Raw genomic sequence first — 55,191 nt, 5'->3', positions numbered from 1 at the left:
CGATCAAGCCGGTCTGGGACCTGTGGCGGTCGGTCACGCAGGATTTCTTCGCCACCGCGTCTTTCGGGATCGTCGCCAGTGAAACCTATGCGCGGGGCGTGAGGCATTTCCTGGAAAACGACCTCGGCCTGCCCTGCGCCTTCGCCGTGGCGCGGACGCGGGGGCGGAAGACCGACAACGACGCGGTCCGCGCGCTGGTGCACGAGAAGCGGCCGCTGATCCTGATGGGGTCGATCAACGAGAAGATGTACCTTGCCGAGATGAAGTCGGGCTTCGGGCCCGCGCCGGCCTTCATACCGGCCTCCTTTCCAGGTGCCGCGATCCGGCGCGCGACGGGAACCCCCTTCATGGGATACGCGGGGGCGACCTACATCGTGCAGGAGGTCTGCAACGGCCTGTTCGATGCGCTGTTCCACATCCTGCCGCTCGCGTCCGAGATGGATGCGACCCCGGCGACCCCGACCCCGCTCAGACGGGATTTCCCCTGGGATTCGGATGCCCAGGCCAAGCTGGACGAGATCGTCGCCAGCCATCCGGTCCTGACACGGATTTCCGCCGCCAAGACCCTGCGTGACGCCGCCGAGAAGCGGGCGCTCGACGCCGGGGACGAACGGGTGGTTCTGGAGACCGTCCAGGCCCTTCAAACAGCTTCCGGGAGGAGCGCAACATGACTGACATCAGCAACGATCACGGTCTGTCGCAGACCACGACCCACCGCAGGAGCGGGCCGCCCATGCGCGAGTACTACGTGTATTTCGCGGTCATCTTCGTGGCGACCCTGCCGCTGACCTGCCTGACATGGGCGCTGACCGTGGCGCGCCGGATGGAGCTGCCCGAGCGTGGCCCGGTCAAGGCCGCGTGGTCGCAGGCCCGTATCATCACGCCGCGGATCTTCAGCGCGTGACCGTCGAAATTCCGGGGTCCGACCCGGAGAAGAAGTTCGCCATTCCTGCCCGGAGTGGTGGATCGGGACAGGGGATGAGCCCCTGTCGTAACCCGGCCGCGGGGGGTGCGCGGCGTCGGCACTTTTTCTAGGAGAAAAACATGGCTGATAAAAATGACCTGTCCTTCACGGGTCTGACAGACGAGCAAGCGCAGGAATTGCACTCGGTCTACATGAGCGGCTTCGCGATCTTCACGATCGTGGCCCTGGTCGCCCATATCCTGACCTACTTCAAACTGCCTTGGTTCAGCTGGGGATAAGAGGAAATCATGGCACAGTTTTACAAGATCTGGCTCATTTTCGACCCGCGCCGCGTCTTCGTGGCCCAGGGTGTCTTCCTCTTTCTGCTGGCGGTGATGATTCACCTCGTCCTGCTCAGCAATCCGGAGACCAACTGGCTCAACCGTGCTTTCGGCACGGAAGCGGCCGCTGCGGAATAAATCCTGCAAAGAGACCGCAGCGGGCGGCCCCCGGCCGCCCGCCGCAACCTGGAAAATCACGCGCCCCGCCGGCACCGGGCCGGTTCGCAGGGCGCATTTGGGAGATGGAAGATGGCACAGCTCAGCTTCGAAAGAAAATACCGGGTCCGGGGCGGGACCTTGGTTGGCGGTGATCTGTTCGACTTCTGGGTGGGGCCCTTCTACGTCGGATTCTTTGGCGTCACGACGTTCTTTTTCGCCGCGCTCGGAACGATACTGATCTTTTACGGGGCAGCCCTGGGACCGACGTGGAACCCCTGGCTGATCTCGATCAACCCACCGGCGCTGGAGGTCGGGCTGGGCCTGGCCCCGCTGGCCGAGGGCGGACTTTGGCAGATCATCACCATGTGCGCGACGCTGGCTTTCGTCAGCTGGGCCCTGCGCGAGGTCGAAATCTGCCGCAAGCTGGGGATCGGGTACCATGTGCCATGGGCCTTCGGAGTGGCGATCCTGGCCTACGTGACACTGGTCATCATCCGGCCGGTTCTGCTGGGCGCCTGGGGGCACGGCTTTCCCTACGGAATCTTCAGTCACCTCGATTGGGTGAACAACGTGGGCTACGCCTACGGCAACTTCCACTACAACCCCGCGCACATGATCGCGATCACCTTCTTCTTCACGACCTGTCTCGCGCTGGCCCTGCACGGTTCCCTCGTGCTGTCGGCGGTCAATACCGGCAAGGGCAATCCGATCGCCACGCCGGATCACGAGGACACCTATTTCCGCGATCTGATCGGCTATTCCATCGGGCCGCTCGGCATTCACCGGCTCGGCCTGCTGCTGGCGCTGAATGCCGGTCTGTGGAGCGCGATCTGCATCGTGATCTCCGGCACCATCTGGTTCGACCAGTGGAGCGCCTGGTGGGATTGGTGGCTCTACCTGCCCTGGTGGGCGGACCTGTAAGGAGGGTATGAACAATGGCTGAATATCAAAACATCTTTACCCAGGTGCAAGTGCAGGGGCCGCCGGAAATGGGCCTCGACCCCAAGGGCCTGATAGAGCGCGAGCGGACGAAATCCGCGGGCTTTTCCCAGCTGCTGGGCATATTCGGGAACGCGCAGCTCGGGCCTGTTTACCTGGGCACCTTCGGGGTCGTGTCGCTGGCGACGGGGTTCATCTGGTTCTTCATCGTCGGGATGAACTTCTGGTGGCAGGTGGATTATTCTCCGGCCCTGTTCCTGCGCGAACTGTTCTGGCTGGCCCTTGAGCCGCCGTCGTCGGATTACGGCCTGGGCTTTCCGCCGCTGAACGAGGGGGGATGGTGGCTGATCGCCAGCTTCTTCCTGCTGATCAGCGTGATTTCGTGGTGGATCCGCACCTACCTGCGGGCCGAGGAACTGGGCATGGGCAAGCATGTCAGCTGGGCCTTCGCCTCGGCGATCTGGCTGTTCCTCGTGCTGGGCCTGTTCCGGCCGGTGCTGATGGGCAGCTGGTCCGAGGCGGTGCCCTACGGCATCTTCCCGCACCTCGACTGGACGAACCTGTTCTCATTGACCTACGGCAACCTGTTCTACAACCCGTTCCACGCGCTTTCGATCGCCTTCCTCTATGGCTCGGCCCTGCTGTTCGCCATGCACGGGGCGACCATTCTGGCGGTCAGCCGTTACGGTGGCGAGCGGGAGATCGAGCAGATCGTGGACCGTGGCACCGCCAGTGAACGTGCCGCCCTGTTCTGGCGCTGGACCATGGGGTTCAACGCGACGATGGAGGGGATCCATCGCTGGGCATGGTGGTTCGCGGTGCTGACCACGCTGACCGGCGGCATCGGCATCCTGCTGACGGGCACGGTCGTGGACAACTGGTTCGCCTGGGCACAGGAACACGGCTACGCGCCGCTGGATTGAGGAGAGAAACCATGAGTGACAACAACGACTTCCTGCGCACCGGTTCCGGCAACTTCCGTCTCAGGGCGGACGTGACGGCGCTGATGCTCAAGGGGGCAGGATACGCGGCACTGGTGTGCGTGGTGGTCGGTCTGTGCCTGTGGCTTCTCGCGGCGCTGGGACTGCTCCTGCCGGAACAGTCCCGCGACACGCCCGATCCCACGCCCTATTCCGATGTTCCGGCGCTGCGCGCCAGCGACATCGGCTAAGCATCGGCGGGGCCGGTTCGCCGCGGCCCCGCCCCAGCCTTTCGGCTCTTTCACGTCCCTTGAAGGAGCCGGAAACGTCAGAAAGAGGCTTTTCTGACACGTCCTGTTGGCTACGGGAGCCGGGAGGAGGGTACCGCACAACGGCACGTTCCTCCCGATCCCGGGCCGGCGGGCGCTTCCTTTCAGCCCGAAGGACCGTGACGATGACCCATGCCAAGACCCCCACACCGTATCTGGATCGTATTGGCGGCCCCGCGGACCTGCGACACCTGAGCATCGAGGCGCTGGACGCGCTGGCGGGCGAGCTGCGCGTCGAGGTGATCGAGGCGGTGGCCCGGACCGGGGGTCACCTCGGGTCGTCGCTGGGGGTGGTTGAACTGACCGTCGCGCTGCACGCCGTCTTCGACACCCCGCGCGACAAGCTGATCTGGGACGTGGGCCACCAGTGCTATCCGCACAAGGTGCTGACCGGACGGCGCGACCGGATGCACACGCTGCGCCAGGAAGGCGGGATCTCCGGTTTCACCAAGCGCAGCGAATCCGAATTCGACCCCTTCGGCGCCGCCCATTCATCCACGTCGATCTCGGCGGCGCTGGGGTTCACGGTGGGACGCGACATGGGCCAGCCGACGGGCGATGCCATCGCCGTGATCGGGGACGGATCCATCAGTGCCGGCATGGCCTACGAGGCCATGAACAACGCGGGGGCCGAGGGACGGCGGATGTTCGTGATCCTAAACGACAACGAGATGTCCATCGCCCCGCCGGTCGGCGCGATGTCGAAATACCTGTCCGGCCTTTACGGGTCGCCCCTGGGAAGGGTGCAGCAGATGGCCGAAGGCTTCGAGGCGGCGCTGCCCGGCCCCTTGCGTGACCATGCCCGCCGTGCGCGGCAGATGGTGACCGGGGTTGCCGGGGCGCAGGGCACGCTGTTCGAGGAACTGGGATTTCAATACGTCGGCCCCATCGACGGCCATGACATGACACAGCTGGTCACCGTGCTGCGCGCCGCGCGGGCAAGGGCGACCGGACCGGTGCTGATCCATTGCTGCACGGTCAAGGGCAAGGGCTATGCGCCCGCCGAACGGTCGGCGGACAAGTATCACGGCGTCGGCAAGTTCGAGGTCGCCAGCGGCAATCAGGCGAAGAAGCGGCCGAACGCGCCCAGCTACACCAAGGTATTCGGCGAGGCCCTCGCGCGGGAGGCAGAGGCCGACTCGCGGATCTTCGGCATCACCGCGGCAATGCCCGGCGGGACGGGCATGGACATCTTTTCCAAGGCGCATCCGAAGCGGATGTTCGACGTGGGCATTGCCGAACAACACGGCGTGACCTTTGCCGCCGGTCTGGCCGCGTCCGGTCTGAAGCCGTTCTGCGCGATCTATTCCACCTTCCTTCAGCGCGGCTATGACCAGGTCGTGCATGACGTGGCCCTGCAGAACCTGCCGGTGCGTTTCGCGATCGACCGCGCCGGTCTGGTCGGCGCCGACGGCGCGACCCACGCGGGCGCATTCGACATCGGTTATCTGTGTGCCCTGCCGAACTTCACTGTCATGGCCGCGGCTGACGAGGCTGAGCTGGTCCACATGGTCGCCACCGCCGTGGCTCATGACAGCGGCCCCATCGCCTTTCGCTATCCGCGCGGCGAGGGCGAGGGCGTGGACCTGCCCGCGCAGGGCGACGTGCTCGAGATCGGCAAGGGCCGGATACTCGCCGAAGGCGCGGATGTGGCGATCCTGTCTTTCGGGGCGCACCTGGGCGAGAGCCGCAAGGCGGTTGCGCTGCTCGCCGAGCGGGGCCTGTCCTGCACCCTCGCCGACGCGCGCTTTGCCAAACCGCTGGACCGCGATCTGCTGCACCGGCTGGCGCGCAATCACCGCGCGCTGATTACCGTGGAGCAGGGCGCGCGCGGCGGCTTCGGCGCGATGGTGCTGCATGATCTGGCGGGAGAGGGGCTGCTGGACGGCACCCTCGCGATCCGGACCATGACGCTGCCCGACCGTTTCATCGATCAGGCGGCACCCGACGCGATGTACGCCGACGCGGGCCTTACCGCCACGGACATCGCCGCGACGGCGCTTCAGGCTGTCGGTGAAAGGGTGTTGGGCTGAACTGGCAGCGCGGACCGACTTGGGTTCGATCACGCGACCGGACAGTCAGTGCTACTCCAGGATCATCTCGCGGTGCTCGGCAAGGTAGATGCGCAGCCACGGGGTGAAGCGGTCGGGATGTTCCGCGATTTCGTCCACCAGGGCGTCAGGGCTGATCCAGCGCGTCGCCATGACTTCGGCCGGGTTCTGGTCCATCGGCATGTCGGCAGGCGCGTGGGCGAGGAAGACCTCGACCAGTTCGTGTTCGATCAGCCCGTTCCCGACCTCGGCCCGGTATTCGACCTGGCCGCGGTGCGCGAGGTTCAGGCCGGTGATGCCCAGTTCCTCGTCCAGCCGACGTTCGGCGCAGGCCGCCGCCGGTTCGCCCCAGTCGGGATGCGTGCAGCAGGTGTTCGCCCAGAGACCCGGCGTATGGTACTTGCCCAACGCCCTCTGCTGGATGAGGATCCGCCCCGCACGCAGCACGAAGACCGACACGGCGAGATGCCGCAGCCCGCGCCGGTGCGCCGCCAGTTTCTCGACCGGGGTGAGCCGTCCGTCGATCCACGCGGGGATCATGATCTCGCGGGGCGTCATGCTGCCGTCCATGATGGTCCTCAGACGCGGGTTACTGCCACCAGACGGGTCAGATGTGCAAGGTTTTTCAGCCCGATCTTGAGGTGCGCCATGGGGCGGGCCCTGACCAGCTTCTTGTTCATGTAGGCTTCGAAGGTAAGCCGCTGCACGTCGATATCGTGACAGAGGGAGACGAAACGCTCCCGGCGTTCGTCGCTGCGGTAATAGGCGTTCTGCATGGCACCGAGCACGCGGAACACCTGCTTGTGTTCGCGCATGAAGAGCTTGCGCGCCAGCGCCAGGTCACCCGCGCGGCCCGTGCTCAGGCAAGCACTGGCGGCAGTTGCGGCCACCTGCCCGCCAATCATCGCATAGTAGATCCCCTCGCCCGAGGAGGGGGCGACGACACCCGCGGCATCGCCCGCCAGCACCACGTCGCGACCGTTGTCCCAGCGGTCCATCGGCCTGAGCGGAATGGGCGCCCCTTCGCGCCGGATCGTGCGGCAACTCTCCAGCCCGGCGGCACGGCGCAGGTCCGCCGTCGCCCGCTTGAGGTCGACACCGTCCAGACCCGTGCCCATGCCGACGCTGGCGGATTTGCCATGCGGAAAGACCCAGCCGTAGAAGTCCGGGCTGATCGCCCCGTCGTAGATCACGTCGCAGCGGGCGGGATCGTAGGTATCGGTCCGTTCGGGTGCCTCTATGATCTCGTGGTAGGCGATTACGAAAGGAATCCGGTCGCCGCCCGGCACCTCGGCCTTGGCGACGTTGGACCGGGCCCCGTCCGCGCCGATGATGAGCGCCGTCCTCAGGGCGCGCTCCTCGCCGCTGGCCTTGTCGCGATAGATGACCTTCGTCTCGATCCCGTGGCGGTCGATCCGCAGGAACGTGCCCGTAAAACGGGCCGCGCCGGCATCCGCGGCGCGGGCGCGCAGGTATTCGTCGAAGAACTCGCGATCCACCATCCCGACGTAGCCGTTCTCTATCGGGATATCGACCCGGCGCTGCGTTGGCGAGATCATCCTTGCCGTGTTGATCCGGGCCACGATCTGGCTGTCGGGAATGCGAAAATCGGATACCAGCCGGGGCGGGATCGCACCGCCGCACGGCTTGATCCGGCCGTCACGGTCCAGAAGAGCGACGCTGTGGCCGGAACGGGCCAGTTCCTCGGCGGCGGTTGCACCGGACGGGCCACCGCCCACGACAACGACATCGAACATATCTACTCCCCCGGAACCATTGCGGCGTGTTTGCTGCTGGTGTTGTCCATGATGCGCAGGGCCATCACGGCCGCTGCGATGAAAAGGGCGGCCTCGACCAGAAAAACGGTGCCGAAGGCCGTGGTGTCGGGGCGCAGGCCGCGCATGACATCGACGGCGGCGGCACCTGTCAGCCCGCCGAAACCCGCGGCGATCGCCTGTGCCGCGCCCCACAGGCCCATGCGCGTTCCTTCGCGCTGGCCGCGCCCCTCTGCGGCGAGGGCCATCATCGACCCGATCGCGGCGACAGCGAACATGCCGTTGAAGAACCCGAGCGCCACGACCGGGCCGGTCAGGCCGAGGCCCGCGCGCGCCACGCCTTCCCATGCGATGACGCAGAGCGCCAGCGCGGAACCGACGCATCCCGCCACCACCCAGCTGCGCAGCTGGCCGCGGCGCAGACCGGTGGCGACGATCCCCACCGTCAACATGCCGACGAAGACACCGCCGTTCTGCGCACCGCTGAGCGCGGTGGACTGGCCGGGGCTGAAGCCCCAGACGAGCCCGGCGAAAGGTTCGAGGATCAGTTCCTGCATGAAATAGGCATTCATCGACAGGAAGACGAACAATGTGAAGTTCCGCGTGCGCGGCTCCGCCCAGATTTCGCGCAGCCCATCGAGGAAAGGCGCGGCGGGCTCAGGCGCGATCGCGGTCACCCGTTTCTCGATCCCCGCCACGGCGAGGGCGGAGAGCAGGGTGGCGGCGCCCACCACGACGGCCACGACCACCAGCAGGCGCGCGGGCGAGTAGGGATCGAGAAAACTGCCGGCGAGCCCGGCCGTGAGGGCGATGCCGAAGATCATCATCAACCACGTGATCGTGGCGGCGGCGGCGCGGCGCTCGGGGGCCGTGGCGGTGGCAAGCAGGGCGAGTAGCGACGTGCCCGATGCCCCGACGCCCAGCCCGATCACCGCGTATGCCAGCACCGACAGTGACAGCCCGGCCCAGAAGCTGGTGGCGAAAAGCGTGACCGCGAAGGCCGCGGCGAAGCCGCCCGCGGCCAGTGCCGCCATGCCGCCCAGGATCCATGCCGTCCGGTTGCCCCCGGTGTCGGACGTATAGCCCCAGCGCGGGCGGCTGAGCTGGATGCCGTAGTGCAAACCGACGAGCGCACCGGGCAATATCGCGGGGAGCGCGAACTCCACCACCATCAGGCGGTTGAGCGTCGAGGTCGTCAGGACCACGATGGCCCCCAGGGCCATCTGGACCAATCCGAGGCGGACGATCTGGACCCACGTAAGCGTCATGCAAGATACCTCAGCGCAAAGGCGGCGATCATCATGCCGGTGATGTAGAACAGGACGCCGGTGCCGTTGTACCACGGGGCACGCCCCTCCGGATCGCGCAGCAGGACGCGCATCGCGGCGATCTGGGCGCACAGCAGGGCCGTTATGGCGAGGGCGTGCAGGGGCCTGTCCCAAAGCACGAGCAGGCCGATGACCACCACCTGCGGCAGGGCCATGCCCCAGCAGGCCACCCGCGCCGCGCGGGCGGGGCCAAGCGTCACGGGCAGGGAATTGACCCCGGTGCGGGTATCGCCTTCGAGCGCCTTGAAGTCGTTGAGCGTCATGATGCCATGGGCGCCCAGTGCATAGAGCAACGCCACGAGGACGATCTGCGGCGAGGGCGCCCCGGCGGAAAGGACCGCCGCGCCGGTGAACCACGGCAGCCCCTCGTAGCAGAGACCGACCAGACCCGGCCCCCACCAGCCCGACCTTTTCAGGCGAACGGGTTCGGCGGAATAGGCCCAGGCGGCCAGCACGCCGAAGACGGTGGCGGCGAAACCCCAGGGCCCGAGTTGCCAGCCGACCAGCAGCGACAGCCCCGACATGGCCAGCGCGATCCAAAGGCCCCAGCGGCCGGGGATACGCCCCGACGGGATCGGGCGATCGGGCTCGTTGATGGCGTCCACGTGACGGTCGCACCAGTCGTTTGCAGCCTGACTCATGCCGCAGACGATGGGACCGGCCAGCAGAACCCCCAACAGGACAAGCCCCCAACTGCCCGACAGGGCAGCGCCCGACGACACCACCCCGCAGAGATACGCCCACATCGGCGGAAACCAGGTGATCGGCTTGATCAACTGCAGCATCGCCGAGGTTTCCGGCAGTCGGCGGGCCGGGATATGGCTGGTCATGGACATATGTAAGCCTAGCCTGACATATTGAGTCTCTTCAAGTGTAATGTTGACTAGACATAACCCCTCGACCAATGTCGGTGGTGGGAGTCGCCAAACTTTGCATTTGCTTCTTCCGAAAATGCTCTACGTTACCGAGACGGAGCACAGGAACAGGAGTTCGTGATGAATATTGTCAAGACAGCCGTACTGGGTCTGGCGCTGGTCGCCGGCCCCGCTTTCGCGGAAAGCCACGCCACTGGCGATGCGGACGCGGGAGAACAGGTTTTCGCCAAGTGCAAGGCATGCCATTCGATCGTTGACGCCGACGGCAAGGACGTCGTCAAGGGCGGCCGTACCGGCCCGAACCTTTACGGCGTGTACCAGCGCGTTGCAGGCACGCAGGAAGAATTCGCCGACAAGTACGGCGACTCGATCAAGGCTGCCGGTGAAGCCGGGCTGGAATGGAACGAGGAGGATTTCGTCGTCTACGTTCAGGATCCCCGCGCGTTCCTTCAGGAATACCTCGACGACCGCAAGGCACGGTCGAAGATGTCCTTCAAGCTGCGTGACGAGGAAGACGCCAAGAACGTGTGGGCCTATCTTGTTTCCGTCGGCCCGGACGCAGAGGCCGAAGCGACAAACTGATCTCCCCGAGCAGGGAGGAAGGAATAGGCGGTCCTGCGGAGGTTGGGCCGCCCATTTTTTTTGCCGCAGGCCAGCCGGGCGTCAGACGGCGACGGCGGTCAGATTGCCCCAGAGGCGTTCCATCTCGGCAATCGCCTCTTTCAAGTCAGATGTCATCGCATCCACCTGCATCAGCCGGATGCTGTCACGCGCCTCGTCGACGATGTTTCCGCTGACGAGGATGCGCACGCCGGGCACGCTGACACGCAATGCAAGGATCAGGCGGGCGAGGGCGGGCAAGGCGTGCTGTCCCCCCGCAGAAATGCCGACGAGCCGTTGCCGCGAGGCGATGATTCGCTCCAGCAGCGCATCGTGATCGAGTCCTGCCTCCACGTCGATGTGCCAGCCTTTCTGGCGGAACAGGTCTGCCGCCATCTTGACCCCGAGGGTATGCGTTTCGTCTGGCACGGACGCGAAGAAGGCGGATTTGGATGGGGGCAGGTCACCGGGTTCCAGGGTGAAACGCAGGCTCCTCATGATCGCGTAGATTCGTCCAGTGCCGATGGTGACCTCCGCAAAGGTCAGTTCGTCCGACACCCATTTTTCTCCCAAGAGCTTGGCGGCGGGCGACAGCAGACCAAGATAGATATCCTGCACGCTGGCACCTTTGGCATGGTGCTTCTCGACCATCTGGTAGGCGTGCGCGCTGCTTCCCTCCACCAGCGCGGCGCCGAAGCTGTCGATGTCGGCGCGGTCGAAAGCCCGCCTCGGGGTCTGCTGCGCGAGCCTGCGCAGCACCTCGCGCGCGAGGGAAACGACGGTGGTCTCCGGCAAAGTCTGCTTGAACAGGCGGATGTCTTCGAAACTCTGCTGATAGAGATCGACCTCCACCAGCTCGCGATCATTCTCCATCGATGCCATGACTCCCCCATGGAGTTCTCCGGCCCGGCGCCGGTGCTAGCACCTGTTCCGGAGAACTGACACCGGTGATGATAGCACGACTTACATGCGCGGCAAAACACTGGTTCAAAAAAGGCTATATTTTTGAACAACTTATGTATCGTTTTCTAGACACCGGCGGTGACCAGAAAATTAGACACCGACGATCGAACCTTAACGCACAGGCGCGCCAATTAACTTCAAGCTCAAAATATTTTTGCTTGAAGTAAATTCCGGGCAGCCGTAAATTGGGGTCAGGGTAGGGAATGTGTGCGTGGTCGCTTGCGCGCGGCACCGATCTTTCCCAAGCTTCACCGAGCGCGAAAATGCGCCGTTCCAACCGGGAGATTACGATGAACCACAAATTCACAGCCGTCGCTGCCGCAGCCTTGGCGATGACGTTCGGAACCGCCGCACTGGCCGATGCCCATGGCGGCAAGGTCAAGATCGGCCTGATCACCACGCTGACCGGCGGGGGCGCGTCCCTTGGCGTCGATACGCGCGACGGCTTCATGCTGGCGATCGATCAGGCCGGCAACGACAACGTCGAGGTCATCATCGAAGATGACGAGCGCGCGCCTGAAATGGCCGTGCAGGTCGCGGACAAGATGATCCAGTCGGACAAGGTGGATATCCTCACCGGCATCGTCTGGTCGAACCTTGCGCTCGCGGTCGCACCCGCGGCGAACGCGCAGGGCAAGTTCTATGTCTCGACCAACGCGGCGCCTGCCCAGTTGGCCGGCAAGGGCTGCAACCAGGATTACTTTGCCGTGTCCTACCAGAACGACAACCTGCACGAGGCGGCAGGCGCCCATGCCAAGGCGTCGGGCTACACCAAGCCCTTCATCCTGGCGCCGAACTATCCGGCGGGGCAGGATTCGTTGACCGGGTTCAAGCGTCTTTACGGCGGCGAGCTGGCAGGCGAACTCTACACCAAACTGGGCCAAACCGACTACGCGGCCGAGATCGCGCAGATCCGTGCCTCGGGCGCCGACAGCATCTTCTTCTTCCTGCCCGGCGGCATGGGGATCTCGTTTCTCAAGCAGTTCGCCGACAGCGGCATCGACCTGCCGGTGATCGGGCCCGCTTTCAGCTTCGACCAGACGATCCTGCCCGCGGTGGGTGATTCCGCACTGGGCGTGCACAACACGTCTCAGTGGAACAAGGACATCGACAACGCCGCCAACAAGAAGTTCGTCGAAGGCTTCCAGGAAGCCTATGGCCGTCTGCCGTCTCTCTATGCCGCGCAGGCCTATGACACCGCGAACCTGATCCTCTCCGCCGTGGAGAAGGCCGACATCGCGGACCGTGACGCCTTCCGCGCCGCGCTGAAGGAGGCCGACTTCGACTCCGTCCGTGGCAAGTTCAAGTTCGGGAACAACAACCACCCGATCCAGGACATCTACGTGCGTGAAGTGATCAAGGAAGGCGACGTCTACACCAACAAGATCATCTCGACCGTCCTGACCGATCATCAGGATGTCTATGCCGCGGAATGCGGTCTGAGCAACTGAGACAGACGCTGGCGGCCTCGACGGGGCCGCCAGCCCGAAACCGGGGCCGGGCATGTCGACCATCCTGCTGATAGAACAAATCCTCAACGGGCTGCAGTTCGGAGTCATGCTGTTCCTGATGGCGGCAGGGCTGACCCTGATCTTCGGGGTCATGGGGCTGATCAATCTCGCGCATGGATCACTCTACATGATCGGCGCCTTCGTCGCGGCGGCGGGCGCGGCTGCGACGGGGTCCTTCGTCCTGGGACTGATCGCGGCATTGATGGCCGCCGCACTCTTCGGCGCGCTGATCGAGTTGACGGTGATCCGGCGGCTCTACGCCCGCGACCACCTTGACCAGGTCCTGGCGACCTTTGCCCTGATCCTCATCTTTTCCGAGGCCACCCGCTGGGTCTTCGGCTCCTTTCCGCTCTACCTCGACACGCCGGCATTCCTGTCCGGGACGGTCACGCTGCCCGGCGGCATCCTCTACTCCAAGTACCGGCTGGCGATCATCCTCATCGGGCTCGTCGTGGCCGCGGGCCTGTTCCTGCTGATCTCGAAAACGCGCGTCGGTATGCGAATCCGCGCAGGCGAGAACGACCGCGAGATGATCGGCGCGCTCGGGGTGGATATCTCCGTTCTCTACACGATGGTCTTTGCCCTCGGCGCCGCACTCGCGGGGCTGTCCGGTGCGCTCGTCGGCGCGATCCAGTCGGTCGAGGTCGGCATGGGCGAGCCGGTGCTGATCCTTGCCTTCGTGGTGATCGTGATCGGCGGCATCGGATCGATCAAGGGAGCGCTGGCGGGGGCAATACTGGTGGGCCTGACCGATACGCTGGGCAGGTCGCTGCTGCCGCTATTCTTCGCCACCTTCATGGAACCTTCGGCGGCCACCTCCGTCGGCTCCGCGCTGGCATCCATGCTGATCTACATTCTCATGGCGGGGGTCTTGCTGTTCAAGCCCACCGGCCTCTTCGGGAGCGCCTGACATGTTGCCGGAACGCTTTATCAACCTGCTGGTCCTGGGCCTGCTTCTGGCAGTGCCGCTGATCGCGATGGCGCTGGACGAGCCCTTCATCATCACGCTGGCGACCAAGGCCGCGGTGCTCGCGCTTGCCGGCGTGGGGCTGAACCTGGCGCTGGGGCAGGGCGGGCTGGTCAGCTTTGGCCACGCCGCCTATTTCGGGGTCGGCGGCTATGCGATGGGCATCCTCGCCAGTCACGCCCAAAGCTATACCCCGATCATGGAAGCGCCGTTCCTGATCGAGGGAACGAAGTCGATGCTGGTGATCTGGCTCGTCGCCATCGTCGCCAGCGCGCTGGTGGCACTGCTGGTCGGCGCGCTGTCCCTGCGGACATCGGGCGTCTATTTCATCATGGTCACGCTCGCCTTCGGCCAGATGCTCTATTACTTCGCGATCTCTTGGCCTGCCTACGGGGGCGAGGACGGCCTGTCCATCTACGTGCGCAACGGCTTTCCGGGGCTGAATACGCTGGATCCGATCCAGTTCTTCGGCCTGTGCTTCGCCGTGCTGCTGATCGTGCTTCTGTTCGTGCGGATGCTGAACCGGTCGCCCTTCGGCCTGGCCCTGCACGGGGCGCACCAGAACGAGGAGCGGGCACGCACCGTCGGCATCAACGTCTACCGGCTGCGCCTGACGGCCTTTGTCATATCGGGGGCGATCACGGGGCTGGCCGGTGCGCTCTTCGCCGATCTGAACCGCTTCGTCAGCCCCACGATGCTGAGCTGGCACACCTCGGGCGAGATCATGGTGTTCATCATTCTGGGCGGTGTGGCGCGGTTGTGCGGGCCGGTGGCGGGGGCGGCGGTCTACATCCTGCTGGAGCATGTGCTGGGCGGATTGTCGGAGTACTGGCATATCTACCTCGGCGCGATCCTGCTCTTTGTCGTCCTGTTCGCCAAGGGCGGTCTGATCGGCGGGCTGTCTCGCCGGGAGGTGCGTCATGCCGGATGACCTGATCCTCGACGTGCGCGACCTGCACAAGAGCTTCGGCGCGCTCAAGGCCAGCGACGGCATTTCGCTGGATCTGAAAGCGGGTGAGATCCACGCCCTGATCGGACCGAACGGGGCGGGCAAGTCGACCCTGATCAAGCAGATCGCGGGCGGGTTGAAGCCCGACCGCGGCACGGTGCATTTCATGGGCCGCGACGTCAGCGGGCTGTCGGTGGCAAAGCGCGCGCAGGCGGGACTGGGCCGCACGTTCCAGATCTCCGCGTTGGCGATGGACTACACGGTGATGGAAAACGCCGTGCTTGGCGCCATCGGGCAAAGTGGCCGCACCTTCAGCTTCTTCCGGCCGGCGATGAAGGACCGCCGCCTGCTGGAACGCGCCGGTGCCGCACTGGAGCGTGTGGGACTGGCGGACCACGCCAGCACCATTACTTCCGAGCTGTCGCATGGCCAGCGCCGCCAGCTGGAGGTCGCGGTGGCATTGACCCTGTCACCCCGGGCCTTCCTGATGGACGAACCGATGGCCGGCATGGGCGCCGAGGGGTCGCAGGAACTGACGGCCTTCCTGCGCGAACTGAAGCAGCAGGCGCCGATCCTGCTGGTTGAACACGACATGGACGCGGTGTTTGCGCTCGCGGACCGGATCAGCGTGCTGGTCTATGGCAAGATCATCGCCACCGGCAGTGTCGACGAGATCCGCGCGAACCCGGACGTCAAGACAGCCTACCTGGGCGAGGAGGACGCGGCATGAGCCTGTTGTCCCTCGGGGGAATTACTGCCAGCTACGGCGCATCGCAGGCCCTGTTCGGGGTGGATCTCGAGGTGCGCGAAGGTGAGGTCGTGGCACTCATGGGCCGCAACGGCATGGGCAAGTCGACCACCATCAAGGTGATCTGTCGCCTGCTCAAGAACGGCGAAGGCACCGTCCGCTTCGACGGGCAGGACATCGCCGGGCTGCCTGCGCACCGGGCCGCGAAACTGGGCCTTGGCCTGGTGCCCGAGGGGCGGCGGTGCTTCACGAACCTCACGGTGCGCGAGAACCTCTATGCGTCTGCACGGCCCGGCCATTGGGATTTCGACCGGGTGCACGCGCTGTTTCCCCGGCTGGAGGAACGCGGCGACCAGATGGCGGGATCTCTTTCGGGCGGCGAGCAGCAGATGCTGGCCATCGGCCGCGCACTGATGACGAATCCGCGCCTGTTGATCCTGGACGAGGCGACCGAAGGTCTCGCACCGGTTGTGCGGCAGGAAATCTGGGACGCCATCGCAACGCTCAAGGGCGACGCGGGCCTGTCGATCCTCGTGGTGGACAAGACGATCAGCGAATTGCGCCGCATTGCCGACCGGGTCGTGATCCTCGAGCGCGGCAAATCGGTATGGACCGGCACGATGAGCACGCTGAACGGCGATGTCCGCGACAGGTATCTGGGGGTCTGAGGCATGCCTTTCATCTATCATCAGAAGGTCAAGTTCCGGCATTGCGATCCGGCGGGCATCGTTTTTTATCCGCGGTATTTCGAAATGATGAACGATACGGTCGAGGATTTCTTCGACACCGTCGCGGGCTTGCCCTTCTCGGAGATGCATCGGGACTGCGGCATTCCCACGGCGGGGATCGAGGCACAGTTCCACGCGCCAAGCCGGCTCGGGGACGCGCTCAAGATCGCACTCAGGGTCACGAAGGTGGGGCGTAGCAGCCTGGGCCTTGCCTATGACGCCCGCTGCGGCGCGGAGCAGAGATTCACGGCGGCCTCCACGGTCGTCTTCATAGATGGCGCGGGCCGACCCGCCGCCTGGACCGATGCGCTGCGGGCGCGGTTGGAAGAACATATGAAAGAGGAGACGTCAGATGGCGCATGAGGTGATCCAGCCCGAAGGATGGGCCAAGGCCAAGGGCTATGCCAACGGGGTGAAGGCCGCCGGGGGGCAGCTTTTCATCGGCGGACAGATCGGCTGGACCGCCGAGCAGAAGTTCGAAGCCCACGATTTTCTCGGGCAGACGGAACAGGCGCTCCGGAACATCCTCGCCATTCTCGAGGCCGCGGGCGGCACTGCCGAAGACCTGGTGCGTCTGACCTGGTACGTGACCGACAAGCGTGAATACCTGGCCAAGCAGCGCGAGATGGGCGAAGTCTATCGCAAGGTGCTGGGGCGCAATTTCCCCGCGATGGCGATGGTCATCGTCGCCGGCCTTGTCGAGGACGAGGCACTGGTCGAGATCGAGGCGACGGCGGTACTGTCCTGACCGGCGTCAGCCCCGGTTTCTGACCCAGCTGTCGTAATCGGGGCGATCGATCTGGAACGTATCGCCGCTGCGCGCGTACCAGCCCGCGCCGTGCATCCGACCGATCAGCCCCAGCGCGGGTGTGTCGATGTATGCCTTTTCCGCGTCCAGCACGAACGGATCCGCGACATGGATTGCCAGCACCTGCCCGATGACGATGGCCTGCTGCGGTCCAGTGGTCACGACACTGTGCGTGCGACACTCGAACGAGACCGGCGCCCCCGCGATGCGTGGCGGGGCGATATGGGTGCTCGCGGCTGACTGCAGGCCGGCGATTTCCAGTTCGCTGACATCCGCCGGTGCATTCATGCAGGTGAGGTTCATCGCCTCGGCCAGATGCTCGGGCACGAGGTTGACCACGAATTCCCCGCTGTCGAGGATGTTGCGCGCCGTGTCCTTCCACCCCTTGTCCGGGTCTGCGAGGATCCCGATCGCCACGGTCGGGGGCGTGTGGCCCATCGCGTTGAAGAAGCTGTAGGGTGCGGCGTTCACAACGCCCTGCGCCGACAGGCTGCTCACCCAGGCGATGGGCCGGGGCGTGACACAGGCGGTCAGCAGCTTGTAACTGCGCTGGGGCGTGGCCGGGTCGAGGTCGAACCGCATCCCTACTTCGACGGGGTGCTGTTGATCACCGGGTGGCGAATGGTGCCGATACCCTCGACATGCGCCACGATCACGTCGCCGGGCCAGAGCCATTCCTGCGGATCGCGCCCTGCGCCGACGCCCTCGGGCGTGCCGGAGGCGATGATGTCGCCCGGCTCCAGCGTGATGCCCGTGCTCAGGTCGGCGATCAGCTCGTCCACCTTGAACAGCATCTTGGCGGTGTTCGATCGCTGTTTCTCCACGCCGTTGACGGTGAGCCAGAGGTCCAGCGTCTGCGGATCGGGAATTTCATCCGCCGTCACGATGCAGGGGCCGAACGGGGCGTAGCTGTCCATCCCCTTGGAGAAGATCCACTGCCCGGCACGGCGGTTGTCGCGCGCCGAGATGTCGATGATGAGCGAATACCCGAAGACATGCGACAATGCGGTCTCGCGCGCCACGTTCTGCGCACGGGTGCCGACGATGACGGCCAGCTCGACTTCCCAGTCCAGTTGCTGGGTCATGTCCGCGTCGTGGCGCACCGGATCGTCAGGGCCGATCACCGTCGTCGGCGGCTTGGAGAATACGACCGGTTCCTTCGGCAGGTCCGGCTTGGTGTCCAGCGCCTTGGAGCTTTCGGCGACGTGATCGAGATAGTTCAGCCCGATGCCGAAGATGTTCTTGCGCGGGCGCGGGATCGGCGCCAGCAGCTTGACGTTCTGGAGGGGCAGGGCGCTTGCATTGCCCCAATCACCGCGCGCCGCCTGCAAAGCAGCCTGCAACCGGGTCACGGCCGCCGGTCCGAGGTCGATGAAGTCCAGCATCCGGGAAGGCAGGTTCAGGCCGACGCCGGCCCCGAATTCGGCAACGTCGACGACGGTGTTGTCCTGCAGGACCCCCAGACGCGGGGCCGCTTCGACATGGGCTTGGTAGGTGACGAGTTTCATTTCTATCCTTCTGGCTGGTGGCCGTTGTTGTCGCCCAGGGCTTCCTCTCGGTAAAGACCCAGCGCCCGGATCACGGGCAGATCGTTGAGGCAGAAAAGGCAGGCATCCTCGCTGTCCGATGCGTTGGCATGTTCGTGCCAGGCCCAGGAGGGCACGCAGAAGATGTCGCGCTCGGACCAGTCAAAGCGCTGGCCGTTGATGATCGAATGTCCCGATCCCTTGCAGCACTGGTACAGGTAGCTGCCGGTGTGGCGGTGGGCCTTGGTGGCGAAACCGGGCGCGAGCCGCTGCATGGATGCGCCCAGCGTCTTCATCACCGGGCCGTTCGTTGTCGGATTGACGTATTCCATCAGGTGCCCGTCGAAAGGCGACGGGTCGGACGCCTCTGAGAAATGGTTCAGCGCCTCGTAGGTGCGGTCCCATTCGTACTTGAACATCGGTGAGTAGCCCTTGGACCAGTCGCCGCCGCCGGGAGTCAGCCCGGCATTGCCCCAGGTCTTGGTCATGTCGTCGACCGGAAAAGCAACGGGTTCGGACAGGTCGGGATGCACCTCGAAGAAGTTCGCCTCCATGGCGTTGACGAAAGGAATGTCGAGCCCGTCCTGCCAGATGCAGGGGGTGCCATCGTCGCTGACCGCGTGTTCGTGCCACGTGCCGTTCGGCGTCAGCACGAAGTCGTTCCGGCCCAAAGTCATCTTGTGCCCGTCGACCACGGTATAGGCGCCCGAGCCTTCCATGATGAAGCGGATCGCACTGGCGGAGTGACGGTGCGCGGTGGCCTTCTCTCCCGGATGCATGACCTGCAGACCGGCATAGATCCAGCCGACGGCCGCGGCCACGTCACTGCGTCCGGGGTTGTTGAAATAGATCACCCGGCGCCCCGCCTTTTCCGGCGTCACCAGTTCGACCGAGCGCAGCACCTTCTCGCGCAGGTCCCGATAGCGCCAGAGAACCGGTTGCGACTGCGACTTCGGCTCCCAGGGCTCGATCTTGTTCGCGACGGTCCAGAGCGCGCCGGTGTGGTGGCCTTCCAGTTCGTCGTAGTATTTCAGCAGTTCCGGGGTGTCCTCGACATTGGCGCGGCCCGCCACATTCTCGCGGTGGTTTTCCCGTGTCATGATCCTGCTCCCCTTTCGGCATATGGATGCAACAGCATCTATAATGTTTTAAGCCTAAAGTAAATCAGCTTTCCTGCCGCGCGCCGGCCTCGGCGCGGTGCAGCAGGTCGCGGATCTGGTCGAGATCATGGTCGTCCAGTCCGGCGAACAGCCGGTCCACCAACGCCGCGTGCCCCGCTGCCAGCTCCTCGAACTGCGCGCGGCCCCTGTCCGACAAGCTGACATTGACGACCCTGCGGTCATCCTGCGCCGGAACGCGGGTGACAAGGCCGTCCTTTTCCAGCCGGTCCACCACCGTGGAGGCATTGCCGTTCGACACCAGCAGCATCTGGCTGAGCGCGGACATCTTCATCGGCCCGTCGGACCGATAAAGCGCCGCCATCACGTCAAACCGGGGCAGGGTCGTGCCATGACTGACGCGCATGTAGTCGCGCAGGGTATTCTCGGTGTGGCGGGTCAGGCGCAACAGCCTGATCCATGTGCGCAGGCGTCTGTGGGATAGGCTGTTGCCGCGCATTGCGGGATCCTCCGGTTGCCCGTCGTCGGGCGTCCCGCAAGGCTACTTCCCGAGGGGGAGGCTTTCAACCATGCGCACCGCGCCACAGCAGCGCGGCGGCGTCCCCGATGCCATAGACGGGGCGGCCGGTCGCTTGCCGGATCGCCGCCGCGTAGGGCGGCAGGTTGCCACATTCCAGCAAAAAGCAGGCCAGCCTCGGCTCCATCGCCACCATTCCGGCAGCAAGGCCGGTGCAGTAGGCGCCGATCGCGTCGACATCCAGCGTGTCGGGCTGATCCTCCTTCCTCTTGAGGATCGCATCGGCGAAGGCGCGGCAGCCCTGGATACCCGCGACATGGACCGCCGCGGGGTCGATACCGGCAGCGGAAAGCCCCCCGGCCAGCAGGCTCTGGCGGGATGCCGTCAGGATGCCGACAGGCCGGTCCCCGCAGGTCAGCCGCAGCGTTGGATAAAGCGAAAGCGCCGACAGCATCACCGGGATCCGGACCGCCGCCGCAAGTTCCGCCTGGATATGCACGAGAAAACCGCAGGTCGAGACAAGACCCACCGCACCCTCAGCCTCGAGCGCGCGGGCCGCGTCGATGAAGGCCGCCGTCAGCGCAGCCGGGGGCGCGGCCCCCTGCACGATGTCGGTCGATCCGGCACCGGGCACGACCCGCAACCTGACCGGAAAGGGATAGCTGTCGACGTTACCGGCGTCACCCACGACACGTGGAAAGGCCGTGTCCAGCATCAGCACACCGATGAAACCGCTCATGCTGCCCTGCTTTCACGCATAATGCACCTTGGTGCCGGCGCTTTCGCAGAACCGCCGGCATTCGTCCGAAAGCGGCCGGTCGGTGATGAACCGGTCCACGTCCGCCATGGACGCGATCCGCGCGGGTGCCTTGCGGCCGAACTTCGAACTGTCGGCGGCCAGTATCACCTCCTGAGACTGCTGGATGATGGTCTTGCTGACGCCGACCTCCTGAACGTCGAAATCGAGAATGTCGCCGTCGTGACGCAGCGCCGAACATCCGATCACGGCATAGTCGAACCGGAACTGCCGGATGGTCTGGGTCGCGAGGTCGCCGACCAGCCCCCCGTCCGACCGGCGCAGGTGCCCGCCCGTGACGATGACCTCGACGTTATGGTTCTCCGACAGGATCACCGCGATATTGATGTTGTTGGTAACGACCAGAAGCCCCTCGTGATGCAGCAGTTCGGTTGCCACGGCTTCGGTCGTGGTGCCGATGTTGAGGAACACAGAGCAGTCGTTCGGGATGAACCGCGCGCAGGCACGGCCGATGTCCACCTTTGCAGCCTGATTCAGCTCGCGCCGCTCGCTGTAGCCGATGTTGGTGGTCGTGGACGGCAGCACCGCGCCACCGTGCACCCGCTCCAGCCGGCCATCGTCCGCCAGTTCGGTCAGGTCGCGGCGGATGGTCTGGGGCGTGACGCCGAAATGCTCCACCAGCCCTTCGACCGTGACCTTGCCCTCGCGGCGGGCAATCTGGATGATTTCCGGTTTGCGCAGCGTCTGGCTCATTCCGCGTCTCGAATCGAAGGATTACGACCTTGCTACACCGTCGGGGCGGTTCCCGTCACGCGATTCAACCGTCATTTCGCGCCTTTCGCAGCCAATTACCCGCCAGACTGCGCAGGAAAGATCGTGAAATTCGGCAATTTTTTCAGGGCCATGCAAAAATACGCGCATAAACGAACATTTTTTCCTTCCTTTCGAAACCATATTTTGCGAGTTTCTGCCAAAGCGAAAATTCAGTCGCTTCAGGGGGGACGTCATGACGCCGGAATACGACCTGCTGGTGATCGGCGGGGGCATCAACGGTTGCGGGATCGCACGCGATGCGACGGGCAGGGGCCTGTCCGTCTGTCTGGCCGAGATGAACGACATCGGCTCCGCCACCTCGGCGTCCTCCACCAAGCTGTTTCACGGCGGTCTGCGTTACCTTGAATATTTCGAGGTGCGCCTGGTCCGGGAGGCACTGGTGGAGCGCGAGACGCTTCTGCGTGCGATGCCCCACATCGCCTGGCCGATGCGTTTCGTCCTGCCGTACCACCCGTCCATGCGTTTCGACACGACGACACCCACGTCCAAGTTGCTGAACATCGTGATGCCCTGGATGAAGGGGCGCAGGCCCGCCTGGCTGATCCGGCTCGGTCTGTTTCTCTATGACAACCTCGGGGGCCGCAAGATTCTGCCGGGCACGACCAGCGTGGATCTGCGCAACAGCCCCGAAGGCGCGCCGCTGAAACCCAAGTTCGAACACGCCTACGAATACTCCGACTGCTGGGTCGAGGATTCCCGGCTCGTGGTGCTCAACGCCCGTGACGCGGAAGCCCGTGGCGCGCGGATTCTCACCCGGCACAAGGTCACCGGTGCCGAGCCGTCCGATGGCGGCTGGACGGTGACCTTGACCGATACCAACAGCGACCGGGAAACACAGGTCACCGCGCGGATGATCGTCAATGCGGCGGGCCCATGGGTGGGGGACGTTCTGCGCGGCACGATCCGCAGCAACCAGACCGGCGGCGTGCGGCTGGTGCGGGGAAGCCACATCGTGACGAAACGCCTGTTCGAGCATGACAAGTGCTACTTCTTTCAGGGCACCGACGGGCGGATCATCTTTGCCATTCCCTACGAGACCGATTTCACCCTGATCGGGACCACGGACCAGGAACATCACGATCCGGACAAGAAGCCGGAATGCACGCCGGAAGAGCAGCAGTACCTCGTCGATTTCATGAACGCCTACCTGGCTGACCCGATTTCGACCGACGACATCGTCTGGACCTATTCCGGCGTGCGCCCCCTGTTCGACGACGGCGCGACCAGTGCCACCGCCGCGACGCGGGATTACACGATCCATCTCGACCGCAGCCGGGGTGCGCCGGCGGTCAACGTCTTTGGTGGCAAGATCACCACCTATCGGCGCCTGGCCGAAAGCGCGCTGGAGAAAGTGGGCGAGGTCCTGCATGTCAAGGCGCCCTGGACCGCCGGCGTCCCGCTGCCGGGCGGCGATTTCCCGGTGGACGGGGTGCTGCCGCTGATGGACGGGCTGATGCGGGATTACAGCTTCCTCGATCCGGCCTGGGCGCGGCGCCTTGTCCGCGCCTACGGGACGCAGGCGCGCGCGGTCCTCGGCGACGCGCAGGAGGTGGCCGACCTGGGCCGTCACTTCGGCGCGAGCCTGACCGAACGGGAAGTTCGCTGGCTGATGGAAAATGAATACGTGCAACGCGCCGAGGACGTCGTGTGGCGGCGCAGCAAGCTGGGCTTGCGCATGACCGCGGAAGAGATCGCGACACTTGACGACTGGATCGCCGAAGCGGCCGACGGCCGGTTGTCAAAGGCGGCGGAGTAACGGGGGAAAGATGACGCTGGAGTTCAAAGGCGTGTCCAAGGTGGTGAACGGCGAGACGCATATCCACCCGACGGACCTGACACTGGAGGCAGGCACGATGAACGTGCTGCTTGGCCCCACGTCCTCGGGTAAGACGTCGCTGATGCGGCTGATGGCCGGACTGGATGTGCCGACACGCGGGCAGGTCTTCTGGGAAGGCGCGGACGTGACCGGCATGCGCGTGCAGGACCGCAAGGTGGCCATGGTCTATCAGCAATTCATCAACTACCCGTCGATGACGGTCTACGACAACATCGCCTCCCCGATGAAACTGCTTGGCATCGACCGGGCCGAGATCGACCGCCGCGTGCGCGACACCGCCGCGCTGATGAAGCTGACCCCGATGCTGGACCGCAAGCCGCTGGAGCTGTCGGGAGGTCAACAGCAACGCTGCGCGCTGGCGCGGGCGCTGGTCAAGAACGCGGGCCTTGTGCTTCTGGACGAACCGCTGGCGAACCTCGACTACAAGCTGCGCGAGGAACTGCGCGTGGAGATCCCGCGCATCTTCGAAGAATCGGGCGCCGTCTTCGTCTATGCCACGACGGAACCGGAAGAGGCGCTGCTGCTGGGCGGCAATACCGCCACGCTGTGGGAAGGCCGCGTGACCCAGTTCGGCCCCACGCCCAAGGTCTACCGCCAGCCGATCGATGCGACCACGGCACGCGTGTTCAGCGATCCGCCGATGAATTTCCTCGACGTGACCAAGCGCGGCGGAGAGTTGACTTTTGGCGAAGGCCAGAGCGCGGCGGCCCAGGGGCCGCTGGCCGACCTCGCCGATGGCAGCTATCTCGCCGGTTTCCGCCCGAACCACGTCGAGATCGCCCAGCCCGCCACCGGTGGCATCATGTTCGATACGCGCCTGAGCGTGACCGAACTGACCGGGTCGGAAACCTTTGTGCACCTCGACTACGCGGGGCGCAAATGGGTCGGGCTGATCCACGGAGTGCACAACCTGAAGCTGGGCACGGCGTTGCCGGTCTACCTCGACCCGCGCCACATCTACATCTTCAGCGAAACCGGGGAGCTGGTGGCACCGGCGTCCTACGCGCTGGCAGCCTGAGGAGAGGGACATGGCCAAGATCACACTCGACAACCTCGCCCATTCCTACCTGCCGAACCCGAAAGACGAAGATGACTTCGCGCTGAAGGAACTGAACCACGTCTGGACCGACGGCGAGGCCTACGCGCTGCTGGGGTCTTCGGGCTGCGGCAAGTCCACGCTGCTCAACCTCATTTCGGGCCTGCTGCACCCCAGCCAGGGCCGCATCCTGTTCGACGACAAGGACGTCACCGAGGCCACCACCGCCGCGCGCAACATCGCGCAGGTGTTTCAGTTTCCGGTGGTCTACGACACGATGACCGTGCGCGACAACCTCGCGTTCCCGCTGCGCAATCGGGGTGAAAAGGCCGCCTATGTCGCCGAACGGGTGCAGAAGATCGCCCGGATGATCGGGATGGAGGACGAGCTGAACCGCCGGGCGCGGGGTCTGACGGCGGACGCCAAGCAGAAGATCAGCCTGGGCCGCGGCATGGTGCGCGAGGACGTGAATGCGCTGCTCTTCGACGAACCGCTGACCGTGATCGACCCCCACATGAAATGGGAACTGCGCACGCAGCTCAAATCGCTGCACCACGAATTCGGCCATACCATGATCTATGTCACCCATGACCAGACCGAGGCGCTGACCTTTGCCGACAAGGTGGTGGTGATGTACGACGGCCGCGTCGTGCAGATCGGCACGCCGCAGGAACTGTTCGAGCGGCCCGAGCATACCTTCGTCGGGTACTTCATCGGTTCGCCCGGGATGAACGTGATCCCCGCCGAGGTCTCCGGCGCGCAGGCGGTGATCGACGGCACCGCGCTGTCCCTGAACCGCGACTTCGGCACCCTGACAGGGAATGTCGCCCTGGGCGTGCGGCCCGAGTTCGTCAGCCTGACAAAAGGCGACGGCCTCCCGGTCAAGGTGCGCCGGGTCGAGGACGTGGGCCGCCACAAGATCGTGCGCGCCGACCTTTTCGGCAGGGAAATCAGCATCGTCGCCGCCGAGGGGCAGGAGATTTCGGCCGACATGAACCATGTCACTTTCGCGCCGGATCATGTGAACGTCTACGTCGACGACTGGCGCAAGGAAGGGGTGGCGGCATGAACAAGACAGTCAATCAGAAGGCGTGGTTCCTTGTCCTGCCGGTGCTGCTCCTCGTGGCCTTCTCTGCCGTGATCCCGCTGATGACGGTGGTCAACTACTCGGTTCAGGACACGTTCGGAAACAACGAATTCTTCTGGGCCGGCCTCGAGTGGTTCGAAGAGATGCTCGACAGCGACCGCATGTGGTCCGCCCTCAGCCGGCAACTTGTCTTTTCCGGCGTGATCCTGGCGATCGAGATTCCCCTTGGGATCTTCGTCGCGCTGAACATGCCGAAAAGCGGGTTCTGGTCCAGCTTCTGCCTGGTGCTGATGTCGCTGCCGCTGCTGATCCCGTGGAACGTGGTCGGCACCATCTGGCAGATCTTCGGCCGCGTGGACATCGGTCTTCTGGGCTATACGCTCGATGCGCTCGGCATATCCTACAACTACACGCAGGATACCTTTGCCGCCTGGGCCACCATCGTGGTGATGGATGTCTGGCACTGGACGTCGCTGGTGGCGCTGCTGGCCTTTGCCGGGCTGAAGTCGATCCCCGACGCCTATTACCAGGCCGCCAAGATCGACCAGGCGAGCCGCTGGGCCGTGTTCCGCTTCATCGAACTGCCCAAGATGGCGGGCGTTCTGATGATCGCGATCCTGCTGCGTTTCATGGACAGCTTCATGATCTACACCGAGCCTTTCGTCGTCACCGGCGGCGGTCCGGGCAACGCCACCACGCTTTTGTCCATCGACCTTGTGAAGATGGCGCTGGGGCAGTTCGACCTCGGTCCCGCCGCCGCGTTCTCGCTGATGTATTTCCTCGTGATCCTGCTGATCTCGTGGGTGTTCTACACGGTGATGACCACCCTCGACGCGAAGGAGATCTGACCAGATGCGCAAGCCAAGCCTCACCGCCGCAATCAACGGAGCGTGCACATGACCGACACCACCTCCGCCCCCGGCGCGGCGCCCATCCCCGGCGACGTGATCGCATCCCGGGCCAACGTGAAGACCCGCCGCTTCCCGCGGCCCAGCGGCTCTGCCGTGGTGATGACACTATACCTTCTGTTCCTGCTGCTGCCGATCTACTGGCTGCTGAACATGAGCCTGAAGACCAACACGGAAATCCTGAACAGCTTCACGCTCTGGCCCCGTGACCTGACGCTGGACAATTACCGCACCATCCTGACCGATCCGGCGTGGTACATGGGCTACGTCAACTCGCTGATCTACGTGGTGATGAACACCGTCATCAGCCTCGCCGTGGCGCTGCCCGCCGCATACGCCTTCTCGCGCTATCACTTCATGGGCGACAAGCACCTGTTCTTCTGGCTGCTGACCAACCGGATGGCGCCGCCGGCGGTCTTTGCCCTGCCGTTCTTCCAGCTCTATTCCTCGGTCGGGCTGTTCGACACGCATATCGCCGTGGCGCTGGCGCATTGCCTTTTCAACGTGCCGCTGGCGGTCTGGATCCTCGAAGGTTTCATGCGCGGCGTGCCCAAGGAAATCGACGAGACCGCCTATATCGACGGCTATTCCTTCCCGCGCTTCTTCGTGCGGATATTCATGCCGCTGATCGCGAGCGGTATCGGCGTCGCGGCATTCTTCTGCTTCATGTTCAGCTGGGTGGAACTGCTTTTGAGCCGCACGTTGACAACCGTGAACGCGAAACCCATCGCCGCCATCATGACCCGCACACAGGGCGCAAGCGGTATCGACTGGGGCGTGCTTGCGGCGGCAGGGATCCTGACCATCGTGCCCGGCGCACTCGTGATCTATTTCGTCCGAAATTATATCGCCAAAGGCTTTGCCCTGGGGAGGGTTTGATGAAGAAGACTCTGACATCGCTGGCCATCATGGGCGCCCTGGCGTCCACCGCGTCGGCCCAGAACATCGTCATGCCGAACAATTACGGCCCGACCGACAGCGGCTGTCTCGTCAAGGGACTGGACCCCAACGGCGACGGTTTCCTGGCCCTGCGCACGGGCCCCGGCAGCAAATACGGGCAAATCGGAAGCCTGCACAACGGCGACGCCGCGTTCATCTACGGCGGTCAGGGCAGATGGCTCTTCGTCGAGAACGGGGCGGTGAACGGCAAGAAGGCACGATTCCGCGGCTGGATCTACGACGCCTGGTGCGAGTTCTATCCGTGATTTTCCTTCGCACATACGCAGCTTCCGGGATCGCGCGGATGCCGGCGGCAACGCACGACGGGGCCGGGCTTCTCTTCCGCGCCGCGCATCCGAATGGAGGTAATTGAACATGGATTGGATGGCATGGACATGGCCGACGGCGATCTTCTTCACCGTCATCGCCACGCTGCTGATCGCCTTCACCGTGCTCGCGATCAGGTTTCCCGAAACGCCACGGCGTGGCGTTCTGGGCATGGAGACGACGCGCGGCGATCGTCTCTTCATCACACTTCTGGGCAGCGCCTTCATCAACCTGGCGTGGCTCGGAATTGTCGGGGCGTATCAACCGTATGCCCTGATTGTCTGCCTTGTCTATGCGGCGGCGGTCTTTCGCTGGGTCTAGACAATGTGGTTCCACCGCCGCCGGGCTGTCGTCCGGCTGCATACGATCAAGCGTAGTTTCGAAATAGGGAGGAAACGATGAAACTTAATCTGAAATCAAGTACCGCCGTTGTGCTGGCACTTGGCATGTTCAGCGGTCCGGCTTTTGCCGACATGGACGCCGCCAAGGCGTTCCTGGACGAGGAAATCGGCGATATGTCGGTTCTCAGCCGTGCGGATCAGGAAGCCGAGATGCAATGGTTCATCGACGCGGCAGAGCCTTATCAGGGCATGTCGATCAACGTCGTGTCGGAAACCATCACCACGCACGAATACGAAAGCCAGGTGCTTGCGCCTGCATTCACCGCGATCACCGGCATCCAGGTCACGCACGACCTGATCGGCGAAGGCGACGTGGTGGAGAAACTGCAGACGCAGATGCAGTCGGGCGAGAACGTCTATGATGCCTACGTCAACGACTCCGACCTGATCGGCACCCACTGGCGGTACCAGCAGGTGCGCAACCTGACCGACTGGATGGCAGGCGAGGGCGCGGATGTGACCAACCCTGATCTGGACCTGGGCGATTTCATCGGCACCCAGTTCACGACGGCACCTGACGGCAAGCTCTACCAGTTGCCCGACCAGCAGTTCGCGAACCTCTACTGGTTCCGCTACGACTGGTTCAACGACGAGAAGAACAAGGCCGATTTCAAGGAACAGTTCGGCTATGACCTTGGCGTTCCGGTCAACTGGTCGGCCTACGAGGATATCGCGGAGTTCTTCACCGGCCGCGACCTGAGCCACATGGGTGTCGAGGGCGAAATCTATGGCAACATGGATTACGGCAAGAAGGACCCGAGCCTTGGCTGGCGTTACACCGATGCATGGCTGTCCATGGCCGGCGTGGGGTCCAAGGGTGAACCGAACGGCGTTCCGGTCGATGAATGGGGCATCCGCGTCAACGAGAACTCGCAACCCGTGGGGTCCTGCGTTTCCCGTGGCGGTGCGACCAACGGTCCGGCTGCCGTCTATGCGGTGACCAAGGCGATCGACTGGCTCCAGAAATACTCGCCGCCCGCGGCGATGGGCATGACCTTCTCCGAGGCGGGTCCGATCCCGGCGCAAGGCAACGTCGCTCAGCAGATGTTCTGGTACACGACCTTTACCGCCGACACGGTCAAACCCGGTCTGCCGGTCATGAACGAGGACGGCACGCCGAAATGGCGGATGGCGCCCTCGCCGCATGGCGTCTACTGGGAGGAAGGCACCAAGCTGGGGTACCAGGACGTGGGTTCCTGGACGCTGATGAAGTCCACGCCCGTCGACCGGGCGCAGGCGGCCTGGCTCTATGCCCAATTCGTCACATCCAAGACCGTCGATGTGAAGAAGTCTCACGTCGGTCTGACCTTCATCCGTGAATCCACCATTCAGCACGACAGCTTCACCGAACGTGCGGACAAGCTGGGCGGCCTGGTCGAGTTCTATCGCTCGCCCGCCCGTGTCGCGTGGTCGCCCACCGGCACCAACGTCCCTGACTACCCCAAGCTGGCACAGCTGTGGTGGCAGAACATCGGTGATGCGATGTCCGGCGCCAAGACCCCGCAAGAGGCACTCGACTCGCTTTGCGCGGATCAGGAGCGCGTGATGGAACGCCTCGAACGCGCAGGCGTGCAGGGCGACATCGGGCCGAAGCTGAACGAGGAAAAGGACCCGCAGGAGTGGCTGTCGATGGAAGGCTCGCCCAAGGCGAAGCTGGACAACGAGGACGAAGAGCCCAAGACCGTCTCCTACGACGAGCTGATCAAGTCCTGGGAATAATCCCCGATCATGATACCGGTGTGGGGGGCGCAGGCCCCCCACACCTTTTCAAGACCTTCACCGACCCGTTGGACACGCCATGAAATACGTACTTTCCATCGATCAGGGCACCACGTCGTCCCGCGCGATCCTGTTCGACGAGAGCCTGAACCTGCACGCCACCGCGCAGGAAGAATTCCGCCAGATATTCCCGCAATCAGGCTGGGTCGAACACGACCCGAAGGATCTCTGGGCCTCGACCGCGGGCACTTGCCGCGAGGTCATCGAACGTGCCGGCATCGACGCCAGGGACATCATTTCCATCGGCATCACCAACCAGCGCGAGACCACGGTGGTCTGGAACCGCAAGACCGGCGAACCGGTGCACAACGCCATCGTCTGGCAGGACCGCCGCACCGGCGACTTCTGCCGCACCCTGCGCGAGGCGGGCCATGCCGAGATGTTCGCGGACCGCACCGGGCTGCTGCTGGACCCGTATTTCTCTGCAACCAAGCTGAAATGGATCCTCGACAACGCCGAGGGCGCGCGGGACGCCGCCGCGCGGGGCGAGTTGCTTTTCGGCACGGTCGATACCTACCTGATCTGGAAACTGACCGGGGGCGCGGCGCACGTGACCGACGCCACCAACGCCGCGCGGACCATGCTCTATGACATTCGCAAGGGACGGTGGAGCCAGACGATCTGCGACCTTTTCGACATACCCATGGACATGCTGCCCGAGGTCCGCGACAGCGCCGCCTCCTTCGGCGAGACGCGCGCAGACCTGTTTGGCCGCCCGATCCCGATCCTCGGTGTCGCGGGGGACCAGCAGGCCGCCACCATCGGGCAGGCCTGTTTCGAACCGGGAATGCTCAAATCGACTTACGGAACCGGCTGTTTCGCCTTGCTGAACACCGGCGATACCCCGGTGCGATCGCAAAACCGCCTGCTGACCACCATCGCCTACCAGCTCGACGGCAAGCCGACCTATGCGCTGGAAGGGTCCATCTTTGTCGCCGGGGCGGTCGTGCAATGGCTGCGCGACGGGCTGAAGATCATTCGCGAAGCCTCCGAGACGCAGCCGATGGCAGAGGCCGCGGATCCGGCGCAGGATGTCGTTCTGGTGCCCGCCTTCACGGGCCTTGGCGCGCCCTACTGGAATCCCGACTGCCGTGGCGCGATCTTCGGGTTGTCCCGCAATTCGGGCCCGCAGGAGCTGGCGCGGGCGGCGCTGGAAAGCGTCGGCTACCAGACGCGCGACCTGCTCGAGGCGATGCATGCCGACTGGACGGGGCAGGGGGCCGATCCCGTGCTGCGCGTCGACGGCGGGATGAGCGCCTCGGACTGGGCGATGCAGTTCCTGTCCGACATCATCGACGCCCCCGTCGACCGGCCCAAGGTGCTGGAAACCACGGCGCTCGGCGTGGCCTGGCTGGCCGGGATGAAGGCCGGCGCGCTGCCCGATCGGGACGCCTTTGCCAAGGGCTGGGCGCTTGACCGCCAGTTCGAACCGGCGATGGACGCCGCGACACGTGACCGCAAGTATGCCAACTGGAAACGTGCCGTCGACGCGACGATGGCCTATTGATCGTGTTCCCTGCGGCGCAGCCTTTCGGCATCTCTTGCCCGACCTCCATCCATTTCGGCACCGGGCGCGCGCGGGATCTGCCCGCACTGGTGGGGCAGGAGGCCACGCGGATCCTTCTGGTTCAGGGCGGCAGCGGACTGGCCGCGCAACCGGTCCTCGCGGCGCTGCGCGGGGCGGGGCATGACGTGAGCATTATCTCCTGCCCGGGTGAGCCGGACCTCGACGGGGTGAATGCGGCCCTGTCGAAGATGGACGGTCCGACCCATGTCATCGCCTGCGGCGGCGGGGCCGTGCTGGACATGGGCAAGGCTCTGGCGGCCCTCGGCGAACACGGGGTCGACCTGCCCGAGGATTTCGATCGCCTGCCGCCGCTGACGGCCCGCCGCACCATCCGCCTGATCGCGGTGCCCACCACCGCCGGAACAGGGGCTGAGGTCACCGCGAACGCCGTGATCGACGTGCCCTCGAAACGGGCGAAGATCAGCATCCGGGGGCCGGCGCTCGTCCCGGACATCGCCGTCGTCGATCCCGCCTTGGCGCAGTCGGCACCGGCAGCCGTTACGCTCGCCTCCGGTCTCGACGCGGTCACGCAGGTGATCGAAAGCTACACGTCCAGCGCCGCAACCCCGTTCACCTCCGCCCTGTGCCGCCCGGTGATCCCGCTGGGCCTGCGGGCGTTGCGCTGCGTGACCGACGCGCCGGACGATGCCGCATGGTCGGACATGTGCTGGACCAGCCTGTCCAGCGGGATCGCGCTCGCCAACTCCGGGTTGGGCGCGGCACATGGCCTCGCATCCATCCTCGGGGCGCAGCTTGGCGCGGCGCATGGCGCGCTCTGTGGAAGACTGCTGCTCCCGACCCTGAGGACGAACCGTGCGCACGCGGTCACGGGGTCAGAGGCGCGGACCCGGATCGACCACTGCATCTCGGAAATCGAGGCTGCATTCCCGTCATCGCCGGGGGCCGAGCCGCTCTCCGGGTTCGGGACGTGGATGAACGGCAAAGGGCTGCCCGGCCTGTCGGCGCTTGGGCTGAAGGGTGACCGCATCACCGAACTCGCTGACCTCGGCAGGGCCGCATCCTCCAGTCGCAAGAACGCGGTGGACCTGCCTTCCACCGCCTACGCGAAGATCCTGCAGGACGCGCTGTAGGCCATATCGCACACCTTTTCCCGGATAAGGCTAGTTATGTAAATATTTGGAACCGCACCCGCGTCACCCGTCCGGCTGCAGATATGCCCTGACCCGTGCTTCGACGGCCTCGGCCACCGCCTCGGGTGATTGGCCATCCGTCGGAACGGTTGCCTCCACGCCCTCCGTCCTCTCTGCCCGCTCTCCCAGCCAGATGTTCAGCTGCTCGGGATGCGGAACATAGCCGTCGGCCGAGGGCCGGATGAGCACGATCTCGTCATCGTGCGGATGCCGGGACTGCCAGGTCTCCGGCCCATCGCACCTAACACGGTGGCCGCGCCGCTCCAGCGCGGCGGCCACTTCGTCCGTCGTATGCTCGGGCGTCTGTCCCTGCTTGATCGCGATGACATAGCGCAGGTTGTCCAGCGTATCGGACAGGCTGTCGAAGCCCAGGGCATTCTTGTGGGACACGACCCGCTGAAAGACGTAGGGCTTGGAGGTCGAGATCCGCGTCTCGTCCGAAGCGTCGTCCGAATAGAGACAGCCGATGAAGGGGCAGTAGATGGGCCGGTTACTGTGCGTATAACGCAGCACCAGATCCCAGTCGACCATGCGCCGGAGCCGGTCGTCAAAGCCGCCGTACTCCTTCACCATGTCGGCCCGGTGGCAAAAGACGTTCAGGTCCACGTAGTTGCCATTAATGCAATGGGCCCAGTCGAAGGGTTCACCCCGGTAGCCGACAACCTTGCCGCTCCGATCGTGCAGACGGCTTGCCGCGTAGCCGCAGCGCGCGCCCGACACCTCCAGAGCGATCAGCATCAGCCGCACGAAGTCGGGTGTCCAGATGTTGTCGCTGTCGAGGTAGAAGATCACCTCGCCCCGCGCGCGCGACAACCCGAGATTGCGCGCCGAGGAAACGCCGCCCTGCGGCTGATGGCAGGGCACCACCCGCGGATCGGCCGCGAGCGCGTTCACGACGTCACTGGTGAAATCGGTGCTGCCGTCGTCCACCACGATCAGTTCGAGATTGTGATGCGACTGCCCCAGCACCGACCGGACCGCCCGCGTGAGCGTCACTGCCCGGTCCCGGGTCGGCATGATGACACTGACGAGCGTGTTCCGCGCCGCCAGCGTTTCCGCGTGCCGCGCGCTCAACGCGTTGACGAAACGCGCGGCGCCAGCGTGGTCGAATTCGGTCATCAGCCGATGGGGACGGCCCTCGAGACGCGCACCGAACACCCGGTCCAGCACCTCGGCCGCCGCGTCCGCCAGCGGCTCGGGTGCGGCCCGGTCGATCATCGATTGCGCAACCGGATCGGGCGCCGCGTCCGCCAGCGGGCTGGGCAAGACCTCACGCCCTTCCGCCCGGCCGAACAGCTCGTAGTGCCAAAGCGCGTTGTGCCCCGCCTCGGCAACCTCGGGATACCGCGCGAGATAGGCCGCCGTGCAAAAATCCGGCCCCGGATCGCGCCCGATCGTGCCGCCGTAGACCGCGTAATGATGTGCCGCCGACCTGTCGTACAGCTGCGCGTCGGGATAGACCCGGCGATACCAGGCCGCATCGAAGAGCGGGCTGTCTTCGATGATCTGCACGGGATCGCGCTGCATGACCTAGCCCCGCCCCCCGAGCCGTCCCAGCCAGCGCAACGGACGGGTCACCCGCCAGGACGTGCTGCCGCGCATGTCGGCCAGCATCCCTTCCAGCTCCGCGATGCGTTGCGCCTGTACCGCCGCGCGGTCGTCGCTTTCCTGTCGTGATTGCATCAGTGTCTCGCCAGCGGCCTTCACCTCGGATTTGAGCGCGGCGATTTCCCGCGCCTGTTCGTCCAGCCGAGTGGCCCGCGCCGACAGCTCCTCCGCCGCGGCGCTGCCACGACGATCGGCTAGGTTCGCCAGTTCGGCAAGTTCCGCCTCGCGCCTGGCGAGCGCCGTTCGCAACCGCTGGACCTGCGCGTCCATGCCGCGAACCTGCGCCTCGAGGATCTGCTCCACGTCCAGCAGCAGGCGGTTCACTTCCTCCGCCCCATAGCCGTCCGTCCGCTCCCGCACCACGACGGGCCGGTATGCGGGGCGTCTTTCCGACACGGTGAACCGATCAAACTTGGAGGCCATACCCTTGCTCACTGAAACAACACGGAGCACTTCGGCTCACCGGAGGGCCATCATATCGTCAAGTCGCGGGGGTGGCCAGCCGCGACCGAAGCCGGACCGTCACCGTCCCGCGCTCAATCTTCCTGATCCTTCTTGAGAAGGTCGTACTTGCGCAGCTTGACGTAAAGCGATTGCCGCGACAGGCCAAGCATCTCGGCCGCGGCCACCCGGTTGTTCGAGGTCAGCTCGACCGCCGTCTCTATGCACATCTTCTCGATCACGTCGGTCGTCTTGGCGACGATGCTCTTGAGCGTCTGGCTGCCGATCAGCTCGATGACGGACGACATGTCGACGTCGGTCACCGGGGCGCCGCCACTGCGCACGGCTTCGGATCGGCTGGCATCGCGGATCACCATCGCCAGAACCGTATCCTTGCCCGAACTCACGACGGTCGATGCGATCTCGACCTGGGTCTCCGCCCCGTGTTCCCCGATCAGCCGCGTGGCGTAGAGCCGCATTGCACCGGTGCGCAGCGCGTTCTCCCGCATCACGTTCAGGTCCACCGAGCCGCGCCCGAGAAAATCGGTCACCGCCCGGCCCTTGACCGCGCGGACGTTCACCACGTCGCTCTGGCGCAGGAAAGCTTCGTTGGCGCTCAAGATGTTGCCCAGCTTGTCGACAAAGACGATACCGTCAGCCCCCCGCTCGAACAGGCTCGAAAGATGCTCGTCCAGCTTGTCTGAGCGAACGGAAAGCACGTCCCCGTTGCGGATCTGGCATAGGAGAAGTTGCTCTCCCGTCGCGCGGAACAGCGTGGTGCGAATTGTGACCGACGCACCCTGCCGCGTCTTTGCCGGCAGTTCGCTCCCCGAGGCGCCGCCCGCTGCACGGGTCAGGGCGCCAAGGATATCTCCCTCGCCCCCGGCATCCAGAAGATCATGAAGCGGCGCGCCGATCACCTCTGCCCGCTGCTTGCCGAAAAGAGCCAGTGCCGCCGGGTTGCAATCCGATACCACCCCCGTCGACGCGGAAACGAAGACGGTTCCTTCGGGTGTCGCGGCCATCAGCACGCGCAGCCGCGTATCGAATTCGCGCTGTGCCTCGTAATCCCGCTCCAGCGCGATCTGGGCCGCCACCAGCTGCTGCTGCATCTCTGCGACCGGGCGCAGATCCTGACCCAGCATCAGAAGCGCGTCGGGCTTGCCGATCCGGTGAAAACTGTAGCGGACGGGAAATTCCTGAATGCCGTCACGCGCCTTGTGATTCAGTTCGACGGGCCGGACATTGCCCTGCGGCTGCTCGAGGAAACTGGCGAGCCGTTCCTCGAACTTCGGAATGGATTCGACGGTCAGATGCGCGCTCAGCGGCTGCCCTTCCCATCGGGAGAATCCCAGCGGCATGCGGAAGGCCGGGTTGCTCAGCACGCCCAGCACCTGGCCGGACCTTGAAACGACGAGCGCCAGGTCGCCAACGCGCGAGATGATCTCCGATGCGATCTCCGGCTCGATCATCGGGACCAGCCCTGACGCCCATGTCATCTCGCCCTGTGACATCACCTTGCCTTGTGTTCGGAATGCCGGCTGCGCACCTCCGCATGGCGCCGGTCGCAAAAGGCCAGCGCCTCGCCGACATCGCAGGTCGCGAAATCGGCTGCGGTGCGCTGTGAAAGGGTTTCGGCCAGTTCCAAGGAATTCCCACCTATGATTACCGGCGTCCGTCGGCCGAATTCGGACCCTACTAAAGCCAATTGCCTAAGGGATTCAAGTTCCTGTATTCCGTAGGCGGACAGCAGCACGCCACGGAAGATACAGCGTTCCAGTTCCTGACGCAGGATATCGGGTGTCAGGTCCAACCTGAGGTGCACGGAAAAACCACGGTGGCGCAGCTGCCCCGCCAGCACCGTCACGCCCAGCGTGTGCTGGAAACCTGCCGGCACCCCCACGAGATAGCTGGGCCGATCGCTGTCGATCTCCTGGGTCGAAAGCCCCCAGTCCCGCCCGAGGTCGCGCAGCACCGCCTGCAACCGAACGGATCCCAGCGACACCTGAAGAAAACCGATCCGGTCGTCCACCCAGGCGTCTCCCAATCGCCGGGCGATGGCAGGCACGTATTCCTCTGCGATCTGGACGGGGCTGACGCGGGCCTTGCGCATGGCGCGGACCACCTCGCCGAGCGCGGCGCGATCCGGCGCACAGGCCGCGTCGTACATCTGGGACAGATACGTTTCCATCATGGGCCGCACGGATTCGAAAGTCGGTTTCAGACGGCCCAGCACCTGAAGGGCGACCCGGCTGACCCCGACAGAGGTTTCATGGCAATCCGACTGCTGTCCGTCCGGCATGCTCCCCCCTCGACTGGATTTCTCGTCCGGCGATCACGTGATGCAGGCAAAGAGTCCGTCCCATGCTCCGCGAGGGGCGCTCATTTGTCAAATAATATTGACAAGTCTCGCCAAACCACTCTTGCGCCCTGAAATCAGGGGACTTCGGGATGACATGTAAAACTGACACCACTGCATGCGTGTAAGTTAAAGTTGACACATCGCGAGGATACTGCCAAATTTCAGGAAGGACTCAAGGCCTGGGGAGAGCCATGAAAACCAGCACTTCAGCACCCGGCACACTCTACACTCCCGCCCAGAAGGCGCGGCGTGACGCCAGCGTCTGGACCCTCGTCCAGGGTATCCTTGCCCCGGTTCAGTTCCTCGTTTTTCTCGTGTCACTGGTGCTGGTCTGCCGGTATCTCCTCACCGGCGAGGGCTACGCGCTCGCGACCGGGTCGATCGTTCTCAAGACCGGCTTCCTCTACCTGATCATGGTGACAGGGGCGATCTGGGAAAAAACCATCTTCGGCCAATGGCTGTTCGCCGATGCCTTCTTCTGGGAGGACGTGTTCAGCTTCGGCGTCATCGCCCTGCATACCCTGTATATCTACGGGCTGTTCCTTGGCGGGTTCGCCCCCATGAGCCTCATCGTGATCGCCTTGGCGGCCTATGCCGCCTACGTCGTCAACGCGGGCCAGTTTCTTTGGAAACTGCGCATGGCGCGGCTCCAGCCGGAGACGCCCGCATGACCGAACAAACCCCTCCGCCCCCGACCACAGGCTGCCGGACCGCACCCGTCCTGAAGCAGCGCGGCCAGCGCGAAGTCTTCTGCGGCCTCACCGGCATCATCTGGCTGCATCGCAAGATCCAGGATGCCTTCTTTCTGGTGGTCGGCTCGCGCACCTGCGCACACCTTCTGCAATCCGCCGCCGGCGTGATGATCTTTGCCGAACCGCGATTCGGTACCGCGATTCTCGAGGAATCGGATCTCGCCGGCCTGAACGACGCGCACGCGGAACTTGACCGGACCGTCGAACAGTTGCTGGCACGGCGTCCCGACATCCGGCAGTTGTTCCTTGTCGGCTCCTGCCCGTCCGAGGTCATCAAGCTGGACCTCAGCCGCGCCGCCGAACGTCTGACCCAGCAGTTCGCGCCCAAGGTGCGCGTGCTCGAATATTCCGGATCCGGGATCGAAACTACCTTCACCCAGGGCGAGGATGCCTGCCTTGCCGCGATGGTGCCCGTCCTTCCGTCGTCTGACACGCGGGAGCTTCTGGTGGTCGGCGCCCTCCCCGACGTGGTCGAGGACCAGATGCTGGGCCTTTTGGCCGATCTGGGCGTGGGGCCCGTCCGCGTCCTGCCCGCGCACCGGATCGACGACGAGGTCGGCATCGGCCCGAATACCGTCTTTGCCCTGACGCAGCCCTTCCTCGGTGAAACCCACGCCGCGCTTGAACGGCGCGGCGCGCGCCACATCGCAGCGCCCTTTCCGTTCGGCGAGGAAGGCACCACCGCGTGGCTTGCCGCGATTGCCGCGGCGTTCGACGTCCCGGAAGAGACATTCACACGGGTGACCGAGGCGCCCCGCCGCCGCGCTCGCGCCGCGATTGCCCAGGCGGCGGCACCGCTGCGCAACAAGTCGGTCTTCTTCTTTCCCGACAGCCAGCTCGAGGTGCCGCTCGCGCGGTTCCTGACGCGCGAATGCGCGATGTCGGCGGTCGAGGTGGGCATGCCCTACATCCACGACGCCATCCATGGCCCCGATCTCGACCTCCTGCCGCAGGGACCGCAGATTTCCGAAGGCCAGGACGTGGATCTCCAGCTCGACCGCTGCCGCGCGGCGCGGCCCGACCTGACGGTCTGCGGCCTCGGCCTCGCCAATCCGCTTGAGGCGGAAGGCCTGTCGACGAAATGGGCCATCGAACTCGTCTTCACGCCCGTGCATTTCTATGAACAGGCCGGAGACCTCGCCAGCCTGTTCGCCCGGCCGCTGCGGCGCAAGGCGATCCTGTCGCCAAGGGTGGAGGCGGCGGAATGAAGCTGACGGTCTGGACATACGAAGGCCCGCCGCACGTCGGCGCCATGCGCGTCGCGACGGGCATGAAGGGGCTGCATTACGTCCTGCACGCGCCGCAGGGCGACACCTACGCGGATCTGCTCTTCACCATGATCGAACGGCGGGACCATCGCCCGCCGGTCACCTATACCACGTTTCAGGCACGCGACCTCGGGTCGGACACGGCGGGCCTGTTCAAGAAAGCCTGTCAGGACGCCTACGACCGCTTCCGACCCGAGGCGATCATCGTCGGGGCATCCTGCACGGCGGAGTTGATCCAGGACGATCCCGGCGGGCTGGCCGAAACGATGGGCCTGCCTATTCCGGTGATCCCGCTGGAATTGCCCAGCTACCAGCGCAAGGAAAACTTCGGCGCGGACGAGACCTTCTTCCAGATCGTCCGGCACCTGGCCAGGCCGATGGAACGGACGGCACGCGTGTCATGCAATCTGCTCGGGCCGACGGCTCTGGGGTTCCGCCACCGCGATGACGTGGCCGAGATCACCAACCTGCTCTACGAACTGGGGATCGAGGTGAACGTCACCGCCCCGATGGGGGCCACGCCCTCGGACATCGCGCGGATGGGGCAGGCGCACTTTAACGTGCTGCTCTATCCCGAAACCGGCGAACAGGCCGCCCGCTACTGCGAACGGACCTTCGGCCAGCCCTACACGAAAGTGGTCCCCATCGGGACAGGCGCGACCCACGACTTCATCGCGGAGGTGCGGGCGCTGTCGGGCTCAGACGCGCCGCTCGACACCAACCGCCTGCGCCAGACATGGTGGTCCGCGTCGGTCGACAGCACCTACCTTACCGGCAAGCGGGTCTTCATTTTCGGCGATGGAAGCCACGTGCTGACAGCGGCGCGCATCGCCCGAGACGAGATGGGCTTCGAGGTGGCCGGCATGGGCTGCTACAACCGCGAATTCGCCCGCCCGGTGCGCGCCCTCGCCCGCGCGTACGGGCTGGAGGCCCTGATCACCGACGACTACCTCGAGGTCGAACGCACGGTCGAGGCCCTGCAGCCGGAAATGATTCTCGGCACTCAGATGGAGCGCCATATCGGCAAGCGACTTGGCATCCCGTGCGCGGTGATCTCGGCCCCGGTCCACGTGCAGGACTTTCCGGCGCGCTATTCCCCGCAGATGGGGTTCGAGGGCGCCAACGTGATCTTCGACACCTGGGTGCATCCGCTGGTCATGGGACTGGAAGAGCATCTGCTGCACATGTTCCGCGAGGATTTCGAGTTCAACGATGCGGCAGGCCCGTCCCACCATGGCGGTCACGCACCCGCAGTGCGCCTGCACCCCGAACCTGCCTCCGCGGCAGCGCAGGCGCACATGGATCATGCCGACCGGGAACAGCCGGTGGCGGGGGGCGAGGTGATCTGGCTGGACCGGGCCGAGCGCGAATTGAAGAAGATTCCCTTCTTCGTGCGCGGCAAGGCCCGGCGCAACACCGAAAGCTATGCCGCCGAAAGGGGGCTGCGCGAGATCAGCCTCGACACCCTGTACGAGGCGAAGGCCCACTTTGCGCGATGACGTGATGCATAAGCCCTACCGCGTCGTGCTGCTGACGCTCGACCGCCACGCGGCGGGACCGGCAGCGCGCGCCACGCCCCGGCTTGTGCAGGATTTTCCGGGCCTGAAACTGGTCATCCACGCCGCGGCGGAGTGGGACAAGGACCCCGCCCGCCTCGAAGCGGCGCGCGCCGACATCGCGCGGGCCGACATCATCCTGTCGTCGGTCATCTTCCTCGAAGAACAGGTTCAGGCGATCCTGCCCGCGCTTCGGGCCCGTCGCGACCAATGCGACGCCATGATCAACATCATCGCGGACCAGCAGATCGTCGGCCTGACCCGCATGGGCGAACTCGACATGTCGCGGCCCGCATCCGGGCTGATGAAACTGCTGAAGAAGCTCAAGCCCGCCGCAAGGCCCGGCGCCTCTGCGCGGGACATGACAGGCATGCTGCGGCGGCTGCCCAAGATCCTGCGCCTGATCCCCGGCAAATCGCAGGATCTGCGCGCCTGGTTCCTGGCGATGCAGTACTGGCTGGGCGGCTCGGACGAGAATATCGAGAGCATGGTACGCTTCATCCTGTCGCGCTATGCCGTCTCGCGGCCCGAATGGCTGGGCGCCCGCGCCGCGCTGCCGGTGGCATATCCCGAAGTGGGCCTCTATCACCCGGACCTTCCCGGCAAGGGCATCACCGAGGACCGCGATGCGCTGCCGATGCGGGGCGACGGCCCGGTCATCGGGCTGCTGATGCTGCGCAGCTACATCCTCGCCGGGGACACCGCGCATTACGCCCATGTCATCCGCACGCTGGAAAAGCGAGGGATGCGGGTGATCCCCGCCTTCGCGGGCGGGCTGGACGGGCGGCCCGCGATGGCGGCGCATTTCGGCGGTATCGACGCCATGGTCTCGCTCACCGGCTTCAGCCTTGTCGGCGGCCCGGCCTACAATGACAGCCCCGCCGCCGTGGAGGCGCTCGCCGCGCTCGACGTGCCCTACCTTTCCGCCCAGCCACTGGAATTCCAGACGCTGCACCAGTGGGCCACCGGCAACCAGGGGCTGAGCCCGATCGAATCCACGATGCTGATCGCGCTGCCCGAAATCGACGGCGCCGCCAGCCCCACGGTTTTTGCCGGGCGGCACGGGCCTGACGGATGCACCGGCTGCTCCCACCGCTGTGCCGGCGTCGGCACCGACAAGGCGATGGCGCCCTGCATCGAACGCATCGACGCGCTGGCGGACAAGACACTCCGTCTCGCCCGTCTGCGGCGCAAGGCCAACAGGGACAAGTCCCTCGCCATCGTGCTCTTCGGCTTCCCGCCGAATGCCGGGGCCACCGGCACCGCCGCCTACCTGTCGGTGTTCGAGAGCCTTTACAACACCCTGCACCGCCTCGCCCGCGAGGGCTACGACCTGGAACCGCCGGTCAGCGTCGAGGCATTGCGCGCCACCGTGCTGCAGGGCAACGCCCGGACATATGGTCAGGATGCCAACATCGCGGCCACGCTCGACGCGGATCGGATCGTCTCCCGCACACCCTGGCTGGACGAGATCGAAGCGGTCTGGGGCCCCGCCCCCGGCAAGAAGCAGTCCAACGGCCGCGAGGTCTTCATCCTCGGGGCGCACTTCGGCAAGGTCTTCGTCGGCGTACAACCCGCTTTCGGCTACGAAGGCGACCCGATGCGGCTGATGTTCGAGGGCGGTTTCGCCCCGACCCATGCCTTCAACGCCTTCTACCAGTACATCAAGCACGACCTCGCCGCGGACGCGGTGCTGCATTTCGGGATGCACGGCGCGCTGGAGTTCATGCCCGGAAAGCAGAACGGGCTCTGCGGTGCGGACTGGCCGGAACGGATGATGGGCAATCTTCCGAACATCTACCTCTACGCCGCGAACAATCCGTCCGAGGCGACGCTGGCGAAACGCCGCAGCAACGCGGTCACGGTCACCTACCTGACGCCACCGCTGCAACAGGCCGGGCTCTATCGCGGGTTGGCCGACCTCAAGGACAGCCTGCAACGCTGGCGCGCCCTGCCCTGCGACGACCCGGCGCGGGACGGCATGCGCCAACTCATCGCGGCACAGGCCGAGGCGGTGAACCTCGACGGCACGGACCCCGATACGCTCTGGCTCAAGCTGCTGGAAACGGAATCCGCGCTGATCCCGGACGGGCTGCACATCGTAGGGTCGACCCCCGATGCGACCGCCCGCGCCGAGCTTCTGGACCTCATGAGTTTCCGCGATGCCGACCATCGGGCGGAAACCGATGCGATCCTCGCGCAGGACCACGAACTGCCGGCCCTGATGCGCGCGCTCAACGGCCAGTTCATCCCGCCCGTCCCCGGCGGCGACGTGATCCGCGCCCCCGAGATCCTGCCGACGGGCCGCAACATCCATTCCTTCGATCCGTTCCGGATGCCCACCGCCTTTGCCATGACGGATGGCGCGCTGCAGGCGCAGGAGCTGATCGACACGCACAAGTCACTCCCCCGCACCGTCGCGCTGGTGCTCTGGGGCAGCGACAACATCAAGTCCAACGGCGTGCCGATGGCCCAGGCCCTCGCGCTGATGGGCGCCCGGCCGCGGTTCGACGCGCACGGTCGGCTGTGCGGGGCCGACCTGCTGCCGCTCGCCGAACTGGGGCGCGCGCGGGTGGATGTCATCGTGACCCTGTCGGGCATCTTCCGCGACCTGTTGCCGTTGCAAACCCGGCTGATGGCCGATGCCGCGCTGCAATGCGCCATGGCCGACGAACCGCTGGCGCTGAACCCGATCCGCGAACATGCCCTCGCCTACATGGAAAAGCACGGCTGCGACATCGAGACCGCGGCGCTGCGGGTCTTCTCGAATGCAGAGGGCGCCTACGGATCGAACGTGAACCAGCTGGTCGATGCCTCGGCCTTCGCGGACGGCGACGATCTGGCCGATGCCTACCAGGCACGCAAGAGCTTTGCCTACGGCATCGACGGCGCAGCGACCCGGCAGTCGGCCCTGCTTCAGGACACGCTGCAACAGGTGGACCTCGCCTACCAGAATCTCGAATCCGTCGAGCTGGGCGTCACGACCGTGGATCACTACTTCGACACGCTCGGCGGCATCGCCTCTGCCGTCAAACGGGCCAAGGGCAACGATCTCACCCCGATCTACATCGGCGACCAGACCCGTGGCAGCGCCACGGTGCGCACCCTGCAGGACCAGGTCGCGCTGGAAACCCGCGCCCGCAACCTGAACCCCCGCTATTTCGAAGGGCTGCTCAAGCACGGCCACGAGGGCGTGCGCCAGATCGAGGCGTCGATCACCAACACGCTGGGATGGTCCGCGACCACCGGCAAGGTCGAACCCTGGGTGTATCAGCAGCTTTCCGAAACCTTCGTTCTGGACGAAGCCATGCGCAAGCGCCTCGCGGATCTCAATCCGCAGGCGTCCATGCGCATGGCCAACCGCCTGCTCGAAGCCTCCGATCGCGACTACTGGAAACCGGACGACGCGACCCTTGCGGCGCTGCAATCGGCAGCGGACGCCATCGAAGATCAACTAGAGGGCATTGCAGCCGAATGACCTCAGGGAAGGACAACACATGAGCCCACTCGACAAAGGCATCCCGCATCTGCGCGGCCAGGACGGTGAAGGATCGGTGCAGGTGCATCAGGACGAAAGCGCCAGGATCGAAGGCGCCAAGGTCTTCAGCGTCTACGGCAAGGGCGGGATCGGCAAATCGACCACCTCGTCGAACCTGTCGGCGGCCTTTTCGATGCTGGGCAAGCGGGTCTTGCAGATCGGATGCGACCCCAAGCACGACAGCACCTTCACACTGACCGGCTCGCTGGTGCCGACGGTCATCGACATCCTCAAGGAGGTCGATTTCCACCCCGAGGAACTGCGCGCCGAGGACTTCGTCTTCGAAGGGTTCAACGGCGTGAAATGCGTTGAGGCAGGCGGCCCGCCCGCGGGCACCGGCTGCGGCGGCTACGTCGTGGGCCAGACGGTCAAACTGCTCAAGCAGCACCACCTGCTGGAAGACACCGACGTGGTGATCTTCGACGTGCTGGGTGACGTGGTCTGCGGCGGTTTCGCCGCGCCGTTGCAACACGCCGACCGGGCGCTGATCGTGACCGCCAACGACTTCGACAGCATCTATGCCATGAACCGCATCATCGCGGCCGTGCAGGCAAAATCGGCCAACTACAAGGTCCGCCTTGCCGGCTGTGTCGCGAACCGGTCGAAAGACACCGACGAGGTGGACCGCTATTGCGCCACCGTGGGGTTCAACCGCATCGCCCATATGCCCGACCTCGACGCCATCCGCCGCTCGCGGCTCAAGAAGAAGACCCTCTTCGAGATGGACCTCGATGACGAGATCGCGGCGGTACAGAAGGAATACATCCGCCTCGCGGAGACCCTGTGGAACGGCACGGAGCCGCTGGCGCCCGCGCCCCTCCCCGACCGGGAAATCTTCGAGCTTCTGGGATTCGATTGATGAGCGATGCCGCCGACATGAAGGGTAACGTCATCCTCGGGCCCCGGCCCGGCATCTCCGGTGACGACACGCCCGCCTACCTGCGGACACGCGACCGCGTCGAACATTATTTCGACCGCACCGCCACCCGCACGTGGGAGCGGCTGACCTCGGACGCGCCGGTCTCGGGCATCCGCGCCACCGTGCGCGAGGGGCGCGACCGGATGCGCGCGCTCATCCTGTCGCAACTGCCGTCCGACCTTGACGGTGCGCGGGTGCTGGACGCCGGGTGCGGCACCGGTGCGCTGGCCTTCGAACTGGCGGAAAGGGGCGCCCAGGTGGTGGGTGTCGACATCTCGCCGCAACTGGTGGCCATCGCAAGGCGGCGCCAGCCCCGGCACTTGGAACACCGGCTCGACTTTCACGCGGGCGACATGCTGGACCCTGCCCTCGGCAGCTTCGACCACGTGGTCGCGATGGACAGCCTGATCTACTACGCCGCCCCGGATATCGCGCGGATGCTGGCCAACCTGTCGCCGCGGCTGCGCGGCAGCATGATCCTGACGGTCGCGCCGCGTACCCCGTTGCTGATGCTGATGTGGCGGGCGGGCAAGCTGTTTCCCCGGTCCGACCGGTCCCCGAGCATGGTGCCCCACAGCCCCGCGCGCATCGCACACGCGCTGGCCGGCGGTCGGCTGCGCGACCTAGGGCGGATCACCTCGGGCTTCTATATCTCCAACGCGCTGGAGTATCGCCCATGATCCCCCGCCGCCTGATCAAGAACGCGGGCCTGCGGATGCTGCCCTTCTCCGACGCGGTATCCGAGCAACTGCCGCTGAACCAGCTCTTGCGGCTTTCGCTGTTCCAGATCAGCGTCGGGATGGCGTCGGTCATGCTGCTGGGCACGCTCAACCGCGTGATGATCGTCGAACTGGGCGTGATGGCCTGGATCGTGGCCGTGATGATCGCGATCCCGGTGCTCGTCGCGCCCTTCCGCGCACTGCTGGGCTTCCGCTCGGACACGCACAGATCCGCCATCGGGTGGAAACGCATCCCCTACCTCTGGTTCGGCTCGCTCTGGCAATTCGGCGGCCTCGCCATCATGCCGATGGGCCTTCTCGTGCTGTCGGGTGACCAGGTCGCGGGCCCGGAGTGGGCCGGCGAGGTGGGCGCGGCGCTGGCCTTCCTGCTCACCGGGCTGGGGATGCACATGACCCAGACCGCGGGTCTGGCACTGGCCGCCGACCGCGCGAGCGAGGAAACCCGGCCCCAGGTCGTCGCCCTGCTCTACGTGATGTTCCTCGTGGGGATGGGCCTGTCGGCCGTGCTGATCGGCACGCTGCTGCGGGATTTCAGTGCCCTCCGCCTCGTGCAGGTGGTTCAGGGCGCCGCCGTCGTCACCATCGTGCTCAACCTGATCGCGCTCTGGAAACAGGAAAAGGTCGCCCCCATGACCAAGGCGGAACGTGCCGCCCCGCGGCCGCTTTTCCGCGACGCATGGCGCGACCTGACCGAAGGGTCGGAGGCAGGTCGCCTGCTGGTGGTCGTCTTTCTGGGAACGCTGGCCTTCAACATGCAGGATGTCCTGCTCGAGCCCTATGGCGGCGAAATCCTCGGCCTGTCGGTGTCCGCCACGACGCTGCTGACCGCGATGTGGGCCGTGGGCGCGCTCTTGGGGTTCGGCCTCGCCGCGCGATGGCTCAAGGCGGGGATACAGCCGCACCGCATGGCGGCACGCGGGATCCTGTTCGGGCTGATGGCCTTCTGCGCGGTGATCTTCGCCGCCCCCACGGGCAGCACGCTGCTGTTCTTCTCCGGGGCCTTCGGCATCGGTCTGGGCGGCGGGCTCTTTGCCGTGTCGACGCTGACCGCCGCCATGGCGATCGAGACGCGCGGCATGGCGGGCAAGGGTCTGGCGCTCGGCGCATGGGGCGCGGCACAGGCCACCGCCGCCGGGCTTTCCATCTTCATCGGCGGCGCGCTGCGCGACGTGATCAACGCCGCCGCGGTCGATGGCCGGCTGGGCGAGGCGCTGCAATCGGCCAGCACCGGCTACTCGGTGGTCTACCACATCGAGATCGGCCTGCTGTTCGCCACGCTCGTCGCGCTTGGCCCGCTGGTACGGGTCCGCGCCCTTTCCGAACCCGTCTCCCGGCCCATGGGGCTGGCGGACTTCCCGACATGACGACGATTCAAATACACCACGGAGGACTACAACATGGTTGGCACTGACTTCTTCGGCAACTTCGATCTGGCAAGTGCCGCGATATGGCTCTTCTGGATCTTCTTCGCCGGTCTCATCTACTACCTGCAGACCGAGAACATGCGCGAAGGCTACCCGCTTGAAACGGACGATGGCGCGATCGCGCCGAACCAGGGACCGTTCCCGGTTCCCAAGGACAAGACCTTCATCCTGCGCGACGGTCGCGGCGAACTGACCGTGCCTTCGGGCCAGCATCCGGACCGGCAGGTTCTGGCACTGCAACGCACGTCCAAGGCGGCCGGGTCGCCCTACGTACCCACCGGCGACGCGATGATGGACGGCGTCGGTCCCGCCGCCTGGGCACCTCGGCGCGATGTTCCCGAACTGGACGCCCACGGTCATGCCAAGATCAAGCCGATGTCGGCGCTCGCCGATTTCACCGTCTCTGCCGGGCGCGACCCGCGCGGCAAGCCGGTCGTCACCGGCGACGGAGAGGTCGTGGGCCGCGTCACGGACATGTGGATCGACGTGCCCGAACAGCTGGTCCGTTACCTGACGATGGACCTCAACCCCGAAGGCACCGGCCAGACACGCCTGATCCCGATGAACTTTGCCAAGGTGGGATCGGACAGGGTCACCATCCGGTCGCTCTATGCCCACAACGTGGCCGATATCCCGACGATCGGCGGCGGTGACCAGATCACCCTGCTCGAAGAGGAAAAGGTCATGGCCTATTTCGGCGGCGGCACCATGTACGCCGATCCCCGCCGCCAGGAACCCAAGTTCTGATCTGACCACTCCCCGTGCCGGTCAGCCGCCGGCACGGGACCAAGACCCGAGGGATAGCACCATGCACCACGATGATTTCAAGTTCGAACCCGTCCACGGCCTTCCGGAAGCCTTGCCAGCCGACGAGCACATCCTGTGGCAGGGTCGGCCGGACAGCCTCCGCCTGGCCATCGAAGCCTGGAAACTGCGCTGGGTGCTGGGCTATTTCGCGGCGCTGGCGGCGATCCGGGTGATCCTCTCCACCGGCTTTGCCCCCCTGCCCCAGGCGCTGTTGACCGGCATCCCGTTCATCGTCGCCGGCACGCTGGCGGCACTTGTCATCCTCGGGATGGCGACCGTGCAGGCGCGCAGCACCGTCTACACGTTGACCAACAAGCGCGTGGCGATGCGGATCGGCGCGGCCCTGACCATGACGCTGAACCTGCCCTACGTCTGCATCGGAAACGCCGCCGCCCTCGTTCGCCGCAACGGCACCGGCACCATCAGCTTCGAGCTGATCGGCGACACGCGGCTCAGCTACATCATGACGTGGCCGCACGTCCGCCCGTGGCAGATCCGCCGCGCCCAGCCGGCGCTGCGTGCCATCCCCGACGCGGCCAAGGTCGCCGCCATCTTCGCCGAGGCGGCGGAAACCCGCGTCTCGCAACCGAAAGTCGCGAAACTTGCGCCAGATCAAGGCGCGACCGCGCCGATTGCGGCGGAATAGTCCCATGGCCCATCAGACATCCTCACTCGCCAACCAGATGAAGGCCCGCGACCGCGAAATGGTCCCGCGCACGCTGGTGATCGCCATGTTCTCTCTCATGGCGGCCGCACTGGCGCTGGTCGCCTTCGACCAGCTGACCGGGCAGCCCCTGCGCGGCGTGGTGCCGCACAGCCCCATCGCGGCTGAACGCAGCATCACGCTGGAAGGCACGCGCAGCGACGGTGTCGCCGTGCTCGACGACGCCGGCCGGCAGATCGCGTTCTCGGCCGAGGAAAAGTCCGGTTTCATCGATGTGATCTGGGTCTCCGTCACGCGGGAGCGCAAGGTGCAGGGCGTCACCGGCAACCCGCCTCTGACCCTCGCCCGGCGCGAGAACGGTCACACCGCCATCATCGACCCCGCAACCGGCTGGTCCATCGACCTGATCGGATACGGGGCAGACAACGTCGCAGCTTTCGCCAGGCTGATCGACTGAACCAAGGAAAGGGACAAGGAAATGGGATTTCTGACAAGATCAAGGGAACAAGCCCCCTGCAGGGTGACGATTTCGCATCGCTTCGAGGAACTGTCGGCACACGTCAAGTTCCTAAACGGCGCGGTGGTCAACCCCGGTGATACCGTCTTGGTCCACGGGGCCGAGATCATGGCCCCCTACGGTGAAATCGTCGAGGAGGACCGGACCGCGACCATCACGCGCGCCAGCGGCATCGAACGGTTCTGGACCCGCTGGACCGGCGATTTCGAATTCATGGAACTGTGCGAATTCTCCTTCTCCGAAGAGGTGCTGTCATGAACGCCCACGCCAAGACACCCACCACCCACTCCGCTTATGCTGCCACCGCGGAAGAAGCCATCGCGGCGCAGGACGCGCTCGACGGACCGATGACATCGGAGCGCGCGACAGAGGTGGCGATGCAGAACACCCTGCTCACCCCGCGCTTCTACACCACCGACTTCGACGAGATGGACGCGATCGACGTGACCCCGGTCCGCGGGGAATGGGACAAGCTGATCGCGCAGATGAAATCCGACCCCAACAAGGGCCATTTCAAGAAGAACGAGGACTGGGACACCGTGGACTGGGACGGGATGGAGCCCCGCCTGAAAGCCGAGTTCACCGACTTCCTGATCTCGTCCTGCACCGCCGAATTCTCGGGCTGCGTGCTTTACAAGGAGATGAAGCGCCGCGGCACCAACGAGGACATCACGACGCTGTTCCAGCTCATGGCACGGGACGAGGCGCGGCACGCGGGCTTCATCAACGACGCCCTGCGCGAGGCCGGTATCCGGGTGAACCTCGGCTTCCTGACGCAGGCCAAGAAGTACACCTATTTCCGGCCCAAGTTCATCTATTACGCGACCTACCTCAGCGAGAAGATCGGATACGCCCGCTACATCACGATCTACCGCCACCTCGAGGCACATCCCGAGCACCGCTTTCACCCGATCTTCAAGTGGTTCCGCGAGTGGTGCAACGACGAGTTCTCCCACGGCGAGGCCTTTGCCCTGCTGATGAAGACCGACCCCAAGCTGACGCAAAGCTTTGCCAACAAGCTCTGGATCAAGTTCTTCCTGACAGCGGTCTATTCCACCATGTGGGTCCGCGACCATCAGCGCCCCGTGTTCCACGACGCGCTTGGCGTGGATGTCACATGGTACGGGCAGGAAGTGTTCCGCAAGACCTCCGAGATTTCCCGGCAGGTCTTCCCCATCACGCTCGACATCGACCATCCGCGCTGGCGGCCTAACCTCGACCGGATGGAGGCTGCCTCGCGCCAGATCTCCCGCGCCAAGCAACGCGGAGGTATCGCGGGGATGCTGTCGCGGATCGGCGGCATGGCCAAGGCCAGCTTCGCCTTTGCCGCGATCTTCACCATTCCCGCCCAGAAGAACGCGGTGCCCGACAGCCCGCGTCTGCAACCGGCCTACTGAGGAACCGCCATGTCGCCCTGGCTCGCCGCCTTCATCGCAGTATTCTCCTGGTGGTTCTTCACCGGGATCATCCTGCTGGTGGTGCGGCGCGCCGACGGGGGCGACGCGGTGGCGCACGGGCGCAATGTCTTTCTGGCCGTGCCCCTTCTGGCGCTTGGGGCGGCGGCGATCGTCGTGTCCGCGCAGGAGCTGACGGTGGCCAATGTCCACATCGCCTTTCTCGGCACCCTGATGGTCTGGGGCTGGATCGAACTGGCTTTTCTTGCCGGGGTCATCACCGGGCCCGAACGCCGCCCCTGTCCACCGGGGCTGCGGGGCGGCGACCGCTTCCGCCGCGCGTGGCGCACGGTCAGCTACCACGAATTGCTGCTTCTGTTCGCCCTGCTGGCGATCCTGACGATCACCCGCGGCGCCGACAACACGGTCGCCTTCTGGACCTACCTGATCCTTTTCGTCGCGCGCATCTCGGCCAAGCTGAACCTGTACTTCGGGGTGCCGCGCATCAACACCGAATTCGTGCCGCGACCGCTGGCACACCTGAAATCCTATTTCCGGCAGGGGCCGATCACGATGGCCTTCCCCATCGGGGTCACCTTCCTGTCGATCACCGCCGCGTGCTTTGCCGAACGGATCGTCTCGGCGCCAAGCCCGGAGGCCCTGGTGGGGTTTACCCTGCTGACCGCGCTGGCCGCACTGGCCACGCTCGAACACTGGCTGATGGTGGTTCCGCTGCCCGACGCCAAGCTCTGGCGCTGGATGCTGCCGGACTCCCCAGCCTATCAAGCCAAGGACAAGACCCATGAACTTTGACGCCCTCTTTCAAACCCAGATCGACAAGCTGAAGCAGGAGGGCAATTACCGCTACTTCGCGGAACTCGAACGCAAGTGCGGCAAGTTCCCCCGCGCGGCCAACCACGTCGACGGTGAAAAGCGCGACGTGACGGTCTGGTGTTCCAACGACTATCTGGGCATGGGGCAGAACCCGCTGGTGATCGACGCCATGTGCGAGGCCGTGCGCCGCACCGGAACCGGCGCGGGCGGCACCCGCAACATTTCCGGCACCAACCACGATCATCTCCTGCTCGAGGCCGAACTGGCCGACCTGCACGGCAAGGACGCGGCACTGCTCTTTACTTCCGGCTACGTGTCGAACTGGGCCGCGCTCTCGTGCCTCGGCAGCCGGCTGGAAAACTGCGTCATCCTCAGCGATGCGGGCAACCACGCCAGCATGATCGAAGGCATCCGCCATTCCCGCGCACAGAAGGTGATCTGGAAACACAACGACTGGCGCGACCTCGAGGCCAAGCTGGCCGCCCTGCCCGCCAACGTGCCAAAGATCGTCGCCTTCGAATCCGTCTATTCGATGGACGGCGACATCTGCCCGATGCGCGAGATCGTGGAGGTGGCCGAGAAATACGGCGCCATGACCTATCTCGACGAGGTGCACGCCGTCGGCATGTACGGCCCGCGCGGGGGCGGCGTGTCCGAACGTGAAGGCCTCGCGGACCGCATCACGCTCATCGAAGGTACGCTGGGCAAGGCGTTCGGCGTCGTCGGCGGCTATATCACCGGTTCCGCCGCGCTGTGCGATTTCATCCGCAGCTTCGCCAGCGGTTTCATCTTCACGACCGCCCTGCCCCCCGCCGTCGCCGCGGCGGCGCGCGCCTCCATCCGGCACCTGAAATCCAGCAGCCTCGAACGCGACCTGCAGCAAAAGCAGGTCGCCAAACTGCGCGAGATGCTGGACCGTGCGGGCATCCCGCATATGCACAACACCAGTCATATCGTTCCGGTGATGATCAAGGATCCGGTCAAGACCCGGATGCTGGCCGACTACCTGATGCAGGAATGGGACATCTACGTGCAGCCGATCAACTATCCCACCGTGCCGAAGGGGACGGAGCGGCTGCGCTTTACCCCGTCGCCGCTGCACACGGACGCGGACCTTGCCCACCTGGTGGAGGCGCTGTCACACCTCTGGCGGCAATGCGCGATCAGCCACGCGGTCGCCTGACCGTCTCCGCCCGTCAGTACGGCCAAGATCGACGCCGGGCGGGGTGCCATGCGCACAGTGCATCATCCTGAAAGGTCCACCGCGCCGCGGTGGATCGGCCCGTCTTTCGATCCAACTGAACCGCCGGCCTTACGTGCGCCAGTCGAAGAAGCCCTCGCCCGCGCGTTCCAGCAGCTTGCGCGCCATCTCGTGGCCCGCTTCGGCGCCGTCCTCCACCGGGCAGCTGGTCGCGTCGTCCAAGGCCTCGGATCCGTCCGGGCGCAGGACCTCTCCGCGCAGGTGCAGCGTGCCGCCCTCCAGAACCGCAAGGCCCGCGATGGGGGTCTCGCAGGAACCGTCAAGCTCCAGCAGGAACGCCCGTTCCGCCGCAAGGCGCTGGCTCGTGGTGTGATCGTGGATCGCCTCGAGCATTTCGGCCACGCGGCTGTCGTCCACGCGCCGCTCGATTCCGATGGCCCCCTGCGCGACAGCGGGCAGCATCGTCTCCACCTCGATCGGGCTTGCGGGCACCTCTTCCATCATGCCCAGACGGTTCAGCCCCGCCATCGCGAGGAACGTGGCCGCAGCCACCCCCTGATCGAGCTTCATGAGCCGCGTCTGCAGATTCCCGCGGAATTCCACGACCTCGAGGTCGGGCCGCCGCAGCTTGAGCTGGGCGCGCCGCCGCAGGCTCGACGTGCCCACGACCGTCCCCTGCGGCAGGTCGGCAAGCGCCCGCGAGGTCGGCGAGATGAAGGCGTCGCGCACATCCTCGCGCGGCAGGTAGGTGTCGAGGATCAGCCCCTCCGGCTGGATCGTCGGCATGTCCTTCATCGAATGCACGGCGATGTCGATCCCTCCGCCCAGCAGTTCGGCCTCGATCTCGCGGGTGAACAGGCCCTTGCCGCCGATCTCCTTGAGGGGGCGGTCGATGATCCGGTCGCCGGTGGTCTTGATCACCACGATGGTGAATGCCTCGAGCGGCAGTTCGAACGCCTGCGCCAGCCGCTCGCGGGTCTCTTCGGCCTGCGCCAGCGCAAGGGGCGAGCCACGTGTGCCGATGTTGAGCGGGTTCTGCGGGGTGGGCAAATTCTTGATCATGCTCTCTCGTACCTCTGTAAACCCAGGCTGACAACTCTTGTATCTGTGCCATCGAAAAAGCATGATGGCGCGAACACTTCCAGCTAAGAGTACCCCCATGAGCAAGTCAAAGACCATCCTGCGCGCGCTGGCGGGCGAAACCCTTCCGGTGCCGCCGATCTGGATGATGCGGCAGGCGGGGCGCTACCTGCCGGAATACAAGGCGACCCGCGCGCAGGCGGGCGATTTCCTGTCACTGTGCTACAATCCCGATCTCGCGGCCGAAGTCACCTTTCAGCCGATCCGGCGCTACGGTTTCGACGCGGCGATCCTCTTTGCCGACATCCTTCTGGTGCCGCAGGCACTGGGGGCCGACCTGTGGTTCGTCACGGGCGAAGGGCCGCGCCTGTCCACCGTCACCACCCGCGCCGAAGTGGACGCGCTCAAGCCGGCCGAAGCCATCCATGACAGGCTGAATCCGATCTACGAGACGGTCAAGATCCTGTCCAGGGGTCTGCCGGAGGAGACCACGCTGATCGGTTTCGCCGGCGCCCCGTGGACCGTCGCGACCTACATGATCGCCGGGCGCGGCACGCCCGATCAGGCTCCCGCACATGCCCTGAAATCCGAGGACCGGCCCGTGTTCGAGGCTCTGATCGAAAAGATCACGGACGCGACCGTCCTTTACCTGTCGGAGCAGATCAAGGCCGGCGCCGAGGTGGTCAAGATTTTCGACAGCTGGGCCGGATCCTTGGAGGGCGATGATTTCGACGCATACTCGCTGAAGCCGATGCAGCGGATCACCGCCGCGCTGCACGATATGCATCCGGGCGTGCCCGTCATCGCCTTTCCGCGCGGGGCCGACACCCGGTACGAGGGGGCGCATGCCGCCATCGGGGCGGAATGCATTGCCATCGATGACGGCGTTTCCGCGGAATGGGCCGCGACGAACGTCCAGCCGGACGGCTGCGTGCAGGGCAACCTGAAATCGTCGCACATGGTCACCGGCGGCGACGCGCTGGTTTCCGAGACCCGGCGCATCGCCAAGGCCCTGTCCGGCGGTCCGCATATCTTCAACCTCGGGCACGGCATCACGCCCGATGCCGACCCTGAAAACGTGCAGCTGATGATCGACACGGTGAGAGAGGGGCAGCGTTAGGCCCCGATCCAGCGGCCCCAGCGTCAAACGCCGTCGATCAGGATGTCCAAAGCCCGTTTGATGGCATCGCGATGGTCCGCCAGTGATCCGATCCGGTTCCGCAGTTCCGATCCCGGAACCGCGGCCAGCTCCTGCACCCGCACGATCCATGTCGTTCCGTCCAGTTCCACCGTCGGGGTCAGCCCCGGAAAGGCGGCGTAGCGCCCTGCATCCCGCAAGGGGGCCACGACCCGCGACGCTTCGATCCCAATCAGGTCGGTCTGAAGGTCCACGACGATCTGCCCGCC

General features: G+C 65.2%; 58 protein-coding genes (2 of these 58 cut by a window edge). 41 read left to right on the top strand and 17 right to left on the bottom strand.

Going from position 1 to position 55,191, the window contains the following annotated elements; all coding sequences use genetic code 11:
- The 8 genes from bchZ to dxs form a co-directional block, all read left to right on the top strand.
- Positions 1-671 carry the end of a chlorophyllide a reductase subunit Z gene (bchZ, locus tag BOO69_RS19495; protein WP_071974061.1) on the top strand. The gene continues 793 nt to the left of window position 1, outside the view, so the window shows 671 of its 1,464 coding nt (coding positions 794-1,464); the start codon falls outside the window, past its left edge; the stop codon is at positions 669-671.
- Positions 668-904: a cytochrome PufQ gene (pufQ, locus tag BOO69_RS19490; protein WP_071974060.1), complete on the top strand. Its 237-nt coding sequence runs from the start codon at positions 668-670 to the stop codon at positions 902-904. Before bchZ ends, pufQ begins: the two co-directional genes overlap by 4 nt.
- A gap of 140 nt (positions 905-1,044) precedes the next feature.
- A complete protein-coding gene (pufB, locus tag BOO69_RS19485) occupies positions 1,045-1,203 on the top strand; it encodes a light-harvesting antenna LH1, beta subunit (RefSeq protein ID WP_071974059.1) in 159 nt (52 codons plus the stop codon).
- Positions 1,204-1,212: 9 nt separating this feature from the next.
- A complete protein-coding gene (gene pufA / locus BOO69_RS19480; protein WP_071974058.1) occupies positions 1,213-1,383 on the top strand; it encodes a light-harvesting antenna LH1, alpha subunit in 171 nt (56 codons plus the stop codon).
- 111 nt (positions 1,384-1,494) lie between these two features.
- The gene (gene pufL, locus BOO69_RS19475) at positions 1,495-2,325 is read left to right on the top strand and encodes a photosynthetic reaction center subunit L (RefSeq protein ID WP_071974057.1); all 831 of its coding nucleotides are present in this window, start codon (positions 1,495-1,497) and stop codon (positions 2,323-2,325) included.
- 14 nt (positions 2,326-2,339) lie between these two features.
- Complete coding sequence (pufM, locus tag BOO69_RS19470) at positions 2,340-3,266, top strand: photosynthetic reaction center subunit M (protein WP_071974056.1); 927 nt, start codon at positions 2,340-2,342, stop codon at positions 3,264-3,266.
- Positions 3,267-3,277: 11 nt separating this feature from the next.
- Complete coding sequence (gene pufX / locus BOO69_RS19465; RefSeq protein WP_071974055.1) at positions 3,278-3,514, top strand: RC-LH1 core complex protein PufX; 237 nt, start codon at positions 3,278-3,280, stop codon at positions 3,512-3,514.
- 203 nt (positions 3,515-3,717) lie between these two features.
- Positions 3,718-5,625: a 1-deoxy-D-xylulose-5-phosphate synthase gene (dxs, locus tag BOO69_RS19460; RefSeq protein WP_071974054.1), complete on the top strand. Its 1,908-nt coding sequence runs from the start codon at positions 3,718-3,720 to the stop codon at positions 5,623-5,625.
- A 51-nt stretch (positions 5,626-5,676) separates the two neighbouring features.
- On the opposite strand, the gene idi is transcribed toward dxs, so the two are convergent.
- From idi to chlG, 4 genes are read right to left on the bottom strand one after another with little or no spacing between them, the layout of a single operon-like run.
- Positions 5,677-6,213, bottom strand: a complete 537-nt coding sequence (gene idi, locus BOO69_RS19455; RefSeq protein ID WP_071974053.1) for an isopentenyl-diphosphate Delta-isomerase — start codon at positions 6,211-6,213, stop codon at positions 5,677-5,679.
- 8 nt (positions 6,214-6,221) lie between these two features.
- Entirely contained in the window at positions 6,222-7,400 is a 1,179-nt protein-coding gene (locus tag BOO69_RS19450; protein WP_071974052.1) for a geranylgeranyl diphosphate reductase, read from the bottom strand.
- Positions 7,401-7,402: 2 nt separating this feature from the next.
- Positions 7,403-8,686, bottom strand: a complete 1,284-nt coding sequence (locus BOO69_RS19445; protein ID WP_071974051.1) for a BCD family MFS transporter — start codon at positions 8,684-8,686, stop codon at positions 7,403-7,405.
- Complete coding sequence (chlG, locus tag BOO69_RS19440; protein WP_071974050.1) at positions 8,683-9,582, bottom strand: chlorophyll synthase ChlG; 900 nt, start codon at positions 9,580-9,582, stop codon at positions 8,683-8,685. Before chlG ends, BOO69_RS19445 begins: the two co-directional genes overlap by 4 nt.
- Before the next feature lie 159 nt (positions 9,583-9,741).
- On the opposite strand from chlG, the gene BOO69_RS19435 reads away from it, so the two are divergent.
- The gene (locus BOO69_RS19435; protein ID WP_071974049.1) at positions 9,742-10,203 is read left to right on the top strand and encodes a c-type cytochrome; all 462 of its coding nucleotides are present in this window, start codon (positions 9,742-9,744) and stop codon (positions 10,201-10,203) included.
- An 81-nt stretch (positions 10,204-10,284) separates the two neighbouring features.
- Here the strand turns inward: BOO69_RS19435 and BOO69_RS19430 are convergent, their stop codons facing one another.
- Complete coding sequence (locus BOO69_RS19430; RefSeq protein WP_071974048.1) at positions 10,285-11,103, bottom strand: cobalamin B12-binding domain-containing protein; 819 nt, start codon at positions 11,101-11,103, stop codon at positions 10,285-10,287.
- 371 nt (positions 11,104-11,474) lie between these two features.
- Between BOO69_RS19430 and BOO69_RS19425 the strand changes: the two genes are divergently transcribed.
- Genes BOO69_RS19425 through BOO69_RS19395 form a run of 7 tightly spaced genes read left to right on the top strand, consistent with a single transcriptional unit; the run spans position 11,475 to position 16,835 of the window.
- Positions 11,475-12,635 (top strand): ABC transporter substrate-binding protein, encoded by a 1,161-nt coding sequence (locus tag BOO69_RS19425; RefSeq protein ID WP_083545758.1) that lies wholly within the window; start codon positions 11,475-11,477, stop codon positions 12,633-12,635.
- Positions 12,636-12,687: 52 nt separating this feature from the next.
- Entirely contained in the window at positions 12,688-13,605 is a 918-nt protein-coding gene (locus BOO69_RS19420) for a branched-chain amino acid ABC transporter permease (protein ID WP_071974047.1), read from the top strand.
- A 1-nt stretch (position 13,606) separates the two neighbouring features.
- The gene (locus BOO69_RS19415; RefSeq protein ID WP_071974046.1) at positions 13,607-14,593 is read left to right on the top strand and encodes a branched-chain amino acid ABC transporter permease; all 987 of its coding nucleotides are present in this window, start codon (positions 13,607-13,609) and stop codon (positions 14,591-14,593) included.
- Positions 14,583-15,341, top strand: a complete 759-nt coding sequence (locus BOO69_RS19410; protein WP_071974045.1) for an ABC transporter ATP-binding protein — start codon at positions 14,583-14,585, stop codon at positions 15,339-15,341. The genes BOO69_RS19415 and BOO69_RS19410 overlap by 11 nt, the downstream gene beginning before the upstream one ends.
- A complete protein-coding gene (locus BOO69_RS19405) occupies positions 15,338-16,027 on the top strand; it encodes an ABC transporter ATP-binding protein (RefSeq protein WP_071974044.1) in 690 nt (229 codons plus the stop codon). Before BOO69_RS19410 ends, BOO69_RS19405 begins: the two co-directional genes overlap by 4 nt.
- 3 nt (positions 16,028-16,030) lie before the next feature.
- Positions 16,031-16,450, top strand: coding sequence for an acyl-CoA thioesterase (locus BOO69_RS19400; RefSeq protein WP_156875005.1), 420 nt, complete (start codon positions 16,031-16,033; stop codon positions 16,448-16,450).
- Positions 16,440-16,835 carry a RidA family protein gene (locus BOO69_RS19395; protein ID WP_071974043.1) on the top strand — a complete coding sequence of 132 codons (396 nt, stop codon included), beginning with the start codon at positions 16,440-16,442 and terminating at the stop codon, positions 16,833-16,835. The genes BOO69_RS19400 and BOO69_RS19395 overlap by 11 nt, the downstream gene beginning before the upstream one ends.
- 6 nt (positions 16,836-16,841) lie before the next feature.
- On the opposite strand, the gene BOO69_RS19390 is transcribed toward BOO69_RS19395, so the two are convergent.
- The 6 genes from BOO69_RS19390 to BOO69_RS19365 all read right to left on the bottom strand — a co-directional run bounded on the left by BOO69_RS19390 (position 16,842) and on the right by BOO69_RS19365 (position 21,566).
- Entirely contained in the window at positions 16,842-17,477 is a 636-nt protein-coding gene (locus tag BOO69_RS19390) for a flavin reductase family protein (RefSeq protein ID WP_071974042.1), read from the bottom strand.
- A 2-nt stretch (positions 17,478-17,479) separates the two neighbouring features.
- Positions 17,480-18,403, bottom strand: coding sequence for a fumarylacetoacetate hydrolase family protein (locus BOO69_RS19385; RefSeq protein WP_071974041.1), 924 nt, complete (start codon positions 18,401-18,403; stop codon positions 17,480-17,482).
- A gap of 2 nt (positions 18,404-18,405) precedes the next feature.
- Positions 18,406-19,521, bottom strand: a complete 1,116-nt coding sequence (locus tag BOO69_RS19380) for a cupin domain-containing protein (protein ID WP_071974040.1) — start codon at positions 19,519-19,521, stop codon at positions 18,406-18,408.
- 64 nt (positions 19,522-19,585) lie between these two features.
- The gene (locus BOO69_RS19375; protein ID WP_071974039.1) at positions 19,586-20,038 is read right to left on the bottom strand and encodes a MarR family winged helix-turn-helix transcriptional regulator; all 453 of its coding nucleotides are present in this window, start codon (positions 20,036-20,038) and stop codon (positions 19,586-19,588) included.
- A gap of 64 nt (positions 20,039-20,102) precedes the next feature.
- Complete coding sequence (locus BOO69_RS19370; protein WP_071974038.1) at positions 20,103-20,795, bottom strand: aspartate/glutamate racemase family protein; 693 nt, start codon at positions 20,793-20,795, stop codon at positions 20,103-20,105.
- Between the two features lie 12 nt (positions 20,796-20,807).
- Positions 20,808-21,566 (bottom strand): DeoR/GlpR family DNA-binding transcription regulator, encoded by a 759-nt coding sequence (locus BOO69_RS19365; RefSeq protein WP_071974037.1) that lies wholly within the window; start codon positions 21,564-21,566, stop codon positions 20,808-20,810.
- A gap of 253 nt (positions 21,567-21,819) precedes the next feature.
- Here BOO69_RS19365 and glpD point away from each other — a divergent pair, with 253 nt between their 5' ends.
- The 10 genes from glpD to BOO69_RS19315 all read left to right on the top strand — a co-directional run bounded on the left by glpD (position 21,820) and on the right by BOO69_RS19315 (position 32,619).
- Positions 21,820-23,403: a glycerol-3-phosphate dehydrogenase gene (glpD, locus tag BOO69_RS19360; protein WP_071974036.1), complete on the top strand. Its 1,584-nt coding sequence runs from the start codon at positions 21,820-21,822 to the stop codon at positions 23,401-23,403.
- Between the two features lie 10 nt (positions 23,404-23,413).
- On the top strand, positions 23,414-24,502 hold the full coding sequence (locus BOO69_RS19355; RefSeq protein ID WP_071974035.1) for an ABC transporter ATP-binding protein: 1,089 nt from the start codon (positions 23,414-23,416) through the stop codon (positions 24,500-24,502).
- Between the two features lie 10 nt (positions 24,503-24,512).
- Positions 24,513-25,589, top strand: a complete 1,077-nt coding sequence (locus BOO69_RS19350) for an ABC transporter ATP-binding protein (RefSeq protein WP_071974034.1) — start codon at positions 24,513-24,515, stop codon at positions 25,587-25,589.
- Positions 25,586-26,455 (top strand): carbohydrate ABC transporter permease, encoded by an 870-nt coding sequence (locus tag BOO69_RS19345; protein WP_071974033.1) that lies wholly within the window; start codon positions 25,586-25,588, stop codon positions 26,453-26,455. The genes BOO69_RS19350 and BOO69_RS19345 overlap by 4 nt, the downstream gene beginning before the upstream one ends.
- Positions 26,456-26,503: 48 nt before the next feature.
- Positions 26,504-27,394 (top strand): carbohydrate ABC transporter permease, encoded by an 891-nt coding sequence (locus BOO69_RS19340; protein ID WP_172839577.1) that lies wholly within the window; start codon positions 26,504-26,506, stop codon positions 27,392-27,394.
- Positions 27,394-27,720: an SH3 domain-containing protein gene (locus tag BOO69_RS19335; RefSeq protein ID WP_071974032.1), complete on the top strand. Its 327-nt coding sequence runs from the start codon at positions 27,394-27,396 to the stop codon at positions 27,718-27,720. Before BOO69_RS19340 ends, BOO69_RS19335 begins: the two co-directional genes overlap by 1 nt.
- A 109-nt stretch (positions 27,721-27,829) precedes the next feature.
- Positions 27,830-28,102: a DUF2160 domain-containing protein gene (locus BOO69_RS19330; protein WP_071974031.1), complete on the top strand. Its 273-nt coding sequence runs from the start codon at positions 27,830-27,832 to the stop codon at positions 28,100-28,102.
- Positions 28,103-28,179: 77 nt separating this feature from the next.
- On the top strand, positions 28,180-29,901 hold the full coding sequence (locus BOO69_RS19325; protein WP_071974030.1) for an ABC transporter substrate-binding protein: 1,722 nt from the start codon (positions 28,180-28,182) through the stop codon (positions 29,899-29,901).
- 79 nt (positions 29,902-29,980) lie between these two features.
- Complete coding sequence (glpK, locus tag BOO69_RS19320; protein WP_071974029.1) at positions 29,981-31,468, top strand: glycerol kinase GlpK; 1,488 nt, start codon at positions 29,981-29,983, stop codon at positions 31,466-31,468.
- Between the two features lie 2 nt (positions 31,469-31,470).
- Entirely contained in the window at positions 31,471-32,619 is a 1,149-nt protein-coding gene (locus BOO69_RS19315; RefSeq protein WP_071974085.1) for an iron-containing alcohol dehydrogenase, read from the top strand.
- A 63-nt stretch (positions 32,620-32,682) separates the two neighbouring features.
- Here the strand turns inward: BOO69_RS19315 and BOO69_RS19310 are convergent, their stop codons facing one another.
- The 4 genes from BOO69_RS19310 to BOO69_RS19295 all read right to left on the bottom strand — a co-directional run bounded on the left by BOO69_RS19310 (position 32,683) and on the right by BOO69_RS19295 (position 37,030).
- The gene (locus BOO69_RS19310) at positions 32,683-34,206 is read right to left on the bottom strand and encodes a glycosyltransferase family 2 protein (protein ID WP_071974028.1); all 1,524 of its coding nucleotides are present in this window, start codon (positions 34,204-34,206) and stop codon (positions 32,683-32,685) included.
- Between the two features lie 3 nt (positions 34,207-34,209).
- Positions 34,210-34,710 (bottom strand): hypothetical protein, encoded by a 501-nt coding sequence (locus BOO69_RS19305; protein ID WP_071974027.1) that lies wholly within the window; start codon positions 34,708-34,710, stop codon positions 34,210-34,212.
- Positions 34,711-34,823: 113 nt separating this feature from the next.
- A complete protein-coding gene (ppsR, locus tag BOO69_RS19300) occupies positions 34,824-36,242 on the bottom strand; it encodes a transcriptional regulator PpsR (RefSeq protein WP_071974026.1) in 1,419 nt (472 codons plus the stop codon).
- The gene (locus BOO69_RS19295; RefSeq protein ID WP_071974025.1) at positions 36,242-37,030 is read right to left on the bottom strand and encodes a cobalamin B12-binding domain-containing protein; all 789 of its coding nucleotides are present in this window, start codon (positions 37,028-37,030) and stop codon (positions 36,242-36,244) included. The genes ppsR and BOO69_RS19295 overlap by 1 nt, the downstream gene beginning before the upstream one ends.
- 251 nt (positions 37,031-37,281) lie before the next feature.
- On the opposite strand from BOO69_RS19295, the gene bchF reads away from it, so the two are divergent.
- From bchF to hemA, 14 genes are all read left to right on the top strand, one after another.
- Positions 37,282-37,761, top strand: coding sequence for a 2-vinyl bacteriochlorophyllide hydratase (gene bchF, locus BOO69_RS19290; RefSeq protein WP_071974024.1), 480 nt, complete (start codon positions 37,282-37,284; stop codon positions 37,759-37,761).
- On the top strand, positions 37,758-39,050 hold the full coding sequence (locus BOO69_RS19285) for a ferredoxin:protochlorophyllide reductase (ATP-dependent) subunit N (protein WP_071974023.1): 1,293 nt from the start codon (positions 37,758-37,760) through the stop codon (positions 39,048-39,050). Before bchF ends, BOO69_RS19285 begins: the two co-directional genes overlap by 4 nt.
- Entirely contained in the window at positions 39,047-40,609 is a 1,563-nt protein-coding gene (gene bchB, locus BOO69_RS19280; RefSeq protein ID WP_071974022.1) for a ferredoxin:protochlorophyllide reductase (ATP-dependent) subunit B, read from the top strand. Before BOO69_RS19285 ends, bchB begins: the two co-directional genes overlap by 4 nt.
- Positions 40,599-44,144: a cobaltochelatase subunit CobN gene (locus BOO69_RS19275; protein WP_071974021.1), complete on the top strand. Its 3,546-nt coding sequence runs from the start codon at positions 40,599-40,601 to the stop codon at positions 44,142-44,144. The genes bchB and BOO69_RS19275 overlap by 11 nt, the downstream gene beginning before the upstream one ends.
- A 19-nt stretch (positions 44,145-44,163) precedes the next feature.
- The gene (gene bchL, locus BOO69_RS19270) at positions 44,164-45,063 is read left to right on the top strand and encodes a ferredoxin:protochlorophyllide reductase (ATP-dependent) iron-sulfur ATP-binding protein (protein WP_071974020.1); all 900 of its coding nucleotides are present in this window, start codon (positions 44,164-44,166) and stop codon (positions 45,061-45,063) included.
- Between the two features lie 17 nt (positions 45,064-45,080).
- Positions 45,081-45,803 carry a magnesium protoporphyrin IX methyltransferase gene (bchM, locus tag BOO69_RS19265; protein ID WP_071974084.1) on the top strand — a complete coding sequence of 241 codons (723 nt, stop codon included), beginning with the start codon at positions 45,081-45,083 and terminating at the stop codon, positions 45,801-45,803.
- Positions 45,800-47,227, top strand: a complete 1,428-nt coding sequence (locus BOO69_RS19260; protein ID WP_071974019.1) for a PucC family protein — start codon at positions 45,800-45,802, stop codon at positions 47,225-47,227. The genes bchM and BOO69_RS19260 overlap by 4 nt, the downstream gene beginning before the upstream one ends.
- Before the next feature lie 33 nt (positions 47,228-47,260).
- On the top strand, positions 47,261-48,034 hold the full coding sequence (gene puhA / locus BOO69_RS19255) for a photosynthetic reaction center subunit H (protein WP_071974018.1): 774 nt from the start codon (positions 47,261-47,263) through the stop codon (positions 48,032-48,034).
- 61 nt (positions 48,035-48,095) lie between these two features.
- Positions 48,096-48,740 (top strand): photosynthetic complex putative assembly protein PuhB, encoded by a 645-nt coding sequence (puhB, locus tag BOO69_RS19250; protein WP_071974017.1) that lies wholly within the window; start codon positions 48,096-48,098, stop codon positions 48,738-48,740.
- 4 nt (positions 48,741-48,744) lie between these two features.
- Positions 48,745-49,215, top strand: coding sequence for a photosynthetic complex assembly protein PuhC (gene puhC / locus BOO69_RS19245; RefSeq protein ID WP_071974016.1), 471 nt, complete (start codon positions 48,745-48,747; stop codon positions 49,213-49,215).
- A 21-nt stretch (positions 49,216-49,236) separates the two neighbouring features.
- The gene (locus BOO69_RS19240) at positions 49,237-49,533 is read left to right on the top strand and encodes a hypothetical protein (protein ID WP_071974015.1); all 297 of its coding nucleotides are present in this window, start codon (positions 49,237-49,239) and stop codon (positions 49,531-49,533) included.
- On the top strand, positions 49,530-50,672 hold the full coding sequence (gene acsF, locus BOO69_RS19235; protein ID WP_071974014.1) for a magnesium-protoporphyrin IX monomethyl ester (oxidative) cyclase: 1,143 nt from the start codon (positions 49,530-49,532) through the stop codon (positions 50,670-50,672). Before BOO69_RS19240 ends, acsF begins: the two co-directional genes overlap by 4 nt.
- Before the next feature lie 9 nt (positions 50,673-50,681).
- Complete coding sequence (gene puhE / locus BOO69_RS19230; protein WP_071974013.1) at positions 50,682-51,482, top strand: putative photosynthetic complex assembly protein PuhE; 801 nt, start codon at positions 50,682-50,684, stop codon at positions 51,480-51,482.
- Positions 51,472-52,686 carry a 5-aminolevulinate synthase gene (gene hemA / locus BOO69_RS19225; protein ID WP_071974012.1) on the top strand — a complete coding sequence of 405 codons (1,215 nt, stop codon included), beginning with the start codon at positions 51,472-51,474 and terminating at the stop codon, positions 52,684-52,686. Before puhE ends, hemA begins: the two co-directional genes overlap by 11 nt.
- A gap of 129 nt (positions 52,687-52,815) precedes the next feature.
- On the opposite strand, the gene hemC is transcribed toward hemA, so the two are convergent.
- The gene (gene hemC / locus BOO69_RS19220; RefSeq protein WP_071974011.1) at positions 52,816-53,766 is read right to left on the bottom strand and encodes a hydroxymethylbilane synthase; all 951 of its coding nucleotides are present in this window, start codon (positions 53,764-53,766) and stop codon (positions 52,816-52,818) included.
- 97 nt (positions 53,767-53,863) lie between these two features.
- On the opposite strand from hemC, the gene hemE reads away from it, so the two are divergent.
- Positions 53,864-54,904 (top strand): uroporphyrinogen decarboxylase, encoded by a 1,041-nt coding sequence (gene hemE, locus BOO69_RS19215; protein WP_071974010.1) that lies wholly within the window; start codon positions 53,864-53,866, stop codon positions 54,902-54,904.
- 23 nt (positions 54,905-54,927) lie between these two features.
- Here the strand turns inward: hemE and BOO69_RS19210 are convergent, their stop codons facing one another.
- Positions 54,928-55,191 carry the 3' portion of a CcdB family protein gene (locus BOO69_RS19210; protein WP_071974009.1) on the bottom strand. Its footprint extends 30 nt past the window's final position, so only the last 264 of its 294 coding nucleotides appear in the window; its start codon lies beyond the right edge, outside the window; the stop codon is at positions 54,928-54,930.

This window comes from Sulfitobacter alexandrii, assembly GCF_001886735.1.
Taxonomy (GTDB): Bacteria; Pseudomonadota; Alphaproteobacteria; order Rhodobacterales; family Rhodobacteraceae; genus Sulfitobacter; species Sulfitobacter alexandrii.
Note: the sequence above shows the minus strand (reverse complement) of the source record. Positions and strands in the feature narration are given on the sequence as shown.

Excerpts from the sequence above, each read along its gene's own strand:
- BOO69_RS19430 (WP_071974048.1), bottom strand. The coding sequence starts at position 11,103 with ATGGCATCGATGGAGAATGATCGCGAGCTGGTGGAGGTCGATCTCTAT.
- bchF (WP_071974024.1), top strand. The coding sequence starts at position 37,282 with ATGAAAACCAGCACTTCAGCACCCGGCACACTCTACACTCCCGCCCAG.
- BOO69_RS19415 (WP_071974046.1), top strand. The coding sequence starts at position 13,607 with ATGTTGCCGGAACGCTTTATCAACCTGCTGGTCCTGGGCCTGCTTCTG.
- glpK (WP_071974029.1), top strand. The coding sequence starts at position 29,981 with ATGAAATACGTACTTTCCATCGATCAGGGCACCACGTCGTCCCGCGCG.
- pufQ (WP_071974060.1), top strand. The coding sequence starts at position 668 with ATGACTGACATCAGCAACGATCACGGTCTGTCGCAGACCACGACCCAC.
- bchL (WP_071974020.1), top strand. The coding sequence starts at position 44,164 with ATGAGCCCACTCGACAAAGGCATCCCGCATCTGCGCGGCCAGGACGGT.
- BOO69_RS19295 (WP_071974025.1), bottom strand. The coding sequence starts at position 37,030 with ATGCCGGACGGACAGCAGTCGGATTGCCATGAAACCTCTGTCGGGGTC.
- BOO69_RS19345 (WP_071974033.1), top strand. The coding sequence starts at position 25,586 with ATGAACAAGACAGTCAATCAGAAGGCGTGGTTCCTTGTCCTGCCGGTG.
- hemE (WP_071974010.1), top strand. The coding sequence starts at position 53,864 with ATGAGCAAGTCAAAGACCATCCTGCGCGCGCTGGCGGGCGAAACCCTT.
- pufM (WP_071974056.1), top strand. The coding sequence starts at position 2,340 with ATGGCTGAATATCAAAACATCTTTACCCAGGTGCAAGTGCAGGGGCCG.
- hemC (WP_071974011.1), bottom strand. The coding sequence starts at position 53,766 with ATGATCAAGAATTTGCCCACCCCGCAGAACCCGCTCAACATCGGCACA.
- idi (WP_071974053.1), bottom strand. The coding sequence starts at position 6,213 with ATGGACGGCAGCATGACGCCCCGCGAGATCATGATCCCCGCGTGGATC.
- BOO69_RS19410 (WP_071974045.1), top strand. The coding sequence starts at position 14,583 with ATGCCGGATGACCTGATCCTCGACGTGCGCGACCTGCACAAGAGCTTC.
- BOO69_RS19425 (WP_083545758.1), top strand. The coding sequence starts at position 11,475 with ATGAACCACAAATTCACAGCCGTCGCTGCCGCAGCCTTGGCGATGACG.
- BOO69_RS19445 (WP_071974051.1), bottom strand. The coding sequence starts at position 8,686 with ATGACGCTTACGTGGGTCCAGATCGTCCGCCTCGGATTGGTCCAGATG.
- puhB (WP_071974017.1), top strand. The coding sequence starts at position 48,096 with ATGCACCACGATGATTTCAAGTTCGAACCCGTCCACGGCCTTCCGGAA.
- BOO69_RS19390 (WP_071974042.1), bottom strand. The coding sequence starts at position 17,477 with ATGCGGTTCGACCTCGACCCGGCCACGCCCCAGCGCAGTTACAAGCTG.
- pufL (WP_071974057.1), top strand. The coding sequence starts at position 1,495 with ATGGCACAGCTCAGCTTCGAAAGAAAATACCGGGTCCGGGGCGGGACC.
- BOO69_RS19365 (WP_071974037.1), bottom strand. The coding sequence starts at position 21,566 with ATGAGCCAGACGCTGCGCAAACCGGAAATCATCCAGATTGCCCGCCGC.
- BOO69_RS19385 (WP_071974041.1), bottom strand. The coding sequence starts at position 18,403 with ATGAAACTCGTCACCTACCAAGCCCATGTCGAAGCGGCCCCGCGTCTG.
- pufB (WP_071974059.1), top strand. The coding sequence starts at position 1,045 with ATGGCTGATAAAAATGACCTGTCCTTCACGGGTCTGACAGACGAGCAA.
- chlG (WP_071974050.1), bottom strand. The coding sequence starts at position 9,582 with ATGTCCATGACCAGCCATATCCCGGCCCGCCGACTGCCGGAAACCTCG.
- BOO69_RS19240 (WP_071974015.1), top strand. The coding sequence starts at position 49,237 with ATGGGATTTCTGACAAGATCAAGGGAACAAGCCCCCTGCAGGGTGACG.
- acsF (WP_071974014.1), top strand. The coding sequence starts at position 49,530 with ATGAACGCCCACGCCAAGACACCCACCACCCACTCCGCTTATGCTGCC.
- puhE (WP_071974013.1), top strand. The coding sequence starts at position 50,682 with ATGTCGCCCTGGCTCGCCGCCTTCATCGCAGTATTCTCCTGGTGGTTC.
- glpD (WP_071974036.1), top strand. The coding sequence starts at position 21,820 with ATGACGCCGGAATACGACCTGCTGGTGATCGGCGGGGGCATCAACGGT.
- BOO69_RS19420 (WP_071974047.1), top strand. The coding sequence starts at position 12,688 with ATGTCGACCATCCTGCTGATAGAACAAATCCTCAACGGGCTGCAGTTC.
- BOO69_RS19350 (WP_071974034.1), top strand. The coding sequence starts at position 24,513 with ATGGCCAAGATCACACTCGACAACCTCGCCCATTCCTACCTGCCGAAC.
- BOO69_RS19330 (WP_071974031.1), top strand. The coding sequence starts at position 27,830 with ATGGATTGGATGGCATGGACATGGCCGACGGCGATCTTCTTCACCGTC.
- pufA (WP_071974058.1), top strand. The coding sequence starts at position 1,213 with ATGGCACAGTTTTACAAGATCTGGCTCATTTTCGACCCGCGCCGCGTC.
- BOO69_RS19370 (WP_071974038.1), bottom strand. The coding sequence starts at position 20,795 with ATGAGCGGTTTCATCGGTGTGCTGATGCTGGACACGGCCTTTCCACGT.
- BOO69_RS19450 (WP_071974052.1), bottom strand. The coding sequence starts at position 7,400 with ATGTTCGATGTCGTTGTCGTGGGCGGTGGCCCGTCCGGTGCAACCGCC.
- ppsR (WP_071974026.1), bottom strand. The coding sequence starts at position 36,242 with ATGTCACAGGGCGAGATGACATGGGCGTCAGGGCTGGTCCCGATGATC.
- hemA (WP_071974012.1), top strand. The coding sequence starts at position 51,472 with ATGAACTTTGACGCCCTCTTTCAAACCCAGATCGACAAGCTGAAGCAG.
- puhC (WP_071974016.1), top strand. The coding sequence starts at position 48,745 with ATGGCCCATCAGACATCCTCACTCGCCAACCAGATGAAGGCCCGCGAC.
- bchB (WP_071974022.1), top strand. The coding sequence starts at position 39,047 with ATGAAGCTGACGGTCTGGACATACGAAGGCCCGCCGCACGTCGGCGCC.
- BOO69_RS19395 (WP_071974043.1), top strand. The coding sequence starts at position 16,440 with ATGGCGCATGAGGTGATCCAGCCCGAAGGATGGGCCAAGGCCAAGGGC.
- BOO69_RS19340 (WP_172839577.1), top strand. The coding sequence starts at position 26,504 with ATGACCGACACCACCTCCGCCCCCGGCGCGGCGCCCATCCCCGGCGAC.
- BOO69_RS19405 (WP_071974044.1), top strand. The coding sequence starts at position 15,338 with ATGAGCCTGTTGTCCCTCGGGGGAATTACTGCCAGCTACGGCGCATCG.
- BOO69_RS19310 (WP_071974028.1), bottom strand. The coding sequence starts at position 34,206 with ATGCAGCGCGATCCCGTGCAGATCATCGAAGACAGCCCGCTCTTCGAT.
- BOO69_RS19325 (WP_071974030.1), top strand. The coding sequence starts at position 28,180 with ATGAAACTTAATCTGAAATCAAGTACCGCCGTTGTGCTGGCACTTGGC.
- BOO69_RS19355 (WP_071974035.1), top strand. The coding sequence starts at position 23,414 with ATGACGCTGGAGTTCAAAGGCGTGTCCAAGGTGGTGAACGGCGAGACG.
- dxs (WP_071974054.1), top strand. The coding sequence starts at position 3,718 with ATGACCCATGCCAAGACCCCCACACCGTATCTGGATCGTATTGGCGGC.
- BOO69_RS19260 (WP_071974019.1), top strand. The coding sequence starts at position 45,800 with ATGATCCCCCGCCGCCTGATCAAGAACGCGGGCCTGCGGATGCTGCCC.
- pufX (WP_071974055.1), top strand. The coding sequence starts at position 3,278 with ATGAGTGACAACAACGACTTCCTGCGCACCGGTTCCGGCAACTTCCGT.
- BOO69_RS19335 (WP_071974032.1), top strand. The coding sequence starts at position 27,394 with ATGAAGAAGACTCTGACATCGCTGGCCATCATGGGCGCCCTGGCGTCC.
- puhA (WP_071974018.1), top strand. The coding sequence starts at position 47,261 with ATGGTTGGCACTGACTTCTTCGGCAACTTCGATCTGGCAAGTGCCGCG.
- BOO69_RS19400 (WP_156875005.1), top strand. The coding sequence starts at position 16,031 with ATGCCTTTCATCTATCATCAGAAGGTCAAGTTCCGGCATTGCGATCCG.
- BOO69_RS19380 (WP_071974040.1), bottom strand. The coding sequence starts at position 19,521 with ATGACACGGGAAAACCACCGCGAGAATGTGGCGGGCCGCGCCAATGTC.
- BOO69_RS19305 (WP_071974027.1), bottom strand. The coding sequence starts at position 34,710 with ATGGCCTCCAAGTTTGATCGGTTCACCGTGTCGGAAAGACGCCCCGCA.
- BOO69_RS19285 (WP_071974023.1), top strand. The coding sequence starts at position 37,758 with ATGACCGAACAAACCCCTCCGCCCCCGACCACAGGCTGCCGGACCGCA.
- BOO69_RS19375 (WP_071974039.1), bottom strand. The coding sequence starts at position 20,038 with ATGCGCGGCAACAGCCTATCCCACAGACGCCTGCGCACATGGATCAGG.
- bchM (WP_071974084.1), top strand. The coding sequence starts at position 45,081 with ATGAAGGGTAACGTCATCCTCGGGCCCCGGCCCGGCATCTCCGGTGAC.
- BOO69_RS19435 (WP_071974049.1), top strand. The coding sequence starts at position 9,742 with ATGAATATTGTCAAGACAGCCGTACTGGGTCTGGCGCTGGTCGCCGGC.